General features: G+C 45.8%; 53 protein-coding genes and 1 tRNA gene. 27 read left to right on the forward strand and 27 right to left on the reverse strand.

The genetic code is table 11. From position 1 onward, the window contains the following. Nucleotides 1-58: 58 nt before the first annotated feature. From QUA10_RS20835 to QUA10_RS20850, 4 genes are all read right to left on the reverse strand, one after another. On the reverse strand, nucleotides 59-532 hold the full coding sequence (locus QUA10_RS20835; protein ID WP_333084503.1) for a hypothetical protein: 474 nt from the start codon (nucleotides 530-532) through the stop codon (nucleotides 59-61). A 162-nt stretch (nucleotides 533-694) separates the two neighbouring features. After that, complete coding sequence (locus QUA10_RS20840; protein ID WP_333084505.1) at nucleotides 695-1,471, reverse strand: NERD domain-containing protein; 777 nt, start codon at nucleotides 1,469-1,471, stop codon at nucleotides 695-697. Nucleotides 1,472-1,614: 143 nt separating this feature from the next. Then, complete coding sequence (locus QUA10_RS20845; RefSeq protein ID WP_333084506.1) at nucleotides 1,615-2,373, reverse strand: phycobilisome rod-core linker polypeptide; 759 nt, start codon at nucleotides 2,371-2,373, stop codon at nucleotides 1,615-1,617. A gap of 189 nt (nucleotides 2,374-2,562) precedes the next feature. Next, complete coding sequence (locus QUA10_RS20850) at nucleotides 2,563-3,159, reverse strand: phycobiliprotein lyase (protein WP_333084507.1); 597 nt, start codon at nucleotides 3,157-3,159, stop codon at nucleotides 2,563-2,565. Nucleotides 3,160-3,387: 228 nt separating this feature from the next. Here QUA10_RS20850 and QUA10_RS20855 point away from each other — a divergent pair, with 228 nt between their 5' ends. Beyond that, nucleotides 3,388-3,558, forward strand: coding sequence for an NblA/ycf18 family protein (locus QUA10_RS20855; protein ID WP_242716365.1), 171 nt, complete (start codon nucleotides 3,388-3,390; stop codon nucleotides 3,556-3,558). A gap of 231 nt (nucleotides 3,559-3,789) precedes the next feature. Here the strand turns inward: QUA10_RS20855 and pstB are convergent, their stop codons facing one another. The 4 genes from pstB to pstS all read right to left on the reverse strand — a co-directional run bounded on the left by pstB (nucleotide 3,790) and on the right by pstS (nucleotide 8,145). Next, nucleotides 3,790-4,590 (reverse strand): phosphate ABC transporter ATP-binding protein PstB, encoded by an 801-nt coding sequence (gene pstB, locus QUA10_RS20860; protein WP_333084508.1) that lies wholly within the window; start codon nucleotides 4,588-4,590, stop codon nucleotides 3,790-3,792. 140 nt (nucleotides 4,591-4,730) lie between these two features. Continuing rightward, a complete protein-coding gene (pstA, locus tag QUA10_RS20865) occupies nucleotides 4,731-5,624 on the reverse strand; it encodes a phosphate ABC transporter permease PstA (protein WP_333084509.1) in 894 nt (297 codons plus the stop codon). Nucleotides 5,625-5,658: 34 nt separating this feature from the next. Continuing rightward, nucleotides 5,659-6,615, reverse strand: coding sequence for a phosphate ABC transporter permease subunit PstC (pstC, locus tag QUA10_RS20870; protein WP_333084510.1), 957 nt, complete (start codon nucleotides 6,613-6,615; stop codon nucleotides 5,659-5,661). 345 nt (nucleotides 6,616-6,960) lie between these two features. After that, complete coding sequence (gene pstS, locus QUA10_RS20875) at nucleotides 6,961-8,145, reverse strand: phosphate ABC transporter substrate-binding protein PstS (RefSeq protein ID WP_333084511.1); 1,185 nt, start codon at nucleotides 8,143-8,145, stop codon at nucleotides 6,961-6,963. Between the two features lie 459 nt (nucleotides 8,146-8,604). Between pstS and QUA10_RS20880 the strand changes: the two genes are divergently transcribed. From QUA10_RS20880 to QUA10_RS20915, 8 genes are all read left to right on the forward strand, one after another. Further along, entirely contained in the window at nucleotides 8,605-9,183 is a 579-nt protein-coding gene (locus QUA10_RS20880) for a biotin transporter BioY (RefSeq protein ID WP_333084512.1), read from the forward strand. A 215-nt stretch (nucleotides 9,184-9,398) separates the two neighbouring features. After that, complete coding sequence (gene lspA, locus QUA10_RS20885) at nucleotides 9,399-9,914, forward strand: signal peptidase II (protein WP_333084513.1); 516 nt, start codon at nucleotides 9,399-9,401, stop codon at nucleotides 9,912-9,914. Between the two features lie 351 nt (nucleotides 9,915-10,265). Continuing rightward, nucleotides 10,266-11,906 carry a radical SAM protein gene (locus tag QUA10_RS20890; RefSeq protein ID WP_333084514.1) on the forward strand — a complete coding sequence of 547 codons (1,641 nt, stop codon included), beginning with the start codon at nucleotides 10,266-10,268 and terminating at the stop codon, nucleotides 11,904-11,906. 230 nt (nucleotides 11,907-12,136) lie between these two features. Then, on the forward strand, nucleotides 12,137-12,310 hold the full coding sequence (locus QUA10_RS20895) for a hypothetical protein (RefSeq protein ID WP_333086358.1): 174 nt from the start codon (nucleotides 12,137-12,139) through the stop codon (nucleotides 12,308-12,310). 7 nt (nucleotides 12,311-12,317) lie between these two features. Further along, the gene (locus QUA10_RS20900; RefSeq protein ID WP_333084517.1) at nucleotides 12,318-12,659 is read left to right on the forward strand and encodes a type II toxin-antitoxin system RelE/ParE family toxin; all 342 of its coding nucleotides are present in this window, start codon (nucleotides 12,318-12,320) and stop codon (nucleotides 12,657-12,659) included. Then, nucleotides 12,652-13,002 (forward strand): transcriptional regulator, encoded by a 351-nt coding sequence (locus tag QUA10_RS20905; RefSeq protein WP_333084519.1) that lies wholly within the window; start codon nucleotides 12,652-12,654, stop codon nucleotides 13,000-13,002. The genes QUA10_RS20900 and QUA10_RS20905 overlap by 8 nt, the downstream gene beginning before the upstream one ends. 13 nt (nucleotides 13,003-13,015) lie before the next feature. Continuing rightward, nucleotides 13,016-13,477 (forward strand): SRPBCC family protein, encoded by a 462-nt coding sequence (locus QUA10_RS20910; protein ID WP_333084520.1) that lies wholly within the window; start codon nucleotides 13,016-13,018, stop codon nucleotides 13,475-13,477. Then, entirely contained in the window at nucleotides 13,461-13,649 is a 189-nt protein-coding gene (locus QUA10_RS20915) for a CPXCG motif-containing cysteine-rich protein (RefSeq protein WP_333084521.1), read from the forward strand. Before QUA10_RS20910 ends, QUA10_RS20915 begins: the two co-directional genes overlap by 17 nt. 4 nt (nucleotides 13,650-13,653) lie before the next feature. Here the strand turns inward: QUA10_RS20915 and QUA10_RS20920 are convergent, their stop codons facing one another. The 3 genes from QUA10_RS20920 to QUA10_RS20930 form a co-directional block, all read right to left on the reverse strand. After that, nucleotides 13,654-14,406, reverse strand: coding sequence for a gamma-glutamyl-gamma-aminobutyrate hydrolase family protein (locus tag QUA10_RS20920; protein ID WP_333084523.1), 753 nt, complete (start codon nucleotides 14,404-14,406; stop codon nucleotides 13,654-13,656). A 205-nt stretch (nucleotides 14,407-14,611) separates the two neighbouring features. Then, complete coding sequence (locus QUA10_RS20925) at nucleotides 14,612-15,274, reverse strand: DUF2834 domain-containing protein (protein WP_333084524.1); 663 nt, start codon at nucleotides 15,272-15,274, stop codon at nucleotides 14,612-14,614. Between the two features lie 117 nt (nucleotides 15,275-15,391). Continuing rightward, entirely contained in the window at nucleotides 15,392-16,639 is a 1,248-nt protein-coding gene (locus QUA10_RS20930) for an FAD-dependent oxidoreductase (protein ID WP_333084525.1), read from the reverse strand. A gap of 8 nt (nucleotides 16,640-16,647) precedes the next feature. Here QUA10_RS20930 and QUA10_RS20935 point away from each other — a divergent pair, with 8 nt between their 5' ends. The 3 genes from QUA10_RS20935 (at nucleotide 16,648) to QUA10_RS20945 (ending at nucleotide 19,588) form a co-directional block, all read left to right on the forward strand. Continuing rightward, nucleotides 16,648-16,878, forward strand: a complete 231-nt coding sequence (locus tag QUA10_RS20935) for a hypothetical protein (RefSeq protein WP_333084527.1) — start codon at nucleotides 16,648-16,650, stop codon at nucleotides 16,876-16,878. Further along, entirely contained in the window at nucleotides 16,869-18,269 is a 1,401-nt protein-coding gene (locus tag QUA10_RS20940; RefSeq protein WP_333084529.1) for a glycoside hydrolase family 10 protein, read from the forward strand. The genes QUA10_RS20935 and QUA10_RS20940 overlap by 10 nt, the downstream gene beginning before the upstream one ends. 338 nt (nucleotides 18,270-18,607) lie before the next feature. Further along, nucleotides 18,608-19,588, forward strand: a complete 981-nt coding sequence (locus tag QUA10_RS20945; RefSeq protein ID WP_333084531.1) for an aldo/keto reductase — start codon at nucleotides 18,608-18,610, stop codon at nucleotides 19,586-19,588. A gap of 128 nt (nucleotides 19,589-19,716) precedes the next feature. Here QUA10_RS20945 and QUA10_RS20950 read toward each other — a convergent pair whose 3' ends face one another. From QUA10_RS20950 to QUA10_RS20970, 5 genes are all read right to left on the reverse strand, one after another. Beyond that, the gene (locus QUA10_RS20950; protein ID WP_333084532.1) at nucleotides 19,717-20,931 is read right to left on the reverse strand and encodes a M20 family metallopeptidase; all 1,215 of its coding nucleotides are present in this window, start codon (nucleotides 20,929-20,931) and stop codon (nucleotides 19,717-19,719) included. A gap of 247 nt (nucleotides 20,932-21,178) precedes the next feature. Beyond that, complete coding sequence (gene bioD / locus QUA10_RS20955) at nucleotides 21,179-21,886, reverse strand: dethiobiotin synthase (RefSeq protein ID WP_333084533.1); 708 nt, start codon at nucleotides 21,884-21,886, stop codon at nucleotides 21,179-21,181. Between the two features lie 60 nt (nucleotides 21,887-21,946). Next, entirely contained in the window at nucleotides 21,947-23,635 is a 1,689-nt protein-coding gene (locus QUA10_RS20960; protein WP_333084534.1) for a serine/threonine-protein kinase, read from the reverse strand. Between the two features lie 402 nt (nucleotides 23,636-24,037). Then, complete coding sequence (locus QUA10_RS20965) at nucleotides 24,038-24,496, reverse strand: GatB/YqeY domain-containing protein (RefSeq protein ID WP_006635515.1); 459 nt, start codon at nucleotides 24,494-24,496, stop codon at nucleotides 24,038-24,040. Nucleotides 24,497-24,578: 82 nt separating this feature from the next. Further along, nucleotides 24,579-24,785, reverse strand: coding sequence for a hypothetical protein (locus tag QUA10_RS20970; RefSeq protein ID WP_333084535.1), 207 nt, complete (start codon nucleotides 24,783-24,785; stop codon nucleotides 24,579-24,581). Nucleotides 24,786-25,105: 320 nt separating this feature from the next. On the opposite strand from QUA10_RS20970, the gene QUA10_RS20975 reads away from it, so the two are divergent. Further along, nucleotides 25,106-26,098, forward strand: coding sequence for a ribose-phosphate pyrophosphokinase (locus tag QUA10_RS20975; RefSeq protein ID WP_333084536.1), 993 nt, complete (start codon nucleotides 25,106-25,108; stop codon nucleotides 26,096-26,098). 247 nt (nucleotides 26,099-26,345) lie between these two features. Here the strand turns inward: QUA10_RS20975 and QUA10_RS20980 are convergent, their stop codons facing one another. Next, entirely contained in the window at nucleotides 26,346-26,540 is a 195-nt protein-coding gene (locus QUA10_RS20980) for a hypothetical protein (RefSeq protein ID WP_333084537.1), read from the reverse strand. Here QUA10_RS20980 and QUA10_RS20985 point away from each other — a divergent pair. The 3 genes from QUA10_RS20985 to QUA10_RS20995 are packed head-to-tail and all read left to right on the forward strand — an operon-like array spanning nucleotide 26,532 to nucleotide 27,872. Then, on the forward strand, nucleotides 26,532-27,263 hold the full coding sequence (locus tag QUA10_RS20985; protein WP_333084538.1) for a DUF3747 domain-containing protein: 732 nt from the start codon (nucleotides 26,532-26,534) through the stop codon (nucleotides 27,261-27,263). The genes QUA10_RS20980 and QUA10_RS20985 overlap by 9 nt on opposite strands. Before the next feature lie 34 nt (nucleotides 27,264-27,297). After that, entirely contained in the window at nucleotides 27,298-27,555 is a 258-nt protein-coding gene (locus QUA10_RS20990; protein ID WP_333084539.1) for a hypothetical protein, read from the forward strand. A gap of 32 nt (nucleotides 27,556-27,587) precedes the next feature. Next, on the forward strand, nucleotides 27,588-27,872 hold the full coding sequence (locus QUA10_RS20995; RefSeq protein WP_333084541.1) for a hypothetical protein: 285 nt from the start codon (nucleotides 27,588-27,590) through the stop codon (nucleotides 27,870-27,872). A 360-nt stretch (nucleotides 27,873-28,232) separates the two neighbouring features. Here QUA10_RS20995 and QUA10_RS21000 read toward each other — a convergent pair whose 3' ends face one another. The 3 genes from QUA10_RS21000 to QUA10_RS21010 form a co-directional block, all read right to left on the reverse strand. Then, complete coding sequence (locus QUA10_RS21000; protein ID WP_333084542.1) at nucleotides 28,233-29,123, reverse strand: hypothetical protein; 891 nt, start codon at nucleotides 29,121-29,123, stop codon at nucleotides 28,233-28,235. Further along, complete coding sequence (locus QUA10_RS21005; protein ID WP_333084543.1) at nucleotides 29,101-33,405, reverse strand: AAA domain-containing protein; 4,305 nt, start codon at nucleotides 33,403-33,405, stop codon at nucleotides 29,101-29,103. The genes QUA10_RS21000 and QUA10_RS21005 overlap by 23 nt, the downstream gene beginning before the upstream one ends. Before the next feature lie 183 nt (nucleotides 33,406-33,588). Further along, nucleotides 33,589-33,661, reverse strand: a tRNA-His gene (locus tag QUA10_RS21010). Nucleotides 33,662-34,284: 623 nt separating this feature from the next. Between QUA10_RS21010 and QUA10_RS21015 the strand changes: the two genes are divergently transcribed. The 4 genes from QUA10_RS21015 to cobA all read left to right on the forward strand — a co-directional run bounded on the left by QUA10_RS21015 (nucleotide 34,285) and on the right by cobA (nucleotide 38,526). Further along, entirely contained in the window at nucleotides 34,285-35,823 is a 1,539-nt protein-coding gene (locus tag QUA10_RS21015; protein WP_333084544.1) for a serine/threonine-protein kinase, read from the forward strand. 196 nt (nucleotides 35,824-36,019) lie between these two features. Continuing rightward, nucleotides 36,020-36,703 (forward strand): manganese catalase family protein, encoded by a 684-nt coding sequence (locus tag QUA10_RS21020; RefSeq protein ID WP_333084545.1) that lies wholly within the window; start codon nucleotides 36,020-36,022, stop codon nucleotides 36,701-36,703. A 204-nt stretch (nucleotides 36,704-36,907) separates the two neighbouring features. Beyond that, a complete protein-coding gene (locus tag QUA10_RS21025; protein WP_333084546.1) occupies nucleotides 36,908-37,684 on the forward strand; it encodes a sirohydrochlorin chelatase in 777 nt (258 codons plus the stop codon). Beyond that, nucleotides 37,681-38,526 carry a uroporphyrinogen-III C-methyltransferase gene (gene cobA / locus QUA10_RS21030; protein WP_333084548.1) on the forward strand — a complete coding sequence of 282 codons (846 nt, stop codon included), beginning with the start codon at nucleotides 37,681-37,683 and terminating at the stop codon, nucleotides 38,524-38,526. The genes QUA10_RS21025 and cobA overlap by 4 nt, the downstream gene beginning before the upstream one ends. Before the next feature lie 130 nt (nucleotides 38,527-38,656). Here cobA and QUA10_RS21035 read toward each other — a convergent pair whose 3' ends face one another. From QUA10_RS21035 to QUA10_RS21065, 7 genes are all read right to left on the reverse strand, one after another. Further along, on the reverse strand, nucleotides 38,657-40,912 hold the full coding sequence (locus QUA10_RS21035) for a transglycosylase domain-containing protein (RefSeq protein ID WP_333084549.1): 2,256 nt from the start codon (nucleotides 40,910-40,912) through the stop codon (nucleotides 38,657-38,659). Between the two features lie 483 nt (nucleotides 40,913-41,395). Then, the gene (locus QUA10_RS21040; RefSeq protein WP_006635506.1) at nucleotides 41,396-41,518 is read right to left on the reverse strand and encodes a photosystem II reaction center protein J; all 123 of its coding nucleotides are present in this window, start codon (nucleotides 41,516-41,518) and stop codon (nucleotides 41,396-41,398) included. Between the two features lie 72 nt (nucleotides 41,519-41,590). After that, a complete protein-coding gene (locus tag QUA10_RS21045; RefSeq protein ID WP_015176850.1) occupies nucleotides 41,591-41,713 on the reverse strand; it encodes a photosystem II reaction center protein L in 123 nt (40 codons plus the stop codon). A 9-nt stretch (nucleotides 41,714-41,722) separates the two neighbouring features. Then, nucleotides 41,723-41,860: a cytochrome b559 subunit beta gene (gene psbF, locus QUA10_RS21050; protein ID WP_006635504.1), complete on the reverse strand. Its 138-nt coding sequence runs from the start codon at nucleotides 41,858-41,860 to the stop codon at nucleotides 41,723-41,725. 20 nt (nucleotides 41,861-41,880) lie between these two features. Then, a complete protein-coding gene (gene psbE, locus QUA10_RS21055) occupies nucleotides 41,881-42,129 on the reverse strand; it encodes a cytochrome b559 subunit alpha (RefSeq protein ID WP_006635503.1) in 249 nt (82 codons plus the stop codon). Between the two features lie 56 nt (nucleotides 42,130-42,185). After that, the gene (locus QUA10_RS21060) at nucleotides 42,186-43,199 is read right to left on the reverse strand and encodes a photosynthesis system II assembly factor Ycf48 (protein WP_333042721.1); all 1,014 of its coding nucleotides are present in this window, start codon (nucleotides 43,197-43,199) and stop codon (nucleotides 42,186-42,188) included. Further along, complete coding sequence (locus tag QUA10_RS21065) at nucleotides 43,186-43,521, reverse strand: rubredoxin (RefSeq protein ID WP_333084551.1); 336 nt, start codon at nucleotides 43,519-43,521, stop codon at nucleotides 43,186-43,188. Before QUA10_RS21065 ends, QUA10_RS21060 begins: the two co-directional genes overlap by 14 nt. 162 nt (nucleotides 43,522-43,683) lie before the next feature. Here QUA10_RS21065 and ndhC point away from each other — a divergent pair, with 162 nt between their 5' ends. The 7 genes from ndhC to QUA10_RS21100 all read left to right on the forward strand — a co-directional run bounded on the left by ndhC (nucleotide 43,684) and on the right by QUA10_RS21100 (nucleotide 48,086). Continuing rightward, nucleotides 43,684-44,046, forward strand: a complete 363-nt coding sequence (gene ndhC / locus QUA10_RS21070; protein ID WP_006635500.1) for a photosynthetic/respiratory NAD(P)H-quinone oxidoreductase subunit C — start codon at nucleotides 43,684-43,686, stop codon at nucleotides 44,044-44,046. Continuing rightward, nucleotides 44,037-44,762: a photosynthetic/respiratory NAD(P)H-quinone oxidoreductase subunit K gene (ndhK, locus tag QUA10_RS21075; protein ID WP_333084553.1), complete on the forward strand. Its 726-nt coding sequence runs from the start codon at nucleotides 44,037-44,039 to the stop codon at nucleotides 44,760-44,762. Before ndhC ends, ndhK begins: the two co-directional genes overlap by 10 nt. Next, entirely contained in the window at nucleotides 44,755-45,258 is a 504-nt protein-coding gene (locus tag QUA10_RS21080; protein WP_333084555.1) for an NAD(P)H-quinone oxidoreductase subunit J, read from the forward strand. The genes ndhK and QUA10_RS21080 overlap by 8 nt, the downstream gene beginning before the upstream one ends. Before the next feature lie 147 nt (nucleotides 45,259-45,405). Further along, a complete protein-coding gene (locus tag QUA10_RS21085) occupies nucleotides 45,406-45,738 on the forward strand; it encodes a DUF6883 domain-containing protein (RefSeq protein ID WP_333084557.1) in 333 nt (110 codons plus the stop codon). Nucleotides 45,739-45,756: 18 nt separating this feature from the next. Continuing rightward, a complete protein-coding gene (locus QUA10_RS21090) occupies nucleotides 45,757-46,005 on the forward strand; it encodes a DUF4926 domain-containing protein (protein WP_333084558.1) in 249 nt (82 codons plus the stop codon). Nucleotides 46,006-46,137: 132 nt separating this feature from the next. Continuing rightward, on the forward strand, nucleotides 46,138-46,800 hold the full coding sequence (locus QUA10_RS21095) for a restriction endonuclease (RefSeq protein ID WP_333084559.1): 663 nt from the start codon (nucleotides 46,138-46,140) through the stop codon (nucleotides 46,798-46,800). Beyond that, nucleotides 46,797-48,086 (forward strand): class I SAM-dependent methyltransferase, encoded by a 1,290-nt coding sequence (locus QUA10_RS21100; protein ID WP_333084560.1) that lies wholly within the window; start codon nucleotides 46,797-46,799, stop codon nucleotides 48,084-48,086. The genes QUA10_RS21095 and QUA10_RS21100 overlap by 4 nt, the downstream gene beginning before the upstream one ends. Nucleotides 48,087-48,141: the final 55 nt, after the last annotated feature.

Consider the following 48,141-nt stretch of genomic DNA (forward strand, 5'->3'; position numbering starts at 1 on the left):
AACGGGACAATTCGGCATAGTTCACAAAAAACTTATCAAGGCTACTATCTTACCATCATTACTTCTTGGCCACTACCGTTTCGAGAAATTGTCGCAGCCCATCTTGGGTAATCAAGTCCTCTCGCTCTTTCTCATCCAGTCCCAGGAAGGTTGTGACGTTCTCTCCTGCTTCTGTTAGTTTGAACTCGTCTAAGTTCCATCCCTCTTCTCGGTATTCTCCTTTGAGAATGGATGTAACTTCCAAGTTAAACAAAGGACAAAGATAAGATTTTCCCTTTTCTACATCTAAAACTTGCGGAAAGGATAAAACCCATACTGGTTCCTGTTGACCTTGTTGCCTTTGGTTAACTTTTTGTTGTAGCTCTTCAAAGATAGCTGGCTCAATTAATACACTATCGCCGACTAGCCTGCTCTCGCGCAGTTTGACCTTATCGTGATTGGCTACTTCAATCCTGGCGTTACTGTAATCATCCAAATCAATGTAGTCGAACCATGCGTTGAGAATTGCATCTACCTTGCCTGTATTGTCCAATATTTCCTCCAGAATATTATTGATAGCTTAACTATTTTTTATAGCACAAGTGTCACTTAGATGCTAGTGCAGGTCGGGGATGGTAGCAATCGGTGCAAATTTTTGATGTCCAACATATCGATGTAGTCGTTGCTCTCATTTGTCCCACTTTTATCTACTCCTCTAAGTGCGATCGAGTTCTTGCAACCCTGACACCAGAGTGCCCAGTTCCATGACGTAAGCACCCCTAATCTTCTTTTTGTTGCTAAAACTCACCTTGGCATCGCTAAATACAACTACTGGAGTGACCTTGGTTAACTTCTTAGCTTTTTTGATAGCCGTGACTTCTTTGGCAATCTGTGCCAGAAAATCTTTCTCAAAATCTCTCAATTTCCCGTCGTAAGATTGACGCTTGAGTACATCCCCCTCCAACAGAACTACGGTTGAGTGAGACTTCACATCAAGGATAAAATTGACTCCTTTAGGCGATCGCATCCACACATCGATATCGCCTACTTCCGGCAATCTTAAATTGTACTCAGCTATCCATCCAGATTGGATTAGGGACTCCAAAACTTGCTGAATCTTTTCTTCACCACAGGCCCCTTGGTCAAATCTCTGAGACGATTTCCAAAACGTTTTCCCGTCCTCAATGAACGGAAGGGCGATTAATGCCCCTATCAAAAGAGCCGCGACCAAAAATAAAGGAGCAAAAGGTGCTACCGCGTATACCAGCAGTGGCAACAACACTAGCCCTGTCGCGGCACCGTACCTGTATAAGGCTTTGGCACGAAGCTGTTTAGCATGGCGACGCAATGGTTTTCCAGCATCTTCGTTATATTGCGGCTGCATAAATGCACCTATGCACTTAGACTTGACAATGAGAAAAGGTCTAATTATTTTTCTTCCTTCTTCTCTCTTCCTTCTCCCTTCTTCCTTCTTCCTTCTTCCTAATGACAAAAAATTATGAGTCCCGAGTTTTGGATTCCAAGTTTAGTAAAAAACTCAAACCTCAAAACTCAAGACTCAAAACTCTCTCAGCCTAAAAGCCGATCGATTCAGTTGAGCGCCCGACACAAATAATCGCATCAGGGCAGCATCAATTACCGGCGACGGGGAACCATCGTCTCGATATTGATATTAGCCAGAGGCACGCGCTGTGGCGGACTAGCAGGCATGGGCATATTGCGCGCCATACCCAAATAGTTCGACGGATCGCCAGCCTTCGGTTGCTGCTCTTGAGGAACAAAACGGCGCACGCCAGTCTGCCAGATGATTTGCGGGAAGCCAAGCTGCGAACGGTGGTATTCGCTGTAGCGGGGCGTCTTCAAGTTGAAAGGAGTGTCCCCTCCAACTCGCTGAGGCAAAATTCGGCGCTGCTGGTAAGGTACGGTATCGTAGCCGAACTTATCCAGGTACTCTTCGCTATTGACCAACTCGTCAATAAAGCCTTGAGGCCCCTTATTGGCTACCACGATCGACCAAGCAATCTTTTCGCGCTCGCTGTACACATCCCGGCCCAAAATGCGCTGCACGCACATTTCCACAAACCGGTAATTGCTGTTAGTTTGATAATTCCGCTCCAAGAAAGGAGAAGAAGTCGCCAAACCGCGAATAAAGTCCCGCACAGTAATTTGGCCGAACTTGAGTTGCGACTCCAAAGACTTTTGGCGGTTGCTCTTGAGGATTTGGTGTTCGCTGTAAATCTGGCGATATCCAGCCCAAATCAAATTTTCCATGTCTCCAGACGAGAGCACATTTTCAGTTGTGAAAATTCTCGGCTGCTCGTCGCTCCCCACTTCAAAACCAGCAACGCGCTGGTTTTGGCTGTTGGGGGCGTAGCTTAATAAAGGAAGCGCCACGTTAAAATCTCCGTTATCTCAAATTTCAGAAATAGTTGACACCGTGAGCTGCCAGCAAAACGGATACAACTAACCAACATACAGATTAGGGGATTCCCGCAATCTAAATCTGATTTTCCTGAATTTTTGCAACAATCTGTAACATTTGTTGACTGTTGACTGTTGTCTGTATGTCTGTTGACTGCCAAATTACCAGCCCAGAGCCGAATAAAACTCGCTGGTGGCCACTTGATCTGCTGCTGCTTCTGATGTTGCATCCGAGTCTGGTTGCACCCGAATTTCGGTACAAAAAGTCGATGTGCTGAAACCGCCAAAGCGCTTTACGGTACTCGTCCGCATCCGCACGTTCGGATTAGCAAACCAGAAACGCTCGATCGAACTCATCGTCTCGTATTCCGTAATCAGCAGCAGCCCATCCTCGTCATCCATCTCAAAACGGCCAGCCACCGGCACAATTTCCGCATAGCCCCGTTCGCGCAACATCAAGCCCTGCCGGGGATTTTCAGGATCGGGGACGATCGCGAACACCGTAGACCCCTTGTGATTCTCATCATCCTTATCCCACGCCATCGAGCCGTGCCAAGTCACAAAAGCTCCCCCAGCAGCCCGGCTCGGATCGACTTCGTGCATCTTGCAAATCTCCGCCACTCGCGCGTCATCCGCGGCCAGGGCTGTTACCTGAATATTTGAATCCCCAATCTCCGCTTGGCGGAAAGCGAGGTGGTGAGTGCTGCGCTGAGAACGCCACTCCCCAGCACTGCTTTGAAAAAACTCCATTGCATCCATACAAACTATCTCCTTTGGCTTATGCTTCCCGCTCTTGACGCCTTTTTATGATAGAGCTCCCCCCACTTAGATGTACTTTTGCTACACAAATTAGTTTCAAAATGTGTACTTTGGACATATTGTCAAGTGAATGTTATGATAGTTTACAATGTAGGAGACACAACAAATCCTGCGAAACGTCATTCCGATCAATTTCGCATCAATCTCAGCAAACTGGAGGAGCGATTTATGGATATGCCTACAACCAGCCTCAGCATGGAACAGCAGTTCAAACTTCAAGTGCTGCGCGAAGAAGTCAAAAGGTTAAGCCAAGACCAAGCTCAAGAATACTTGCTTGAAGTTATGCGTCAAAACATGGTCAAAGAAAACCTGTTAAAGCATTGGATGAAGAATATGTGAACTCTTCGAGCATTTCTTCACAAAAATCAGTGGCTTGTATCTGCAAAAAGTACGATCGAGCTTTTAATCATAAAACCCAGAATCCCGCTTTCTTAGAGAAAGCGGGATTCTCAATTCAGGAAAGTTTTACCCAGTTTTTTTTGTCGCTACCAGACTCAGCAAATTAAATATTGTTAGTCTCTTAGACAGAAACTTCGTTTGTGTAGCGACAGGTTTCAACCTGTCGGGGACTCAACCAAAACGGCCGCTGACATAATCTAAAGTAGACTCTTCCTTCGGACTTTGGAAAATTACCTCAGTCTTATCACACTCCACAAGATAGCCAAACCGCTTCCCATCGTCAGAAAGTTTAGCATTGAAAAAAGCGGTCAGGTCAGAAACCCGAGAAGCCTGCTGCATATTGTGAGTAACGATCACGATCGTATACTTCTCCTTGAGTTCCCGCATCAACTCCTCAATCTTAATCGTAGAAATCGGGTCAAGAGAAGCGCAAGGTTCATCCATTAACACTACATCAGGATTAATCGCGATCGCCCTAGCAATACACAAACGCTGCTGCTGGCCACCCGAAAGAGAAAAACCGCTTTGCTTCAACTTATCCTTCACCTCATCCCACAAATAAGCTTGGCTGAGCGATTTTTCCACCAGCTCATCCATATCCCCCTTATAATTGTTCACCCTCGCACCGTAAGCAATATTGTCATAAATCGACTTCGGGAAAGGATTCGGCTTTTGAAACACCATCCCAATCTTGCGGCGCACCGCCACAGCATCAATATCAGGATCGTAAAGATTTTGACCGTGGTAATCAATTCTACCCTCTAAACGAAAACCGCTAACCAAATCGTTGAGGCGGTTAAAAGATCGCAGAATTGTACTTTTTCCGCACCCCGACGGCCCAATCAAGGCAGTAATGCGATTTTTAGGAATCTCCATTGAAACATTTTTAACCGCGTGAAAAGCGCCGTAAAAAATATTGATATTTTCTGTCCGTAAAACTGTTTCCGTTTGGTGGTCTAAATCCATCATCATACAGGTAACTATCCTCTCAAATTTTACAAATTAAGCCGAAAATATTATTGGTTATTGATTGTTAATTATTGGTTATTAGCCTTACCCAGCGACTAACTAATAACTACTAACTAATAACTAATAACTAATAAATAATGACTTCAATAAACTTTTTGGCGAGTAGCCCAGCGAGAAAGAATACTCGTCAGCAAAACCATAATCACCAAAATCAACGATGCCGCCCAAGCCAATTCTTTCTGTGCCTTAAAAGGAACCGTTGCAAAGTTGTACACCAAAACCGAAAGACTCGGAGTTGGCTTATCAAATCCTGCCGGCCAAAAAGGCGAATTGAGCGCCGTAAAAATCAAAGGAGCAGTTTCTCCAGCAGCGCGAGCAATTGCCAGTGTCACACCCGTTAAAATAGCCGGAATTGCCGCAGGCAAAACCACCTGCAACACCGTCTGATAATTAGAAGCACCCACACCAACCGACGCCCATCTAATATCTTGCGGGACGATTTGTAGAGCTTCGTCAGTAGTCCGCACAATCGTCGGCAACATCAGCACAGCCAACGCCGCCCCCCCTGCAATTGCCGAAAAACCTCCCATATTTACCACGAACAAACCGTAGGCAAATACCCCGGCAATAATCGAAGGAACGCCGCTGAGGACATTAGTAGCAAAGCGTACCCAGCGAGCTACTTGACCACTGCTGAATTCCGACAAATAAACGGCGGCCAATACACCAAAAGGAACAGCAATTAAAGAAGCAATCCCCACCGTCATCAATGTACCGAGAATTGCATTAGCAATACCCCCTCCCGATAGTCCGGGCGGCGGTGGCAGCTTGGTAAACAAGTCTAAATTCAGGCGATTGAAACCTTGTACGGTGACATAGGAAAGAACTGCAAATAAAGGCAGCAGAGTAATGGCCAGACTAGCTCCAGCGAGTACAGTCATCCCCAGACTAAACAGCGCTTGTGGGCTGTTTTTAACCTTCTTTAAACTGCTTGTTTTCGATTCCAAAGAATTCTCATCGGAGACGCTATTTGACATAAACTAAAACTATGTAGGAAATGGCGGCAAACTTCTAGTTGTACTTCGCTCTTACTTGAGAAACAATCCACTCTGCCAAAATATTAACAATCAGTGTCATAATAAACAGAATTAGCCCAGTGTACATCAGAGCTGATACTTGCAATCCAGAGGCTTCCGCAAACTGATTTGCCATCAGAGAAGCAATAGTATTTGCCGGAGCTAGCACAGAAAGACTTAACTGATTGGAATTGCCAATTAACAGAGTTGCAGCCATTGTTTCTCCCATGGCGCGACCGAGCCCGAGCATAATTCCGCCGACAATGCCGGAAAAAGCCGCCGGTACGAGCACTCTAAAAATTGTTGTCCAGCGAGTAGCTCCTAAACCTAGAGATGCTTGCCGCAAGTCGGGGGGGAGACTTGCCAAAGAGTCGCGGGAGATAGCAGTAATAATGGGCAAAGTCATGATTCCCAAAATTACTCCGGCTGGTAACATTCCCGGGCCGACTGGCGGGGTGCTAAAAATCGGCAGCCATCCGAAAGTACCGTTGAGAAACTTGCCGAGAGTGGTAATCAGGGGAATCAATACAGCAATTCCCCACAAACCGTAGACTACGCTGGGAATGGCGGCTAAAAGTTCTACTAAAAAAACTAAAGCTGTCCGCACTGGCAGTGGCAAAAAATCTTCACTTAAGAAGATGGCAGTCCCTACTCCTAATGGTACTGCAATTAGGAGCGCGATCGCCGAACTGACGATCGTCCCGTAAATCATCGGCAGCGCACCGTACTCTTCTTTAACCGGATTCCAGCTACTGCTAAATAGAAATCCCAAACCGTACTGTTGAATCGCAGGTAAAGCCCTGTAAGCAACGGTGAGCGCGATTAGCAGCAAAATTACACCAACTCCTATGCCCAAAATCCGCGTCAGCCAGATAAAGCCTTGGTCTAAGGATTTTTCTGCCCCAGAGCGCGATCGGCTCTCTGATTGAGCGCTGTGATTATCTGAAATCATAGAAAAAAAAACCAAATATATAGTAGCCGAAAATAGCCTGTTTCGGAAAAAGCTAGAAGGAAGCAGAAAGAAAGACCATAAATAAAATCAAAGAGGGGCGGGTTTATTAATACCCTAACTTTTCAACAAGTATTTCTGGTCAAACCCACCCCTACACAGATGCACCGATTGTTACATATAAGTGGGGCGGATTGATTAATCCCCTGACTTTTTAACAAATATTTCTGGTAAAACCCGCCCCACAGAAATATCTCTCTTCGTTCTTGCTGATTTTTACCCGCACGCGCAATGCCCAAGGGCTTTTGTTCCCTCTGACAACGGACAACAGTCAACAGTCAACAGTTACTATTTTGCAACCTCAATCTTGTAGTCTGGGCTGATGCCGTCAGCGGCCGCGGCTACTTTTTCTTTAACGCTTTGCGGCAGAGGAACGTAGCCCAATTCGGAACTAACTTTTTGACCTTCATTCAAGCCGTATTCAACCATTGCCTCGATGGTTTTGGCTTTGTTGGGGTCAGTAACTGTTTTGGGGACGAGCATCCAAGTGTAGGTGACAATTGGATAGGATTGAGCGCCTTCGGGGTCTTCGATAAATGCTCGCAGGTTTTCCGGCATCGGCACAGTTGCTAAAGCTTGAGAAGCTGATTCGTCGGTAGGTGCGACAAAGCTGCCTGCTTTGTTTTCCAAAGATGCAAATTTGACATTGTTGTTTTTGGCATAGCCGTATTCTATGTAGCCGATGCTGCCTACGGTTTGCAGAATTTGGGCTGTGACGCCTTCGTTGCCTTTTGCGCCTACGCCTACGGGCCACTGTACTGTTTTGCCGTCGCCTACTGCACTTTTCCAGTCGGGGCTGATGGCACTCAGGTGTTTGGTGAAGACGGCGGTTGTACCGCTACCGTCGGAACGGTGGACGATGGTGATGGCTTGGTCTGGCAATTTAGCGCCCGGGTTGGCCGCTGCAATTTTGGGATCGTTCCAGTTGGTAATTTTACCGGCGAAGATATCTGCGTAAACATCCCGTGGCAGTTTCAGTGGTTCGGCTAAGTCTGGCAGGTTGTAGCCGATGACGATGCTGCCGGCTGTCATGGGCAGCAAGATCACGCCTTTGTCTGCTGGAACTTTGGCGATTTCGTCGTCTTTCATGCCGGTGTCGCTGGCCCCAAAGTCTACTGTGCCTTTGGTAAATTGTTCGACTCCGGCGCCGCTGCCTACTGATTGATAGTTAATTTGTACTTTGGGGTTGATTTTGTTGAAGTCTTGAAACCAACGCTGGTACAGAGGGGCGGGGAATGAGGCGCCGGCTGCGGTGATGGCTACGTCTGAGGCTAGGGCGAGTTTGGTGTTTTCCGCTGTGCCGGTGGCTGCAACGGGCGATGCGCCGGGGGATGCTGCGGTGTCGCCGGGGCTGGGGCTGCTGCTTGTGGTTGTGCTGCCACCGCCGCAAGCTGCTACACTGAGGGCGATCGCCATAGCGGAAATTGCAGTAGTCAGACGGTTTGAATTAATCAAGTTGAGACGAAAAAGCATAGGTATAAAAAATCTGCGATCGTTATAGGGGTGTCCCGCATCAGCATAGCGCGCAAAAGTAAAGGTTAGGTTAAGAATCTTTACACTTGATCGCAATTTAATATTAATTAATATTATGAATGTTATTTATGAGCTTGACAAGTCTGAATATATAAGATATATGGCAGAGAAATAGCTACGGAAACAAGTAGTCGATCGCCCGATCCTGAAAAATTCCCCATTAAATTATCACAAGATCGAGGCTTGAGAGCCAGAAAACCATACAATGGTGGTTATTTTGAGAGTAGTGCTAGTATTAAGAATTTAAAAGCTGCGGGCATGGAAGCTTGCATCTGACAAATACATTCTGACGAATGCTGTTTGATGATATAGCAACCGCCCGGACGGTTAGGACGTTCTTAAGTGCACAAAAATAAACGGTCGATTGCAACTTCGGTCTTCCTTCTTTCTTCTGCTATAATGCCTGCTCCTATTGAATTAATCTGGGCTGTTATTGGTTTGCTCCTGACGATAGGAGGCACTTTTTTGCCTGCATCTGTCACAATTCCGATCGGGTTGTGGGACGATCGAGGACTTCAGGCGTACTCTTTAGGTGTTACCTATCAAATAGGAGCCGTATTGCTAGTAGGCTGCATGGGGGGGAAAAATGCTGCGGCTCTCTCGCAAATTGCCTATTTGGCATTAGGATTAACTTTGTGGCCAGTTTTTTCTCAAGGCGGTGGCCTCGGCTATCTCAAAGAAGCGAGTTTTGGGTATTTGCTGGGTTTTGTGCCTGGTGCTTGGGTGTGCGGCTGGGTGGCTTTTAAGGTGGCTTCGCGGCTAGAATCTATGGCTTTTAGCTGTTTGTGTGGTTTGTTCACCGTTCACGCGATCGGCTTAATTTATCTAATTTTTACTTACTGGCTACCTCCGGCAAAAACAACACCTTTATTCGATGAGATTCTTAAATATTCGATTTATCCCCTGCCGGGACAATTGGCGGTAGTTTGTGCGATCGCAGTGCTGTCATTTACTTTACGCCGCTTGATGTTTTATTAATTAATTGGGGAATTGGGAATTGGGAATTGGGAATTGGTAATCGGTAATCGGGGATTGGTAGTTGTGTCAAATAAGGTTATACTATCATTGCCCAACGGGAGAGTCATCTCGCTGCGGCTGGGATTGCTTTGCTGCACTGCATTCTGCTGACAATAACCAGCGAAATTTGAGTAAATTATCCCATGCCCGATGCCCCATTTTCTATTGCTTAATCCATGCGTTTTAAAAGAAATCCCTTGTTCTGGATTGCTGCTGCTATCAGTTTAGTTTTAGACCACCTAACTAAGTTTTGGGTGGTACAAAATTTTGACTTGACGGTTCCTCCGCAGACACAGCCGCTGTTACCCGGAGTGTTTCACTTCACTTATGTTGTTAATACCGGTGCGGCTTTTAGTCTGTTCAGCAATGGCGGGGCGATTTGGTTGCGCTGGCTGTCTTTGGGCGTTAGTGTGGGATTGATAGTGCTGGCTTGGTTCGGGCCGCGAATTAACCGCTGGGAACAAGCTGGCTACGGTTTGATTTTGGGTGGAGCACTGGGGAACGGGATCGATAGATTTGTTTCGGGCCATGTTGTAGATTTTATCGATTTTCGGCTGATTCGGTTCCCGGTGTTTAATCTAGCTGATGTGTTTATTAATGCTGGAATTATCTGTTTGCTGATTGCAACTTTTCACAGTGCACCGCCTACTCCGACTACTCCGAGAACTCAGGACGATCGCAATTCTATTTAAGAGTAACTTTTAAGAAGTCAATCAATTTTAGATTTTAGATTTTAGATTAACCCATTCATGGGCTGTACCGTTCTCAGGTTTATCGAGTGCGGAGCTTTTTTTGCTTATCCACTAACAAAGCTAGGGGCCTCACCACCAATTGCTTTCGGTCATTTGTCCGTTGTCTGTTGTCAGAAGGTATAGGTATCAACTTAAAGTTAGAGTCATTTATGAGCTATAATTAGATTTTTTAGTGCTAAGGCTAAACTTGCCCGCGATCACAAGCAATTTGGTCACAAACTCCCGGATTTATCGGTGGGATAAATTCCCAAATCTAAAATCTAAAATCTAAAATCTAAAATCTAAAATCGGATGACTCCTAATCCCTTTGCTCAAGAACGCTTACTATTTGCCCCAGCAACCCCCGATGCTGATGCTATCCCGACTATTTTCGCTTTTCCCAACGAGTACACGGTGGGTATTACCAGTCTCGGCTATCAGATAGTGTGGGCAACTTTGGCTGTGCGATCGGATATTGAAGTGGGTCGTTTATTTACTGATATCCGCGAACAACTTCCCCGACATCCAGAATTACTGGGATTTTCGCTTTCTTGGGAACTAGACTATGTAAATATTCTCAATTTATTGGAATCTCTAGAAATTCCGATTTGGGCGTCAAAACGAACTGATAATCATCCGATCGTCTTCGGCGGTGGCCCTGTTTTTACTGCTAATCCCGAACCTTTTGCCGATTTCTTTGATGTGATTTTGCTCGGAGATGGTGAACATCTCATTGACAATTTTATTGATGCTTATAAAGAAGTCCGTAAAGCAGATAGACAAACTAAATTGCGGCATTTAGCCCAAGTTCCGGGAGTTTACGTCCCCAGTTTGTACGAAGTAACTTATCTGGATGTGGCTGAGGGTATTAAATCGATTCAGCCTGTCGATTCGGGAATTCCCAGTATGGTGGAAAAACAGACTTATCGCGGCAATACTTTATCTGCTTCCACTGTGGTGACAGAAAAAGCGGCTTGGGAAAATATTTACATGGTGGAAGTGGTTCGGAGTTGTCCGGAAATGTGCCGTTTTTGTTTGGCAAGTTATCTGACTTTGCCTTTTAGAACTGCGAGTTTGGAGGGTTCGCTAATTCCGGCGATCGATCGCGGTTTAGCTGTGACTAATCGTTTGGGTTTGTTGGGTGCTTCGGTGACTCAGCACCCGGAATTTGAAGCGTTGCTGGATCATTTGAATCATCCGAAATACGACGGCGTGCGGCTGAGTCTTTCTTCGGTAAGGACGAATACGGTGACAGTTAAGCTAGCAGAAATATTGACCCACAGAGACAGCAAATCTGTGACAATTGCGGTGGAAAGCGGGAGCGATCGCCTACGCAAAATCGTTAACAAAAAACTCACAAATGACGAAATTATTCAAGCTGCTATCAATGCTAAGGCTGGCGGCTTAAAGGGAATTAAACTTTACGGGATGGCGGGAATTCCCGGCGAAGAGATGGAGGATTTAGAGGAGACGGTGGAGATGATGCGGGCGATTAGAAAAGCCGCTCCCGGTTTGCGGTTGACTCTGGGATGCAGCACTTTTGTCCCGAAATCTCACACTCCTTTTCAGTGGTTTGGAGTGAATAAAGATGCAGAGAAGAGGCTGAAGTTTTTAGATAAAGAATTGCGGAAGTTAGGTTTAGAATTTAGACCTGAAAGCTATAACTGGTCGGTAATTCAGGGTTTGTTGTCAAAGGGCGATCGGCGGTTGTCTCGGCTGTTGGAATTAGTGCGGCATTACGGCGATACTTTGGGCAGTTATCGGCGGGCATTTAAGGAGTTGCGGGGACAGTTGCCTGAGATGGATTTTTATGTTTTTCAAGAGTGGGAATTGGATCAGGTTTTGCCTTGGAGTCATTTAAAAGGGCCGCTACCGGAGGCGACTTTGAAGAAGCATTTGGCTGAGGCGATGAGTCATACAAAAGGATGTGAAAATTCACTAATTCCGGTTTAGTAAAAAGGAGAACTGGAAAAATAACGACTGGTTTAAAAACTCCTAGTAGCTACTATATTGAGAGCATCACAACTTTTCCACTGTGTCCAATTACTTGCGAAGCTGAGTTAATCGCTACCAAAAATCGGATTGATTCTATTGTGAGTCGGAGCAATCTCACGCAGGACGCTCGGCATTACTTAAACGTGTTGGGTACTATTGTTTATGATTACGAATAAAAACATGAGCCAATGCCAGTCTTGAAAGGTATCGCACTACTGAAAGCATTGATGGTTGAGGACAATATTCAAGAAAAAGATTTGGTTGATATTTTTGAATCCGAATCTTGGGTATCTAAGGTGATGATGTGGCATTTCTTGAGTATAATTAATTGCCAGGATACTGGGATGAGTGACACACTATAATATAATTATGTCCGAAGTCCAACCGAGAGAAATTCAGCGTTATACTACGCCAGACAACAGAGTGCCTTTCGAGGAATGGTTTAATGTTCTCCGAGATGGCAAAGCTAAAGCTAGAATTAGGTTGAGATTAGACAGAGTTAAACTCGGCAATCTGGGAGATTATCGATTTGTTGGAGAAGGAGTCTATGAATTAAAAATAGATTATGGCCCTGGATACCGAATCTATTTCGGACAAGTCGGCACAACTATTATCCTGCTTTTAATAGGCGGGGATAAAAGCACTCAAGACCGAGACATACAGCAAGCTATCAAATACTGGACTGATTACAGGAGTGAAGATAATGCCTAAAAGTTTACCTTACCATCCATTTCTAATAGAATCTCTCAAAAAGCCAATAGATTCTGCTATGTATGTAGAGGCTTTTTTTGAAGAAGAAAACCCGGAGGCAGAACTGCTAAAAATGGTACTTAGCAATGTAGCAGAAGCTCTTGGCAAACAGCAGATGTCTCCAGAACAATATGAAGTGCAATTAAAAAAACTGGATGAATTGCTGTCGCAGCAAGGAAGTGATGCGATTTATAATCTGGGAACTTGGCTGAATGCTTTGGGATTGAAACTAACGGTTGCTGTTTGTACTGATACAGAGGATAATACTGCAAATGCTGAAACGCGATCGGAAATAACTGTTTAACTTAATCTATAAAATGCCTAATTTTAAATATTCGTCGTTGATTAATGCCACTGTTGAAGTAGTCTGGAACTTTCACGAAAGGCCGGACATTCTGCAACTTTTGACTCCGCCTTGGCAACCGGTGAAAATCATTCGCCGCGAAGGGGGACTCGATGTGGGTGCTGTATCAGAATTTCGCCTGTTATTGGGGCCGATTCCTGTAAAATGGGTGGCGACTCACACTGAGTGCGAACAATATCGCTTGTTTGTTGATGAACAAACTGAGGGGCCGATGGCACGTTGGACTCATCGACACGAGTTTACCTCAGAAAATGGTAAGACTAGATTGACAGATGCGATCGCATTTTCGATACCGGGCGGCCCGATTGTCGATTTGTTGTTAGGTTGGTGGGTAGAAATGCGGTTAACAGATATGTTTTGCTACCGCCACGAAGTCACAAAAAGAGAGTGCGAGAAAGATGCAAACAACGGCTGAATATTACTGTGCTTTCTGCGGCGAACCGAGTACAACTTTTATTGATATCAGCGGTGGTATGGAGCAATCTTATATCGAAGATTGTCAGGTTTGCTGTCGCCCCAATGTTCTGTATGTCAGAATAGATGAAGATACCCTGGATATTGAAATAGATACTGACTATCAAGAATAAGTGACTATAAAAATGTAGGAATTGCCTTTGATTCTGACTTGGTAGAATTCATAAATCTTGAAGCTGCTGCTTCTACGAAAGCCTGAAAAATTCGAGAGTTGAATGAACAGTTTGGGGACATTTCGGGGTGCCATTGAATTGCTATCATCCAAGGGTGATAGCAGTGTTCCATTGCTTCTACCAAAGTGTCAGGTGCATTCGCTACTATTTGCCAATCGGATGTTACCTTCCTCACTGCTTGATGATGCCACGAAACAACGGTTGTTGAAGTTTTCCCCATAATTTTTGCTAGCCGACTGGTTGGCTCAATTTCAATGGTATGCTCGATCGCACGCGGGGGAATTCCCGAACCGTGATTAACCTCGTCTCCGTAAGCATCCGGTACGTGAATCACCAAACTGCCGCCGCTGGCTACGTTCAGCATTTGCATACCCCGACAAATCCCCAACACAGGTATGTCAGCCTTCAAAGCTAGCTTTGCTAAGATTAATTCAAAATTGTCGCGTTCTGCATTAACTGAGTAAACTGTGTGATCGACATAACCGCCATAAAGTTCTGGGTTGATATCTCCGCCCCCGGAAAAAATCAAACCATCTACTGCGTCCAAAATACTAGCCGGATCTAATTGATGGGGCGGCAGTAAAATCGGAATGCCACCAGCCGCCTGAACTGCATCAATATAAGTTCCATTTAAGCGATATTCACCTGCTGGACAGCGGTTGTATGTTGTGATGCCAACAATAGGAAATTTTTTCATTTGCTAGAAAATGGGAGATATTTTTTTACATTAATACTCAGATTTGGCACTATTTGTAATCAGTGTTTCATGGGCGGGCTAGGAGCAACAGCCCACCATAAAACTTATTTATTGTGAAACAGGCATCTTGCCTGTTTCTTGTCTGATTACTTGTGATTGATTCTTACATTAATTACATTAAACTGAAAATTCCCTGCAATGCTGTCTAATTTGTAACAGTTTTAGTATTAGTTTCCAGCAGCGGTTTGCGCGTGCACAGATAAGCCAGCGGCCCGAACAGCGGTACTAATGTTACTGCCCAAAATGCTATAGAACTCTGCATTCCTCGGCGCGCCATATCGTCTCCTAATAAGGCAGGAAATAGTAGGCAAAGCATACAAAAATCTAAACTCATTACGTGGATAAAACGGCTGGTTTGCCACTGTGCAATAAAATCAGACCAATCGCCTTTTGTCAAGCCAAATGCAACTAAACCAACACCAGCTAATGTTAAGAAAATTCCAGTAAAACGGGAGTCTAATATCTTTAAAAATATATTTTTATGACCGGAAAATTCTGGATTCGGTTCGCGCAGGGCTAAATAAGGCAGCAAGGCAAAGGCGCCGACGCCAAAGGATAAAGTGGCAAACAACCATGCAGGTATTTTTTGGCCCCTGCCGTCAGCAAATAAGACACAACTGTAGATGAGTGGCCAGACTCCCATGAGGTTGAACAACGCTACAATTAAAGGGTTGATGTCTGCTATTTTGCCTGTGGAAAGATTGGTAATTAGTGTGATGGTTTGTTCTGGGCTGTCGGGTGGTGCAAATACAAAGGCGTAGGTGCTAAATGCAATCCAAATCAGCCAAAATCCAATTTTTCTGAACATAGTTATTTTTTCTGACTTCTGATATTACTATAGCAAGCTTAAAGGGTTTTTGAATAAGACTTTTTTTATTTACCGCAGAGGACGCAGAGAAAGAGAGGAGAATATCTGAATGTATTGCTATTTGGTATTGCGGGTTTTGGGCAGATTGCTAAATTTTTGCATAAATTGTCGATCGATCCAATCTTTCCAGTACCACAGCAGCGCCGATTCCCACATGAAAGAGCCGCGAGAGGCGATCGCCCTTTTATTCCCAGTACCAATTAAGCCTAAGTATTGTTCCTGCGGTGCAAAGGGTTTCAGCGGTTTTTCCAATAAAAACTGCTGCAAATTTTCAAACAGCGGTTTGCCCTGACGCACGGCAAACACGCCTGCTTTGGGACGGGGATAATTAACCATCGCTGCGATATCTCCAGCCGCAAATACGTTGGAGTGAGAGACGGATTGCAGGCAATCGTTGACTTGGATAAAGCCGTTGGAATCTGCTGCTAAACCGGATTCTCCGATCCAATGGGCTGCCGATGCTTGTGTTACCCAAAAAATGCGATCGCACTCTAATTCTAAACCTGATTTACAGGAAATTTGGTAATTGGTAGGGAATTGAGGATTGGTTTCCCTCTCAATCTTTTTTACAGCACAGACTTTTTCCTTTAAATGCAATTGAATTCCGCGACTGATGAGAATTTCTTGAAGGCGACGACGCACCCGATGGTTATGTGCAGGCATCAATTCAGCACCGCTGTGAAACAAATGAATTTCTGATGATAAATTTTCTAAATTTTCTTCCCTCTTCCTTCTTGCCTCTTCCTTCTTGCCTCTTCCTTCTTGCCTCTTCCTTCTTCCTTCTTCCTTCCCCAATCGAGATTGCATATTTAATGCTAATTCTACGCCGCCTGCACCGCCGCCTACAATCGCTATCCGCAGCGGTTGATCGGGATGATTTTGCCTAGATTCTATCAACTGGTTCCAGCTAGCTAAAAACTGCGGTACGGGTTTAGCTGCAATTGCATATTCTGCGGCACCCGGTACAGATAAAGTCGCAGGAGTGCTGCCAATATCCACAGAAAGCACATCAAAATTAACCGAAGGGTGAGTTTGACAAATAACTAAGTTTTTGTTAAAGTCGATCGCGATCGCCCGATCGATTAATATTTGACACCCGGCAAATTCCGCGAGCGATCGCAAATAGATGTGACATTGATCATAATCGTAAAATCCGGCAACGTGCCCCGGCAGCATCCCCGAATAAGGGGCGTGCAGCACGTCGCTAATCAGAGTCAAACGTACTCCCGGCAGCGGTTTAATGCCGAACATTTTTAATACAATAGCATGACTGTGACCGCCACCAATTAAGACTAAATCTTTCACAATTACAGATGTTCGATCGAAATGTTCCAGCACCGATATTGTACAGCACTCGCACTCCTTGGGCCGCAAAGTCCGGTAAGGAGAGCTGGCAGTGCGTAATGAATGATTTCCCAGCAGTTAGACAGAATGCTGTCACTTACCCTCTGTCTCAGAGATTATACTTAGCTCAGTTGCGATCGGAGCACATCAATCCACCCATTTCGCTTAACCGATTCCACATTCAGCGCCAATGGCTGTAGACTGTAGAGCGAGCAAATTTTATCACCAAATTATGCCGGGGTGTGTTTCAATAGCTAACTCACCATTCAAAACTATGACATTACGCATCATTCCGCGCAGTTGGCAGCGATCAATTAAAACTCTTTTCCCGCTTCTGTTTGCCCTCTCATTCATTATAGTATTGCTGGCGAACAACTTCATTCCGGCGATCGCCCAGCAACCCCGCCAGGAAATTCGCGGCGTTTGGATGACGACAAACGACAAAGACATCCTCAGAGATCGTCGCAAACTAGGAGATGCTGTCAGCAAACTAAAACGGTTAAATTTCAACACAATCTATCCCGTTGTCTGGAATTCTGGGTATGCAATGTATCCCAGCAATGTAGCGCAGCAAAGAGATATTCAACCCTTTGTTTACAGAGGGTTAGAGGGACAGGATATGATCGGAGATTTAATCGCTCAAGCTCACCGCCAAGGCCTGCTAGTAATTCCTTGGTTTGAGTTTGGTTTCATGGCTCCTCCTACATCAGAATTAGCATTAAATCATCCCGATTGGCTGACACAAAAACAGGACGGCAGCCAAACATCAATCGGTGCAGGTGGCGAAGTAGTTTGGCTCAACCCCTTTCATCCAGAAGTCCAGCAATTCATTACCCAACTCGTACTAGAAATCACCACTCAATATAACGCCGACGGCATTCAATTTGACGATCACATGAGTTTGCCGTCTGAATTTGGATACGATGACTACACAATTGCTTTGTATACCAAAGAAACCAAAAAAGCGCCGCCCAAAGATTTTCAAAATCCAGCATGGGTGCAGTGGCGAGCCAATAAAATTACCGCTTTTATGTCGCAGCTAAATCAAGCCGTCAAAGCAGTCAAACCCCATGCAATTTTCTCAATTTCTCCTAATTACTACGAGTTTGCTTACAAACATCACCTTCAAGATTGGCTGACTTGGGTGCGTTTGGATATTGCCGACGAGCTAATCGTGCAAGTCTACCGTCCCAATTTAGAATCATTTGTAGGCAAGATTAACCGTCCCGAGATGCAAGAAGCACAGCAAAAAATTCCCACCGGAGTTGGGATTATGACAGGTTTGAGAAATAACCCAGTACCGATTCAGCAAATTAAATCTCAGGTGCAAGCAGTCCAAGAATACGGCTTAGGCGTCGCTTTCTTCTACTACGAAAGCTTGTGGGAATATGCACCAGAACCCCTCGCCCATCGACTTTCTCAATTTAGTGCTTTCTTCCCGTCTTCTGCATTCCGAACAGCGCTACAAATACCCAGACGCGCGGCGACTTTCCCTCCGCCGCCACCACCCAAACCAGACCCGAAAGCTAAGCCAGAGCAACCTACGAAAAACAGCCCACCTTTGCCCTCGCCAACCACGTACAAGATTTAAAGAGTCATCAGTCATTGGTAATTTTGTACGGTCTGCCATTAGTCCAACAGTCCGACAGGGGTTTAAACCCCTGTCTCATAGCTGAAGTCGTCTAAAGACGACTGTAGCAATTCTATCAAAACTGTTTTTGTATAGAGTTAGCGCAGAATATATGTGTAACTCTAATTTTCAAAATTTAGATTACTATTTGAGTCGGTTTTAACCGACTTATGCTATTAGACAGGGACTTGAGTCCCTGGCGGCCCGTGGCAGAATGAAACAGCTCTACTGGGGGCTAGGGGATACCGACTTATGTTCCTATAAAATATCCGTATTACCAACAACTACCATCAATAAAAATGCAAACAAAGCAAAAATTTTTACTGCCAAAAATGGGCTGCGGTACTTGGGCTTGGGGCAACCGATTGCTCTGGGGCTACAATGAAAGTATGGACGATGAATTGCAAGCCGTTTTCAATCTTTGTGTTAGTAACGGCGTCACTTTATTCGATACTGGCGACTCTTACGGAACTGGCAAATTAAACGGACGCAGCGAACAGCTTTTGGGGCAGTTTTCTCAACAATATCAAGGTACAAATAAAGACAGTATTTGTATTGCGACAAAACTGGCTGCTTATCCTTGGAGACTGACGCGACAATCAATGATATCGGCTTGCAAAGCCTCTGCTTCGCGCCTCGGAAAAAATGTAGATCTGGTGCAAATGCACTGGTCTACAGCTAATTACGCTCCTTGGCAAGAGGGGGCTCTTTTAGACGGTTTGGCTGACCTTTATGAGCAAGGATTGGTCAAGGGAGTGGGCTTGTCTAATTACGGGCCAAAACGGCTGAAATGGGTGCATCGGAAATTTAGCGATCGCCAAATTCCTATTGTTACTTTACAAGTGCAATATTCGCTACTTTCTACCTATCCGGTGACAGAACTCGGATTGAAAGATGTTTGCGATGAATTGGGGATAAAATTGATTGCTTACAGTCCTCTAGCCTTGGGTTTGCTGACGGGTAAATATTCCGAAAATGGCCTTCTTCCTAAAGGTATCCGAGGTTTGGCGTGCAAGCAGCTACTTCCGGGAATGCGATCGCTTTTGGAATGTTTGCGAGAAATAGCTGCCTTCAGAAATAAGACTGTTTCGCAGGTAGCAATCAACTGGTGCATCTGCAAAGAAACTATTCCGATTCCGGGGGCGAAATCTGCGACACAGGCGAGGGATAATATTGGTGCTTTGGGCTGGGAGTTAGACTCCGGGGAGATTGCCGAATTGGATAAGGCGGCGGCAAGTGTAGATAAAAAAATGGTGCAGAATATCTTTCAAACTCGGTAATATCTGAGATGTTGCACCATTTTCATGAACAGGCAAGATGCCTGTTCCACAAGACATGAATTTGCTTGTTCCACAAAAACTAAATTTTCTTGTGGGATAGGCTTTTAGCCCGCCCCTGAAAGCCTGATTTACATCGCACAAAAATTTTCCACACACCGTACAAACATTTCTACACCCATCCCCAGCGCAGTTTCATCAAAATCAAAGCGCGGGTGATGGTGCGGGTAAGCCAAGTTTTTCTCTGGATTTGCTGAACCTAAAAAGAAATAGCAACCGGGGACTTCTTGCAAAAAGAACGACATATCCTCGCCGCCCATTGTTTGGCATTCGGGAACGATTCCTGCAGGAGTTTCGACAACTGATTCTGCCACGCCGCGCACCAATTCAGCTATTCTCGAATCATTAATAACTGGCGGATAAAGCGCACAATAATCTAATTGGTAATTTGCCCCGTGACTCTGACAAATTCCAGCAATTACTTGCTCGATTCGCTGTGCAAAATAACCTTGATATTCTGGATTGAAATAGCGCACCGTACCACCGATTTGAGCGGTATCGGCAATCACGTTGTGGGTGTGGCCTGCGTGGAATTTGCCGACAGTTACTACCGCTGAGTCGATCGGGTCAATGTTCCGCGCGACGATTGCCTGCAAAGCGCTGACAATTTGGGCTGTAACTACGATCGAGTCCACAGTTTGATGTGGCATTGCGCCGTGTCCACCTTTGCCAAAAATCGTGCACTCAAAAACTTCTACAGCCGCCATCAAAGCGCCGCTGCGGACGCCTACAGTACCCAAAGGTAGATTGTTCCACAAATGCAAGCCGACGATCGCATCAACATCAGGATTCTTCAAAACTCCCGCTTCAATCATCGGTTTTGCGCCCCCTGGGCCTTCTTCGGCGGGCTGAAAGATAAATTTTACCTTACCCGAAAAACTGTGTTTGTGCTTTGCGAGATAACAAACAGTACCAAGGGCGATCGCAGTGTGGCCGTCGTGACCGCAAGCGTGCATAATTCCATCATGCTGCGATCGATAATCCACCTCATTTTCTTCTTGAATAGGCAAAGCATCCATATCCGCCCGAATTGCCAAAACCCGCCCCGGTTTGCCACTGTCTATAGTTGCGACTATACCAGTTTTAGCAATATTAGTTTCATGATCTATTCCCCATTCCTGCAACTTTTGCGAGACAAACTGCGCCGTTAAATTTTCATCAAAACTCAACTCCGGCTTTTGGTGCAAAAGGCGACGCCATTCGACTAGCTGAGGCTGCAAATTTCTAATCTCCAGCCGCAATTGAGATAAATCGACAGACGTTAAATTCGGTAAAGTAGAAACCATGTTTTATTCTCCTTTTTTTTGATGATGTTTTAGATTTAATCAATTGATAAATGGTAATCACTAATTATAGCAACCATGAATAATTTGTGAAACTCTCTTTTCTCTTTCTCTGCGCTCTCTGCGGTTAAAATAAAATCTTCTTCAATCCTATCCCAGTTGTGCAGGAGATTTTTTTAAAATGAACCACAGAGGCCGCAGAGTACGCAGAAGAAGAGAAGAATGAGAAATAGAGGTGTTTAGAATAAGGTTATTTAGAAGTCTGAGCAACTAAATTAACCCCTGGCAGTAACTGCTCTAAATCTAAATCTGAAGCAACTTTAGCTAATTTAGCAAGGTCAGTCGGGTCATCTAAATGCGGCAAAATACCCAACACAGGTATTTGAGTCAGGGACTGGAGCAAATCAGGGGGCGCTAAATCGGCAATTTCTTGTTCCGAATAAGCTTTAACGCAATTGAGCACAATTCCTCTCAGCTTAAAACCAGTGTGTCTGGCGAGAGCAACATTCGCTACAGCTTGCCCGATCGCCCCCAACCTCACAGGTACTACCAAAACCCCCCTCAGCCGCCAATCCCTGGCAAGATCTGCCACGGTCAGTTCCCGCGTTACAGGCGATCCCAGCCCTCCCAAAGCTTCCACCAACACAAAATCCTTGCGCTCAGAGAGGCTTTGCCACGCCGTCCAGACCTTTTCGAGTTCGATACGTCTCCCCTCCCGTTCCGCAGCAATTGGCGGTGCTAGAGGCGCATCAAAGTGCACCGGATTGAGTTCTTCGGGGGATTGGTCGAGGGAAAACAAACGGGTGTAGAGTTCGCGATCGCCCGTTCCCGTTTGCATGAGTTTCATAATTCCCAAACTGCGATCGGGAAAATACATTTGCCAATAAGCAGCCAGAGCGCTGGTCAAAACAGTTTTGCCCGCGTCGGTATCAGTTCCAGCAATTAGCAGCGAGTTCATTGGCAAATAGCTAACAAGTAATTGGCATCAACATCAGTCTAGGGGAATTTTGCCAGAAGTTTAGAGTTCTGGCGATGGTGCGGGTGTTGGTGCGGGTTCCGGTGATGGCGCGGGTTCCGGTTCCGGTTCCGGCGACGGTGCAGGAGTTGGGGCCGGTTCTGGTGACGGTGCGGGTGTTGGGGCCGGTTCCGGCGACGGTGCGGGTGTTGGGGCCGGTTCCGGCGACGGTGCGGGTGTTGGTGCGGGCGTCGGTTTGGGCGCGGGAGTCGGTTTGGGCGTCGGTTTGGGTGTGGGAGTTGGTGCGGGCGTCGGTTTGGGCGCGGGAGTTGGCGCGGGCGTCGGTTTTGGTGTCGGAGTTGGCGCTGGGCTTGGTTCTGGGCTTGGTTCTGGGCTTGGTTCTGGACTGGGTTCCGGCAAAGGTTCTGGACTGGGTTCCGGCAAAGGTTCTGGACTGGGTTCCGGCAAAGGTTCTGGGCTCGGTTCCGGCAAAGGTTCTGGACTGGGTTCCGGTAAAGGTTCTGGGCTTGGGGTTGGTAAAGGTTGGGGGGTTGGGGTTGGCAAAGGTAGCGGGTTTGGTATCGGAGTTAGTGTCGGCGTGGGATTTATGAGTGCTGGCGCTGTCGGAGTGGGTTTGGGGCGCGAATTGTTGAGAAATGAGCCGACTAAAGCCCAGGAACCGAAGCCAGTCAAGATTACTAAGCCCGCCAGCAGTCCGATCGCAGCGATGGGATTGTCCCAAAAAGTGTCGGCAGCAGGCTCAATTAACGGGTCTGGCTGGTTTTTTTGGGGGTGGGAACTCTGGGCGGCGGGCTCTGGCGGCCTGCCCACGGCCACCGTTGCTATTAGCGAAGGGTTTGTCGGCACAACTGCTGGCGGCGCGGGCGGTACAGTTGGCTGGCTAGGCTTAGGATTAGTTTGGGTGTCGAGTGCTTGGGCTACTTCGCTGACAGATTGATATCGATCGCCCGGAGACCGGCTCAACATCCGATTCAGCACCAAAGCCAAACCCGTGCTCACCTGCACTCGCTGCTGCCAATTCCACTGCAGCGTTGTTTGATCGAGCAATTCCTGCGGTTCTTTGCCTGTCAGCAGGACGATCGCCGTTACAGCTAAAGCGTAGAGGTCGCTGCTGGCTGTTGCCCGCCCGCTGTGCAACTGTTCCATCGGCGCGTAGCCGATTTTGCCGACTGTTGTCGCGTGGGCTGTTCCTTCGGGAGACTGGACTTTGGTGGCGAGTTCCTTCACCACTCCAAAGTCAATCAGCACAGGCATTTGGTCGTTTTCGCGCCGAATTATATTTTCTGGGGAGATGTCGCGGTGGATGATGCCGCGGGCGTGGATGTGAGCGAGTACAGGCAGCATTTGCCGGATAAATACCAAGACTTCGGCTTCACTGAAGCTGCGACCATTTGAAGTTCGATCGAGCAACAGTTCGCGGTAAGTCATTCCTTCCACGTAATCTTGCACTAAAAACAAACGCTGGTTCTCTTCAAATATTGCCCGAAACTGGGGAATTTGTGGATGCCCAATTTGGTAAAGTATTGCCGCCTCTCTTTGAAACAATTCCTTCGATTTTTCCAAAACGTATGGCCCGCTTTGCACCGGAATCAATTCCTTCAGGGCGCAGCGTTCTTGAAACCGTCCCAAATCTTCTACTAAATAAGTCCGGCCAAATCCTCCTTGACCTAAAATATTCACCAAGCGGTAGCGGTTTTGTAGGAGAGTTCCAATAGCAATAGGTGGCTGCATAAGTTTAAGTTGAAACTGTTAAAAAATAGACGATCGCTCACAGACTTAGTAATGCTAGGTCTTTAATGCTCTTGAGCATACTTCACTATCTGTAGTCCCCAGTCCCGACCAAAGTTAGTATTTTACATTTTTTTGACATTCTTGGACGCCCGGATGGTCAGAAACCGGGTTTTTTCACGAAAATACACAGGTTGCAACCCGCATATCCGATCGAAAACCCGGTTTCTGCGTCAATATCTCAAGGGAGAAATGCACAATTTTTCGTAGAAACCGGGTTTTTTAGCCTTAGCCCTAATAAATTGTCGCCCCTGGGCATAAGCCATACATCTCTATAAAGCTTGAGATGATTTATGGGAGATGTCTATTGACTACTGACTACTGACTACTGACTACTGACTACGGTCAACTGTTAAGCTTTGCTTTCACCATGTCTTGAATTCTGTTACCGTCTGCTTTGCCCTTAAGCTGCTGCATTGCTTTACCCATCACCTTGCCCATATCTTTTGCAGAAGTAGCGCCAACCGAAGCAATCACTTCGTCAACGACTTGACTCACCTCTTCGTCTGACATCTGCGGCGGCAAATACTCTTCAACAATTGCTAACTCCGCCTCCTCTTGTGCCACTAAATCTTCGCGGCCACCTTTGCGGTATTGTTCGATCGAATCCCGGCGCTGTTTGGCTATTTGCATCAAAATTTCCATTTCTTGAGCTTCTGTCAGCGTCTCTTGGCCGGAGGGACGCAGGCTGACTTCTTTTTCGAGAATAAATTTCTTGATGCCGCGAACTGTTTCCAAGCGAACTTTGTCCTTGGACTTCATGGCTGCTTTGATTTCTTCGTCAATGCGTTCTCTTAAGCTCATCGATTTCTACCTTGCTTTGCCCGATATCAAAAATCTGAAGTATGCTTCCGATTCTTAACTTTTTTTACAGTATTTTTCAAGTTTATTGCCTGGTGGTGGCTTTTTTATCGCATTGAACCCGGATGCCTTCGGCTTTCGACTGAATTTGGGGTGGCTGCACTTGCAGCCTCGGCCCCAAATTGACCCACGCCAGAACTTTTAGATGCAGGGACACAAGTGCGATCGTACTTTTGCCAGTACAGAGTTCGCTAGAACCCACATTCCACACCCTGGGGGTGTCACACAGCATAATTACGCAGAAAACTCTATCTTTACAGTAATCAATTATGCCTTTAAAAAGTTTTTAATCCGTTAATGTACGGTATTCAAGTATAATTCATAGTTTTATTGCTGGATAAAAATAAGTAAAAACCGATTGTGACCGTTAAGGGAGCCGAATGTGGGCTAGAAACCCGGTTTCTCGGACATATTTCTGCAAGTCCTATTCAATTCGCCTAACTTCACACTTGTGGCCGCCCCGAATGTTAAATCTCTTAAAAAATTGGCTGAATATTTCTAGTTTCAGATGGTAAGATAGCGATGGAATAAACGTCCTGCAAGAGGCCTGCTGTGATCCGTTCTGCTACTTTACCGCTTCCGCTTCCCGAGCCGCCGGTTTCCGCTCATGACCGTCTGCGGCTGTTCTCCGGTTCTGCTAATGTTCCCCTCGCCCAAGAGGTGGCTCGCTATCTGGGGATCGATTTGGGGCCGATGGTTCGCAAGCGGTTTGCTGATGGGGAACTCTACGTTCAAATTCAAGAATCAATTCGGGGTTGCGATGTTTACTTGATTCAGCCAACTTGCTGTCCGGTAAACGATCGCCTCATGGAATTGTTAATTATGATCGATGCTTGTCGCCGCGCTTCGGCCAGACAAATTACTGCAGTCATCCCCTATTACGGATATGCTAGGGCTGACCGCAAAACGGCCGGAAGAGAGTCGATTACTGCAAAATTAGTGGCTAATTTGATTACGGAAGCTGGGGCCGGTCGCATTTTGGCGATGGATTTGCACTCGGCTCAGATTCAAGGTTATTTTGACATTCCTTTCGATCACGTTTACGGTTCGCCGGTGCTTTTGGATTATCTGGCGAGCAAGCAATTGACGGATATTGTTGTGGTTTCGCCGGATGTTGGCGGAGTCGCTAGGGCGAGAGCTTTTGCCAAAAAGCTTGGCGATGCTCCCCTGGCAATTATTGACAAGCGCCGCCAAGCTCACAACGTGGCAGAAGTGATGAATCTTATCGGTGATGTCAGGGGCAAAACTGCTGTGTTGGTGGACGATATGATCGATACTGCCGGCACGATTTCTGAAGGTGCGAGATTGTTGCGCCGCGAGGGTGCGAGGCAGGTTTATGCTTGTGCTACTCATGCGGTGTTTTCGCCTCCGGCGATCGAGCGTTTGTCGAGCGGGGTTTTGGAAGAGGTAATTGTTACGAATACAATTCCTGTACCTGAAGAGAACCGTTTTCAGCAGTTGACGGTGCTTTCGGTAGCCAATTTGCTCGGAGAAACTATTTGGCGGATTCACGAAGATAGTTCTGTTAGCAGTATGTTCCGCTAGAGGGCAAAGACAGTTTTTGAATGTTTGTTTTAGGGTGCGTTAACAAGAGTGTAACGCACCGTTTTTTTTGTGAAGAGTGCGATCGTTTCCCGCAAGTAATCAGCCCAGTCTCATCTAACTTTTACTCTCAAGTCCCATCAAATTATTGTGGAGTGGGCGTCGCGCCCGCCCGGAAAATACAATTTAGAGGTCGAACAGCTTATCAAGTTCCTCGGTAAAATAACGCTTATAACTTTGTAGGGAGGACTCAAGTCCTCATAAAATTCGCTCGGAGTTGAGTTTTCACTACGAACCAATGTGACGATCGCCGATCGATCGCACTTGGTACCACCGGAACAAGAGATGGTAAAATTCTATCTTGTTGTTGGAAGAGGGCGACTTTTTTATATTCTAGATAAGTCTCATCACCATAAGGAGCCAATAGGGAAAAATCATGAAACATTCACTTGTACGAACAGTGGCCGCACTGGCAGGTTCAGCAATTTTAACACTTGGGGCGATCGGTTCGGCTAAAGCATTTACTTTTGACGAAACCGACATTAACCAAGACCGAGTAATTGTCATCGCCCAACCCCGCCCTTTCGGCGGCTACCAATTGCTAATTCTAGAACAAGTCTCTGACACGCGAAAATGCTGGAGCGAAAGTGGCTCTAATCCCGTGAAAGTCGATCCCTTATTAGTTAGTTTTGATTTCACCGGTATTTGTGGCCGCGCAACAGACAGCAACGGCTTTTCAATTCGCATGGCAGGCACAGATTTAGCATTAAAATACACCCTAAGCTTGGAAATTGTTGATGGCAATGTTCTTCTAATGGGAACTCCGGTAGATTACCAAGGCAAATCGGTGATTATCGGTCGCACAAACGGCGATGTTAATGACTTCATGAAAATCACTCTCGATCCTGCTTGGCGATTGAGTAAAAGAGCTTATCAAGGCCGCACATTAGGTCACTTTTATTTCACTACCAATCAATCCGCACCGGAAGAAATTGGCAATACCGGAGGCAATACCGGAGGCAATACCGGAGGCAATACCGAAGCAATACCCCAGCCAATACCAATACCAATACCAATACCGCAGCCAATACCGCAGCCATCACCGCAGCCAATACCGCAGGAAATACCAATACCGCAGCCAATACCGCAGGAAATACCAATACCGTAGGCAATACTGGCTTTTCTACAATTCGGAGATAGCTATGGATGATATCTACGCTTCCGAAACTAAAAAAGCTGTGGGCTTTGGGTTTGTATCCCGGTTTTCTCAAAATAATACCTTTCGACTGCAACTTGCTGTTACCAGAGGGCAATTGGTATCTTTAGTATTGGAATCCTGGAAAGGAGTACAAGATGCTATATCACATTTCCTAGCAATGTTTCTATCCGTCCCTATAGCGATGTTGATATTTTCCGCTGGAGTGCCTGAAAAGTTCTATTTGCGCGGAAAAACAAGATAGTTAGCTACTATCAAGATGGAACTTTTAAACCTATGCAGTCCGTCACTCGCGCTGAATTGATGGCGGTGCTGCCAAGAGCGGCGGAATTTGGCTTGTCGGCGGGAATGCAGCCGAATTTAGTTGCTAAAGAACCGTCTAAAACTTTTTCAGACACTCAGAATTATTGGGCTGCTTCTATTACTCAAATTTCTTCTTATTGTTCTGTTGCTGCCGCTATTAACGAAATTGGCGATCGGTTTGCTTTCGATGATTCTGCACAGCGGGATTACGCGGCGGCGGCTACTTTGCGGATGCTGAAATGCGTTAAGGCTCAGTAGGGCGAATTAGATCCCCGAATTCTTCAAGAAGTTGGGAATCTAAGTATATTGCACAATTATACCATTTCTCTAAAAGTATGCTACAGTCCTCATCGTTGAGTTTACTACATAGAATCAACCTACTGTTGCTACTGTTGCATGAATTTGGAGAAATGGTATTACCTCATTTGTTGATTAATAGTTATATGTTTTACTCTTGTTAAGAACGGGCAAGATGCCCGTTCCACAAAACTTTATTTTATTGTGGAACGGGCATCTTGCCCGTTCCTAAATAAGTAATTGAGAATGGTGCAAGATATCAGTTGATCAGAACTTTAGTCCTTACTACAAACCAGTTCGCAATCAGGACTTTAGTCCTCATCATATCGTTTTCTTGTGTTTCTTGTTAGATGGCTTTTTAGGAGTTTTCTGGACGGGGATTGTCTCGGATTCTTGCTGTGCGATGTCGGGGGTTAATTTGCACAAGTCATTTAAGGAAAGTTTTTGCTTAGATTCAAGTTCGTTTAGCAAGTTTGATGCTGTTTCTAGTATTTGTTTTCCCTGTCTGACTTGAATAGTAGTTTTATTTTCGATCGCATCTAGCAACACAAAAATCGAGACTGTTTGCCAAATATCTAAATCGTCGCCGACGACATCGCAAGCAGAGACAATTTTGCCGTTTTGTGGGGCGTGAATTCCTAAGCCGGAATCTTGAATTAACGGCTGGATTTCTGCTAGACTTAAATTCGCAAGGTCGCTAATTTTATGTTCGAGGGATACTAAATCGGCTAAATCGGGTAAGTTGACCGATTCTGCGACTAAAGGATCAAATTTAAAGGTAAGAGTTTGATTCAGCGGATCGGAAATGGCGTAAATTGATTGAATTTGCGATCGACTAACTGCACCTTTCTCGAAAAAATCTCTACCTTGCGGGGCGATCGCAATTTGCCAATTTTCAGCCACCTCCAAGCTTTCCAAACTAACCAGAGTCGCCGCCGTAGTCTTCACAAAAATCTCGTCTAACCCCAGCAAATCCGCCAATTCCTTCAAAGTAGGCGCAGGTTCAAACTCAACGCCCGCCCGCAAAATAAACTCTTCCAATACGTTAAACTCGCGCGGTTCGCTAATCGCCACCTCCAGCGGAGTTTGGCGGATTGCAAAGCGGAATTGACGCGCCGCCAACACTGACAAACCCGGATTTTGTTGCTCAATTTCTTCGGCTAGCGAACTTAAATTCGAGTCTATTGGTTTAGTTGAGGACGCTAGAAACATCTACAAAACCTCCGCAGTGACGCACCGTTTTTGAAACTTCCTGATACATTTTTCCCACTGTACCTGTTTGTTGGGTAAATAAATCGTGGCAGCCGACAACTACCAGCAATTCTTGAGCGCGGGAAAATGCCACATTCACCCGTTCCGGTTCCTTAGCAAATCCAATATCGCCCCTAACATTATTGCACACGGTGCTGACAATAATTACAGGTCTTTCCATGCCTTGAAATATGTCAACCGTCCCAGTGCGGATGCTCAAAGCAGGGAATCTTTCGCCTTCGATTCTGTCTTTAATTGCATTTAATTGAGCAGCATAAAAAGTGATAATTCCGATTTCTTTCGGCGGTTCACCGTCAGCAACTTTGGGCTGCCAAGCTGTGTCCATTTGTTCGCACAAGCGCTCGATCGCGTCAATCTCCTTGACATTCAACCGCGAAGTACCCTGTTTTTCCTCTTCAAATCCTTGTCCGATGGGCGTTTTCACCCACAGAATGTGATTATTTTCTTGAATGATTCTACCTGCCAGGTTGTGCGCGCGCTTTGTGTCAGCTTCCTGAATGCCACAGTTGAGTTTTTGCTGGTAAAACTGATTGATTGCGCCCATGATTTGTGGGTGCATTCGATACTGAGTTGTCAGCATTTTTTTGATGCTGTCGCTGGCATTTTCAAACAAAACTTTGAACAGCGATTCTTTTATGAAGCTAAGTTCGTCTCCGGTACAGCCGATGTCTTCGGCAATATCGTCGATCGTACTTTGATTAAACATTGGTGGCAATTGCCTGTGATCGCCCACTAATACTAACTTTCTGCCCTTCAAAGCGGGAATTAATAACTCTGGGGGAGTGCATTTGCTAACTTCGTCAATGATGACTGCATCAAAGCTTGGAAAGTTTTTAGTAAAATCGAAGCTAGCAGCTTGCACGCAAGTAATGCCGATGACGTTGGCATTGTCAATATAAATTTGCTTTAAATCGTTGCGGTCTTTTTCTGATGGATTGCGAAGTTTTTGAATCCAATCTGTCACAAACTTTTGAGAACGATTGAGGGCTGTTTCTTCTTGTTCTAATTTCCGCTCCCAAGTTTTGAATAAACGCTTAATTTTGTTTAAAAAAGCTACGGTGAATAATCCTGTATTCGGAACTTCTGGCTGGTATTGAGTGGGGATAGTTTGCCATGCTGACTCCCACCAATTTCTCTCAACAAGTAATGCTGCTGTCGGTTGCTGCTGTTGCAGTTGAGCGGTAATTTCGCTCAATTCTGTTTGAAGTTCGGCGAGTTGCTGCTGCGAAGTTGCAGCCGCAATTTGCAGCGGGGATAAATGCTCGTCAAGAGTGTTTTTGATTGTCTCCAAAACCCCAAAAGGGTCTAGATCGGCAATGGATTTTTTAAGCTGAATCGCGCTTGCTTTCCAAGCATCAACTTGCTTGAGAAACTGCTGCGGTTGCTCCCAAATATTCGATTTTTGGGCGAGATATTGTTCGGCTAAAATCCGCAGCTTTTCAGGGGCGTTTGGCTGTTGGACAATTGCTTGCAACAAATTAGTAACTTCGCTAATTTTTAAGTTAGCCTCTTGCTGCGCTGTTTCTACCTGAAGTTTAGCGGCGGAGATTTGCTGCTGGTTCAATGTTTGACCGATTTTATCTAATAACTGTTGCTGTTTGATAAGCTGCTGTTCGGTTTCGGTTTTCAGGGGAACCACGCACTGACGGGCATTTGCGAGGATACTGTGCAGCAATTCTTTGACTAGGCGATCGAAGGTAGACTGGATATGATTTGGGTGCAATGATTCACTATAAAATTGTTGAATCCTAGCTAAGAAAGTGGCGGCTTTTTCGATGATGAATTTGCGCTGACTTTGGCTGACTTGGGAATAGCTGGCGAAGTCTTTGGCGAGTTGTTGCCACTGTGTACGATCGCCCGCAGAGAGCACGATCGGCGTTTGACTCAAATTTAGGTGCAGAAACTCGCTAAACCGGAACTGTTGCCCTTGTATGTCCTTAAAACCTGCGCTTTCTTCGTGGGATATCGCCTTTTGCAACCGATCCAAATCGGGCAAATTGATTTTGCATTTCGGGGGAATGATCGGCAATTTGAGCGATCGGGCAATTTTCAGCAATCCTGGCGGCAATCCTACCATATCATCCGTGAGCATTGCGCCCGTTTCCCAGCAAGATTTCACGACTTCATAAAGTCCCGTATCTGCCGTCTCAATCCACTGTGCAACGGCGACGACAACGGCTGCAATTTCCGCTTTTCGCAGTTCCAAATTCTTGATTTTCTGTTCGAGATTGTGGCGGTGTGTCTGATTTTGCCGATCGCCCAATTCGAGTTGATTCACAGCCTCAGACATCTGCCGCGACACCCGCAGCGATTCCGCAACCGCCGACATAGCGCGACAAACATCATCAGCGCGATCGAATGCCGTCTTAAATTCCGATATTTGCGCTGCTACAGTTTCCTGCAGCCAAACCCCAATCCCAAACGCGCCGCAAGCAGGGCGATCGAAGCCTATTTGAGTAGCATTGCTAGCGGCAATCCGAACATTGGCCATAAAGTTTTCTACTAAAACATTACCTTCTGAATAAGGTTTTAGTCGGGGCATAAACTCGGCAACTTCTGGAGATTCCCAGTTGACATTCGGCGCATCCAGCAAATTTACTAGCCCACTAACTAGAGATTCAATCTCGTTTTTTTTGGTTACAATCCGTTCATAATCTGCTGTTTGCTGGCTGCACTTTTCCTCAATATTTGCTTGACTGTCGTGCAGGTGTTTTAGTTCATTAAAAAAATCTCTCTCGGCGGCACAGTACGCTGTAAATCGCTCGGATTCTGCCACCAACTGCCGCAAAGATTTGACATTAGTCAGGCGCTGCGAGAGCTTTTCTTCGCAGTCAGTCGCAGTATTTTGCAGCCAAGTGCCGATCGCATTTTCCTCTAAAAACGGCTGCCCTTCTTCCTGCACCTTATGAGCTTTTCCCTTCCGCAAAGCCCGAATCGCCGGATTGTGCACTAACCGACTCAAAGCATTGTCTACAGCCAAATTTGCTTGCGAAGCAATGAGCGTTTTGCCGCCCTGACGGGCAATTTGATAGCAAATCTCCGCAATCACAGTCGTTTTGCCCGTTCCCGGCGGCCCTTGAATCAAAATTAAATCCCGCGCCGAAAGCACCGTTTCTACGGCGGCAAGTTGGTCGTCATTAGCATTGCGATTTAATAAGTTTTCCCGATCCAATTTAATGAGTTTTTCGGGCAGTCTCGCCTGAGAAGAGTCGAATAAAAACTCACTCAAATAAGGATTTTGAGCGCGACCATCTGTCAGCATTTTTAAAGCTTTCTTCTTGCGTTCGATCTGACTGATATCGCCCGCCGCCTCAAAATATAAGAATCCTTGTTTGGGCAGTTGATATCTGCCGCCCGCCATGCGAACTCCTAAATCAACATCTAACTTAATCCGTAATTTACCATGTTCAAAGTCAATTTCAGCGATGCTACCCAAGGTCTCTCCATCGCGGCTGCTTCTGCTTCCGGGCGGCGAATCAAACAGAATAATTTCTTCATTTCTGGCTTTTTTCAGCCGGTCGCGAAAGTCGCCCAATTCTAAGGGATTTTCCTCATAGCCGTCAAGAGTTGCGGAATTGCGATCGATTTCAAAAGTGACGATTTTGAAGCCGGAACCGTAATTATGACCGCGAAAAGGTACGCAAAATTGACGCGCTTCCGCGATGCGTTTTTCCACATTTAAAAAAGTGTGCCAAACTTTTAGTTGTTCGGTAGTTGGTATGTGTCTGTTGTCCCAAAATGGCATTTGTTGGACGCGGGCGATCGACTTTACAGGAATTGGCGATCGACTGTTAGCCAAAAGTCGCAACTGAACCGGCAAAGCATACCCATCTTTCCTCCCTCTGGGAACCGCCACCAAACCAGCATCCAGCAGTTTTAAACCGCCGATTCCGTCTTCACAGCGTACAGTTGCTAACAACCGCAAAGTGCGATCGGCTTTTTGCAACAATTGGGGTAATTCAAAATCATCTCCATCCGTAGCAAGCAGCAATTCCCAGATTTCTTCTTCAGAAAATCTCTCATTTACCTTTTGGCGACGGACGTAGAAAAGATTGTGGGATTTGCCAGCTATCTCCGACATCAGAATTTCCGCACGTTCTCTGCATTCCCAATCGCAATATTTCCCTAAAGCCGCTTCTCCCTCTATATCCCGAATAAACTTATTAATTGTGCGATCGCCACTAAATTTATATCCCCAATCTTCTGTTACTAAAGATGGCATATTTTGATTTTAGATTTTAGATTTTAGATTTTAGATTGGATTTAAGATTAGCACATCGGAACTTGTGCCGACAGAACCGCGACATCCCAAAAAAAATTAAGGTGTGCATTGCACACCCTACGACCAATCACAAATTACCGTACAGGCGACGGGCGATCGTATTAAACATTTGAGAATCAAAAGGGCGAACGATGGGACTTGAACCCACGAATGGTGGTACCACAAACCACTGCCTTAACCACTTGGCTACGCTCGCCGTATCAGTTTTAACTATAGCATCAGATCTCAGCACAAGTCTAGGGGTAAGGCAAAAATATTTTGAAATATTTTTGAGCGTCCCTGAACCGGACAGATCTATTGTGCCTTAAATTCCAGGCACAGTAAGAGTTTAGCACAATTTTCGCTCTGTGCGATCGCACAGGGCGATCGGCAATTATCTCGCCCCCAGCACTCATGCGGCGTGGGTTCGGCAGATCTGGCAGCGTCCCGATTCGATCCAGCGCATTAAAATAGCCTTATCAGCCCAGGCGCATCTACATTTTACAGTCCTGTTTGATAAAACTCACCTCTGGCACCATTTTTAAGAACAGGCAAGATGCCTGTTCCACAAAGAAGGAATTTATTTTAGGGTGGACTCTTCTAGCCCGCCCCTAAAAGCCTTATTGAGAATGGTGCAACATCTCAAATGAAATGCTTGTGGGGTTTCCCGCCCGCCCGAAAAATGCAACACAAGAAGCGGGACAGCTTATCCCACACCGCATGAGTTATCAACCATCCTTCTTCTCTCTCTTCTCTCTTCCCTTTTCCTTCGCGCAGCTTCGCATTTTCGCGGTTCGTTTAAAAAAAAGTCTTGTCCGCAATATAAAATCTAAAATCAATATGAGCTACTGTGTGAACCCTGAATGTCAAAATCCTCAAAACTCCAACGCCGCACAATTTTGCTTAAACTGCGGCTTTAACCTGGTGCTGAGACAGCGATATCGCCCGATTGAACTTTTAGGTAGAGGCGGATTTGGTAAAACTTTCCTAGCAATTGATGAAGACATCCCATCTCTACCCCCCTGTGCAGTCAAGCAATTTTATTTTTACGACCGCGACCCCGAAATTTTCAACAAAGCCGTTGAATTATTTCGGCAAGAAGGCGTCCGTTTAGACGAACTAGGAAAACACCCGCAAATCCCTACATTATTAGCCTGCTTTGAACAAGAAGGTCATATTTATTTAGTTCAAGAGTTTATAGAGGGATCGACTCTTAAACAAGAATTAGACAAGAGTGTATACGATGAAGAGCAAATTTGGCAACTGCTGCAAGACTTATTGCCCGTGCTGCAATTTATCCACGACAAGCGCATCATTCACCGCGACATCAAACCTGAAAATATTATCCGCCGACAGTCAGACAACAAACTCGTATTGATCGATTTCGGCATTGCCAAACTGCTGACTGATTCAGCTATGCTTCGTCCAGCAACGGTCATCGGCAGTCAAGATTATGTAGCTCCCGAACAAATGCGCGGCAAAGTATTTCCTGCTAGCGACCTTTACAGTTTAGGTGTTACTTGCATTCGCCTAATGACGCAAGTTCCTCCCTTGGATATGTACGACTGCGACAACGAGCGCTGGTGGTGGCGCGAGTTTCTACCCAAAGCCACGAGTCTTAGCGACGAGTTAGGTGAAATTTTAGATAAATTGCTGCAAACTCGTCTCACTCAGCGGTACAGTTTTGCTGCGGAAGTTTTGCAAGATATCCAAGCAGCTTTAGATATTCGCCATCAAAATTTGCTTTCGCCCGAACAGCCGATGATCGCTCCTACTCTTAATAATAGCGATAACTCAATCAATATCACCGCGCTACCAACTCCTGATTCTCCACTTTTACCGACCAATGCCGTCCCCAATTCAGCAGAAAATTTTTCCTTATCTGTTACTTCAAATACTTCAAATATCGAACGCACCATAATTTCTGCACGGGGAGTTGATTATACCAAACTGCGAGATTTTTTGTCACACAAAAAGTGGAAAGAAGCAGATCGCGAAACTTGGGGCTTGATGTGTCAATCTCTTTCCCAGCCACCGGGAACTCAGCTAGAAATTAGCCAAATTTACCAGCTCCCCTGCGAAGATTTGCAAACACTCGATCGCCTTTGGTTGCGCTACAGTCAAGGTCGGTTTGGCTTCAGCGTCCAAAAGCAGATTTATGAAAGCGTTAAGGGAGACTATATCAGATTTTGCGATCGGGTTAACTGGCAAACCTACAATTCTGCTACTACTTTAGGGCAGATTAAATTTAGTCAGCAAGCACCACTCGGACACCTCCCCTCTCGCAGTTGGGTTGGTGGCATTCAGTGGCTGCGGCATCTCGATGCTATGTCTGCAAAATTAACCGAGTGCGACAATAATCCTGCTCCTAAATTGTAATTTGGTCTACCGACTCACTAAGTAAAATTTCATATTTAAACTCTACCTGAAAGCAGAGAAATTTGTCTCGTTAGATGTAACTAGCGACCGAGGTTCGGTGCGATCGCTTGTCGCACAATGGATTGTGAAGGTGAACACAGCTACAAGTCTGCAATCGTCAGACTGTAACAATAGAATTAAAGAGAGGTATCGATCCATGTTTTTTCACAAAAAGCAATTAATGGCTGCGGTGACTGTAGACCAACCCAACCCCCGTTTTGCCCAATTGCTGCTAGAACAGTTTGGCGGAGCAACCGGAGAACTGACAGCAGCTCTGCAATACTGGGTGCAGTCCTTTCACTGTGAAGATGCAGGGATTAAGGATATGCTCCAAGATATTGCAATAGAAGAATTCAGCCACTTAGAAATGGTGGGCCAACTCATAGAAATGCACACCAAAAACGTTGACCAAACAGAAGCTTACAAAAGCACTTTGTTTGCGGTGCGTGGCGTAGGCCCACACTTGTTGGACAGCCAAGGTCAAGCTTGGACGGCAGCTTATGTCAACGAAGGCGGCGATGTGGTGCGCGATTTGCGTGCTAATATCGGTGCGGAAGCAGGAGCCCGCCAAACCTACGAAGAGTTGATTAAACTAGCACCGGATATGGGAACGAAAAAGACGTTGCAGTTTCTGCTGACTCGCGAAATTTCTCACACTCAAATGTTCATGAAAGCTCTGGAAGCGCTGGGCAAACTCACCGATCCGATGTTCGGCAATATTCCGCCAGATTCCACTGTGGATCTCTACTTTAACTTGTCCACAAATGGCAAGGATGAACGCGGGCCGTGGAACTCGGAACCTACTTTCCAATACATTGCCGATCCCGCTCCCAAAGCTTAATTTGATAGTTGTGTAACCTGGGTGCCGAGTGAAGATTTAAGCTCAGTGTTAAGTAATTTTTAAGCCGCGCACCTTCTTTTGTAAGGTGTGCGGCTTAGAAACTTTAAGCCCAGTGTTGAGTAATTTTTAAGCCGCGCACCCTAGGATATCGAAGTTTTGTGTTGAGTAATTTTTAAGTCACGCGCCCTAGGGTGTTATAATTATTTGAAATTCCGATCGAACCTTAACATCCTATCTATATTGAAATTGCGATCGACCTATTTATTAGTTTCTCACGGCAGCCGCGACCCCAGACCCCAACAAGCTTTGGAAAACCTAGGTCAACTGCTGTCTCAAAATTTGGCTGACTCGTTCCCCGCAGTAGCAACCGCCACCTTAGAACTCGGGCCCGCACCGCTGCACGAACAAATTTGCAGTTTTGGCGAACGTACCCTGTCGCTGGGACTGACAGAATTGCAAATACTGCCTGTATTTTTATTGCCGGGAGTTCACGTCGCCGAAGACATACCGGCAGAGGTGGAAATTGCCCAAAAAACTTTTGGTGACAAGCTAAAAATTGCATTGTGCCCGCATTTAGGTTCCCAGGAAGCAGGCTTAACAAAATTGGTGAAAAGTCAGATGGAAGAGGTGACTTTTCTCCCCAATCTGCTATTGCCAAAATGGATTTTATTATCTCACGGCAGCCGTCGCCCCGGAGGTAACTCGATTGTTGAGGAAATCGCTAGCAAACTCGGTGCGCTGACAGCGTATTGGTCAGTAAAGCCGAGTTTGGAAGAGCAAATTGAGAGTTTGGTTCGTGGTGGACAGCAGCAAATAGGAATTGTGCCATACTTCTTATTTAATGGAGGAATTACAGATGCGATCGCCAAAAATGTCGCACAGCTAAAGCAGCAATTTCCTACGGCGGAACTTCATCTCGCAAATCCTCTAGGCGCAAGTGTACAATTAGCAGACTTAATTGGGAATTTAATTCAAAAATGAACCCCAGAGGCACAGAAGAGGTAAAGGAAGCAAGAAAAATGTCTTTAGGAAAAGTGTATTTAGTAGGTGCGGGGCCCGGAGATCCGGGTTTGATGACCTTGAAGGGAAAAGCTTTGTTAGAGTGTGCGGATGTGGTGATTTATGACGCTTTAGTCAGCCCTCAAATTTTGGCATCAATCAACCCCCAAGCAGAACGAATTGATGCCGGAAAACGCAAAGGGCGTCACTCGTTAATGCAGGACGAAACCACTCAGTTAATGATAGAAAAAGCTGGAGATAATGCGATCGTAGTTCGTCTCAAAGGCGGCGATCCTTTTATCTTCGGCCGCGGCGGCGAAGAAATGGAAGAGTTGGTAAAAGCTGGAGTGTCAGTAGAAGTCGTCCCCGGCGTAACTTCTGGGATTGCGGCCCCTGCTTATGCGGGAATTCCTTTAACACATCGATCGTACAGTTCCTCTGTCACCTTTGTCACCGGTCACGAATCAGCGGGAAAATATCGACCGGAGGTAAATTGGCAGGCGATCGCCCGTGGCTCGGAAACCATTGTAGTATACATGGGAATCCACAATTTGCCTTACATTATCGGTCAGTTAACAGCAGCCCAATTGAGTGCAGAAACGCCCATAGCCTTAGTGCGCTGGGGAACGCGGCCGGAACAAGAAGAATTGATCGGGACTTTGGGTACAATTGTAGAGCAAGTTGAGGCGATCGGATTTGCAGCACCTGCGATCGCGGTAATCGGAAATGTTGTCAATTTGCACTCGATATTGTCTGGCTGTCGGCCATATCAGACGGCGGTTGAAACCGCACCTACACAAACGATGTCCGCCTCCGCGGGCTGAAGAAAATAAATTAATTTTAACCGTCTTTGTCTTCAACCCGCGGATGCGGGTTTTGTCTGTGTAGACGCGGTTTCAACCGCCGTCTCTTCTTCGTATAGACGCGGTTTCAACCCCCGCATCTTCTTCTCATTCAACGCGCCACCTGCCGCATATACTCCCCCCACAACTGAGCGGCATTTGCACTACCTCCGGCAGTCGGAGAATTATCATCATTTCCCAACCAAACTCCTGTCACCAGTTGCTGACTCGGAATATAACCGACAAACCACAAATCTCTATTATCATTAGTCGTGCCTGTTTTTCCAGCTTCTCCCAAGCCCAAAGCAGCACTGCTACCCGTACCTCCCCGCACCACACCTTGCAGCATATCAGTCATCGTATCCGCTACTGCTTCAGAAACTAACTGCCGATTGGCAATGCCATCTTTTTGATACTCATAAATCACCCGGCAACTGTTAAAATCATTTCGATCTTTGCAATCGCTGCTGTCAATAATTCGCTTAATTACGTGGGGGCGATTTCCTAAACCCCGATTGGCCAAAACCCCGAAAGCACCCGTTAATTGCAACACATTAACTTCACTTTCACCTAATACTAAACCCGGATTAGAACGCAGTTCAGAAGTAATCCCCAAACGCCTAGCCATTTGCACTACATTGTCTAAACCGACATCTTGTTGTGCTATTCGCAAAGCAATTGCATTTTCCGACAATGCCAAGCCGCGATACATATCAGTATTACCGCTGGTTCTTTCGCAACCACTATAACTTTGTCCTCCCCAGGAAAGGGGAGCGCAAGAATAAGTTTTATCGGGTGAGATTCCCCGTTCCAGGGCGGCTGCATAGGTGAAAATCTTAAATGTAGAACCAGGCTGTCTCAAAGCTTGAGTAGCCCGATTAAACTGACTTTTCAAGTAATCTACGCCCCCAACTAAAGCTAAGACTTCCCCGGTTGTACTATTGAGAGTTACCACGGCTCCTTGAGAAAAGCCAGCACTTGCTCCGGCATTTTCAACAGCATTTCTGAGGGAAGCTTCAGCCACTTTTTGCAGGCCGGGATTCAAACCTGTTTCTACAATGAAATTGCCTTCTCTGGCTAACTGCTCCCCCAGCAAAAACTCCAATTCGTCAAATACATAACTGTAGAAATAAGGAGCGATCGTACTTTGAAGATATTGGCGTGCTTTGGGATTGATCTCAATTCGCGATCGCCTTGCGCGATCGGCTTCTTCCTGAGAAACCGTCCCCAGTGCCCGCATCCGTTCGATCACTCGATCGCGATACTGCACCGCCAACTGATAATTTTGAATCGGATTAAAACTGTTGGGAGCAGGCAAAATCCCTGCCAAAGTTGCCGCCTCTGATAAAGTTAAATCCCTCGCCGACTTCCCAAAATAAAACCGAGCCGCATCTTCAAAACCGTAAAGGTCAATCCCCAAAAACACCCGATTTAAATAAGTCAGCAACAGCTCATCTTTGCTGTAATAATTCTCCAGTTTCAACGCCACTACAGCTTCCCGCAACTTGCGTCCCGCCGAATCTTGAGTGCCCACATAATCTCGAAACAAACTCCTCGCTAACTGCTGCGTCACAGTGCTGCCGCCTTCGCGAATTCCTCCCCCGCGAACATTGGTCAAAAGCGCGCGCAAAACTCCGATCGGATCTACTCCCAAATGCCAATTGTAGCGACTGTCTTCCGAAGCAAGTACCGCCTTGGATAAATAGGGCGAAAAATCCTGTAATTGCTTTAATTCTAAGTGAGCGTTGTTCTGAGGAGGACGCAGGGGAGTTTGCCCATCGCGCGCGTAAACAATCACGGGGCCATTGATACTTCTTGGCAGAGGCCGCACTTGAAACTTTGTCGATTCCATGCCTACCAACACGGCAATCAAAGCGGTGATTCCACTGACGCTGTAAAAGCTGTAACGCACAAGTTGCAAATACCAAGGCGGCGGATATACGTACTGAATTCTGACAGCGGCGGCTAGTTCCGGCGGCCCTAAAGTGAACACGTCTCCGTGACGCAGGGACATACTTTTAACTCGCCTTTTGCCATTGTAAATGCCGTTTGTGGAGTCTTCATCTTTGATGACAAAAGGAGTCCGCCGCCGAGTATCGCGCGACAGGGATAAGTGTACGTGACTGACAACTGGATTGCGAACTACTATATCTGAAGATTTGGACGATCGACCTAACAAATATCGATCGCCCAACAGCGGATAAACCTCAGCTTTAGCTGCACCGGCATCCTGTACCCACAATTCGGGTACTTTGGCATTAGGTTTCAGCGCTAGCTGGTTAAAATTAACCTTAGCAATAGTCTGGACTGCTTGGGTAATCGCACCCAAGATGGTTTGAGGTTTGCGGGGCGGCGGCGGTGGGGTCATATTTCGCTGTGCACTACGATCGAGCGATCGGCTCTTGCACCATTCTACTCGCAACTTTTGGCTAATTTCACGATCGGCTCACACTCTCTTAGCGATCATCGGCTAATGGCGATCGATTTTGGGGTTATTGGTGAACCCGCAATGCCAGCAGTTGATTGAGCAAATCTCCACCCAACCACCAAAAATCCCCATCTGACAACGCCGGATTAAATTCTCATATCAACTCCGCTAGCATCGGAATTGTAAAATCGAATTAACAGTCAATACTCAACTATCATTCAGTTTTTCGACCCCGAGTTAACACTCAACACTCAACACTCAACACTCAACAATAATTCCGGTGCCACCGGAACTTATATCATAAACTGGCCAAAAAATTCACACTATCGATAACAGTTATCCCCGATTTACCAACACAATTCGCATAATTAAAACCCCCCTTTTTCAAGGGGGGTTTACAGCCGAAAATCAGCTTGATTCTCCTTACATCGAAGAACCCAAACCGGCATAAGCACCGTAGAAGAAAAGACTCACAATGCTGAGAACACCGAGGCCTGCAACAGTAGCTACCAGCCACAAAGGAATTCTGCCACTTTCACTAAACATAGCCATCACCTCACTAATTTACAGCTAAACAAATTCGACGATCGAACTATCGAAAGCAAACTCAGACACCAGTTAATTAAAGAAATAACTGGAAAACAAAATACCCAAAACAAAAATCAGCAACAAACCCAAATACAAAGAAGTCCGGTTTAACTCAACAGGCTGCTCGTTGGGATTAGGAACGCGCTCAGGCATTGTAAACTCCTATCGTTGAATAAATTGCATTGCTGCGATCGCGCCCAAAAAGAAAATTGTTGGGACACCTAAAGTATGAACTGCCAACCAGCGCACCGTAAAAATCGGATACGAAATTGGCTCATTATTTGGGGTTCTGCTCGTCATTTTTCCAAATCCTTGTTAAATTACTTGGCAATGAACTGATCTACTTGTTTCTTAGCTTCAAAGCGATCCGAAATAATCGGCACTTCTTCCCGCTGCGGTGTGAAATACTGGTTAGGGCGAGGAGTTCCGAAAGCATCGTAAGCCAAACCCGTTTGCACAAACAGCCATCCAGCAATAAACAAAGCCGGAATGGTGATGCTGTGAATTACCCAATAACGGATACTTGTAATAATGTCCCCAAACGGACGTTCTCCAGTTGTACCAGCCATTTAGAATCCTCCTTTCAACAACAAATTGACAGACAATCTCTATTACTATTCTACTATCAAGCAGCTTGCGCTGAACCTTGATATTTAAGTAGAGTACCGCTCGCGCCGATCACAAATCCGCGATCGGGGCCCATAAAGACAATCCTGTAAAAATTAGCGGGAACATCTTCTACTTCGCGGTCTTTTAGCCAAGTTTTCCCGCCGTCCAAACTGCACAGCAAATTGCCGCCGCCACCGGCTACCCAAACTTCATTATCAGTCCGGTAAGCCATGTCCAGCAAACCCCAACTCGCCTTGCGATCGGGAAAAAACGGTTTTCCCCAACCTTCAGGATTGGACGGGTCGCTAAACTGAATCTGACCGCCGCGGGCGAGCATCCACAAACGCCCATCCTTGGTAAAGCCCATATTTTGCAAGCGGCGAGAACTATTGCGGTTGTGAGGTTCCCAAGCTTCTTGTCCTGGTTTCCACACCGAGTAGAAATTGCCCTTCGAGGAAACCGCAACATACTGCCCGTCTTCAGAACGGTTGATATTGCGAACTACCCCAAAAGAATCCTGCACGACAGCTTTCCAATTTTTGCCGCCGTCGGAAGTCCGGTAAATCGCCCCGACATCGGTGGTCATCTCGGCGGAATTCGGGCCCAAAGCCGCGATCGTACTCGGAGAACCGGGCAACTGAGAGCTCAAAGCAATCCGCGTCCAAGACTTGCCCTCATCGTTCGTGTGGAGCAAAACAGAAGGCTGGCCGACAATCCAGCCTTCTGAACCGGAAAAACTCACCGACGCAAAACGCGACCTCGGATCGTCGATATCCAGTGCTATAGGCTTCCAGCTAGTGCCACCGTCAAGGGTTTCGAGCAGAGTCGCCTCAGAACCCACAACCCAGCCGTGCTGAGGATTGCCCGTAAAGGCAATATCCTGCAAATTAGCTTCCGTCGGCAAGGAAATCACTTGCCAGGGGTTGTAACTCACAGAACCGATGGTGCTGCAACTCGTACAGATGAGCGCAGCCGCCAATAACATTACAATTCGTTGCCAAAATCTCACAATCGTTTTACTGCAAACCATACATACTAAGTAACAACAAGAAACCAACGACCAAGCCGCCAAAAATCAGCAAACTTTTCTGACCTTCGGTCATGCCGTTGACACCGACACCGTAGCGCTGATTTGCCTTAAATCCCGATACCCCTTCCTGCTGACCGAGATTTTGAAACACCGACTTGCGCGCCCCGCAAACGGGACAGACCCAAGTTTGGGGCAAATCTTCAAAAGCCGTGCCAGAGGCAATGTCATTTTTAGGATTCCCTTTTTTCGGATCGTAGACGTAGCCGCAGGCGCGGCACTCGTGCCGATCGAGGGTTTTGGTTTCAGTGGCTCGATCGCTCATAGCTCAAAAAGAGTAGGTAAGCTAATCTTAAAATATACATTAAAAATTATTGCAGAAGATGGAGGATTAATCTCAACTAACTCGTAATTTTAGCTACCCAAAATCTATATAATGTAACAGACAAGTTACAGAACCCTTTCACCTAGGCAGTAATTATTCACCGTGTTTGCACTCAGCGGCTACGAGTATTTCTTAGGCTTCCTGTTAATTTCCAGCCTAGTCCCTATCCTCGCCCTCACGGCGTCTAAGGTACTGCGGCCTAAAAGTCGTCCCTACGACCGACGCACTACCTACGAATCTGGCGTCGAGCCGATCGGCGGAGCCTGGATTCAGTTCAACATCAGATATTATATGTTCGCGCTAGTCTTCGTCATCTTCGACGTAGAGACCGTCTTCCTCTATCCTTGGGCGGTTGCTTTCAACCAGCTAGGACTGTTGGCTTTCATCGAAGCCTTGTTTTTTATCACGATCCTCGTTATTGCTCTTGTCTATGCATGGCGCAAAGGAGCCTTGGAATGGTCTTAAGTTCTGACAAATCACAAAAACCTCTAATTGTCAACCCCGCTATTCGCCCAGAAGTCACATCCGAATTATCAGAGAATGTCATCCTAACTACGGTTGATGACCTCTACAATTGGGCGAGACTTTCGAGCCTGTGGCCGCTGCTTTACGGTACCGCTTGCTGCTTCATCGAATTTGCAGCTTTGATCGGATCGCGCTTTGACTTCGACAGATTCGGCTTAGTACCGCGATCGAGTCCCCGGCAAGCCGACCTGATCATCACCGCCGGCACAATTACCATGAAGTACGCCCCCATCTTGGTGCGGCTGTACGAACAAATGCCGGAACCCAAATACGTGATCGCGATGGGTGCTTGCACCATCACCGGCGGAATGTTCAGCGTAGACTCCACGACAGCAGTCAGAGGCGTTGACAAACTGATTCCCGTAGACGTGTACATCCCCGGCTGTCCCCCTCGCCCAGAAGCGATTATTGACGCAATTATCAAACTGCGGAAAAAAATCGCCAACGATTCCATGCAAGAACGGGCCAATTTGCTGCCAACCCACCGCTACTACACCAGACCCCACAAAATGAAAGTAGTAGACGACATTTTGGACGGCAAATACTTGTCAGTTCCCGGCCGGATGGCGCCACCGAAAGAATTGACCGAAGCAATGGGAATGCCAGTACCGCCGGCTTTGCTTGCAGGACAAAAACAGGAGGTAAACCGTGGCTGAGACAGAAACCTCAATTGTTGAAGCCGGGAAGGTTTCCCAGTGGTTGACTCAGAATGGCTTTGAACACGAAGCTTTAGCGGCCGATAATTTGGGCGTGGAGATATTAAAGGTCGATCGAGACTTCTTAATTCCGATGTCAACAGCACTGTATGCCTACGGGTTTAATTATATGCAGTGCCAGTGCGCCTACGACCAAGGGCCGGGAGAAGATTTAGTCAGCGTCTACCACTTGGCTAAGTTGACAGATAATGCTTCCCATCCCGAAGAAGTGCGCGTCAAAGTATTCATTCCCCGCGAAGATCCGAGAGTACCATCAGTCTACTGGATTTGGAAAGCGGCCGACTTTCAAGAGCGGGAATCCTACGATATGTACGGCATTGTCTACGAAGGACATCCAAATCTGAAACGGATTTTGATGAACGAAGATTGGGTAGGCTGGCCGCTGCGGAAAGATTACATTTCCCCTGATTTCTACGAACTGCAAGACGCTTATTAAGTGAGTTTTGCGAGGGCGGGTTTAGAACATAAAATTTGACTTTTGCAGTTGAGTTTTATGTGAAACTCGCCCTCTATTTTTTAGCTACTTAGGATTTTTTAACCAGAGATACACGCACACTGGCTACGACAACTTTTCAGCTTTTCTATGCTCATTCCAAATGCAAAAAATGCAGTTGTTGATATTCGTAAACTTCGTGACTACTGCCTCAATCCAGAACACGACGATGGCAAACACAAAGCGCGACTTTTTTCATCAATACTGGGGATGACACCTGACAATGCTGAGGAATTGCGCCAAATTTTGCTGGAAGTCATTCAAACTCACGAAGCTCAGTTAGGTAGGCGGGATGGGTTCGGGCAACGCTACACCCTAGATTTCACGATTGAATGGCAAAATAGAAGTGCAACCCTTCGGAGTGGCTGGGTTATTGAGCATGATTCCGAGATTCCGAGATTAACAACCTGCTATCCTCTGTAATGTCTGGAGGTAATAAGAGTGACAAAGAATACAATTAAATTACTAGATGTCGTTGCCTTAACCGTTGACATTCCTGAATACAATCTGTGGCGCGGACAAGTAGGGACTGTGGTTGAACTGTTGGCTGATGGTGCAGCGTTTGAGGTGGAATTTAGCGATCGCAACGGACGCACTTATGAATCTGTCGGGCTGCATCCAGAGCAAATCATGGTGTTGTACTTTGAGCCAGCATCACCGGATCGCAAACCCGAAATGGTTACAGCATAAGCGGCACAATAACTTGCGGACTTTATAAAAAATTGGATTTCAGGTTGATAAGTGAAATAGCTAATAAACCTGCGATCTTTAATGATACCGTTTAATGGGTCAGCAAATTAAATAATCTGGTGGTTCATCAAAATGACCACTCTGACCGCAGAAATCCTTTGTTATGAGGCGGCAATATTTTCCGCAGCAGAGTCTCAACACCCAGAACCTCTGCTTTACGGCATCACAGACGGAAAGGCTATTGGGACATATTTGGAGCAAAATTTCAGACTCTATCTCAAGCAGCGATATGAATTTATAGATGGTAATTCAGCAAGCGGCATCGATTTCCCAGGGATATTAGTTGACGTGAAGGTAACAAGCATTAGGCAACCGCAGTCGTCATGTCCTTTCAAATCTGCAAGGCAAAAGATTTTTGGGCTGGGATATTCATTGATTATCTTTGTTTACGAAAAGACAGACAACAGTACCATCCGAAGTGCAACACTGAATATTTTGCATACAATTTACGTGAGTGCGGAAAGAACAGCAGATTTTCAAATGACCCGTGGAATTCGCAATATTTTAGACAATGAAGGCAATAAAGATGATTTGCTTGCTTTCATGTTTGACAAAAATTTACCTGTTGACGAAATTGAAGCAGCTAACATTGCCGACGAAATACTGAGAAACCCACCCTTGCAAGGTTTTTTGACCATTTCTAATGCGTTGCAATGGCGACTTCAGTATGGAAGAGTCATTGAGCGTGCTGGACAACAGGAAGGTGTCATCGCAGTTTATCAATCTAACCGATGAGTTCCAACGATCGCAAAACCAAACTAGAATACGGGGATTTTCAGACACCGCTGGAATTAGCCGAGATGGTGTGTCGGAAATTGATACAACTTGATGTTAACCCCAAAGTCATCATTGAGCCAACTTGCGGGATAGGTAATTTCATTAAAGCTGCTGCAAATTCGTTTCCATCGGCCAGCAAGATTATCGGGGTTGAAATCAATCAAAGTTATTTAACAGAAATCAGACTAAATAAGCAATTATTGCAGGATGAGAAATGCGAGATATTTCATGGCAATTTCTTTCAATTTGATTGGGAATCGTTAGTTAATCAATACACAGATAGACTGCTTATACTTGGCAACTTTCCTTGGGTGACAAACTCACAACAAGGAACTATTAGTAGCGACAATTTACCTAAAAAAAACAACTTTCAAAAGCACGGTGGCTTAGATGCTCTCACAGGTAAGAGTAACTTTGATATCTCAGAATGGATGCTGATTCAGACGGTGCAATGGCTGCAAAATCGCGATGCGGATCTGGCAATGCTTTGCAAAACTTCCACTGCTAGAAAGTTATTGAGTTACATTCACTCAAAAAAACTTAATCTCACTAGCTGTGCAACTTACACAATAGATGCTAAAAAGTATTTTGGTGCAAATGTGGATGCGTGTTTGTTATACTGCAAGTTTGACTTAAGTTCACAAAACTACTTTTGCCATGTATTTAGCAGTTTACAAAGTTCTGACGGTCATCGAATCGGATATCACAACAATCTCCTGGTTAAAGATATAGATTCTTTCAATAAATTGAGTAATTTATATGCTGTAAATTCAGGAACGAAATGGCGATCGGGCGTCAAGCACGACTGTTCGGGCGTGATGGAGTTTCGGAAAATTGATAATTTGTTTGTCAATGGATTTGGGGAAGCTGTCGATCTTGAGGAAACTTATCTATTTCCGCTATTTAAAGGATCTGATGTTGCTCAAAATCGCATTAATGCTACCGATCGATATATCCTAGTTACTCAAAAGTTCATGGGTGAATCAACCGAAAATATCAAAACTATAGCTCCTAAAACCGGAATTTATCTAGAGAAGTGCGGTAAATATCTAGATAACCGCAAAAGCAAAATTTATCAAAATAACCCTCGATTTTCGGTTTTTGGAGTAGGCGATTATAGCTTCCAACCTTGGAAAATTGCGATTTGCGGGCTTTATAAAAAATTGGATTTTAGGTTAATCGGTGAAATAGGTAATAAACCTGCGATCTTTGATGATACTGTTTATACCAATTTCCTAAAATAGTGCTACAGTTAGTAGGTGTACCTTTGGTGAATTAGTACCCAAATATAAAGAATAA

The organism is Microcoleus sp. Pol8_D6, assembly GCF_036700965.1.
In the GTDB taxonomy this organism is placed as follows: Bacteria; Cyanobacteriota; Cyanobacteriia; order Cyanobacteriales; family Microcoleaceae; genus Microcoleus.

Bases quoted from the DNA above. Each gene is read 5' to 3' on its own strand.
- QUA10_RS20850 (WP_333084507.1), bottom strand. From the start codon at position 3,159: ATGGATGCAATGGAGTTTTTTCAAAGCAGTGCTGGGGAGTGGCGTTCT.
- QUA10_RS20855 (WP_242716365.1), top strand. From the start codon at position 3,388: ATGGATATGCCTACAACCAGCCTCAGCATGGAACAGCAGTTCAAACTT.
- pstB (WP_333084508.1), bottom strand. From the start codon at position 4,590: ATGATGATGGATTTAGACCACCAAACGGAAACAGTTTTACGGACAGAA.
- pstA (WP_333084509.1), bottom strand. From the start codon at position 5,624: ATGTCAAATAGCGTCTCCGATGAGAATTCTTTGGAATCGAAAACAAGC.
- pstC (WP_333084510.1), bottom strand. From the start codon at position 6,615: ATGATTTCAGATAATCACAGCGCTCAATCAGAGAGCCGATCGCGCTCT.
- pstS (WP_333084511.1), bottom strand. From the start codon at position 8,145: ATGCTTTTTCGTCTCAACTTGATTAATTCAAACCGTCTGACTACTGCA.
- QUA10_RS20880 (WP_333084512.1), top strand. From the start codon at position 8,605: ATGCCTGCTCCTATTGAATTAATCTGGGCTGTTATTGGTTTGCTCCTG.
- lspA (WP_333084513.1), top strand. From the start codon at position 9,399: ATGCGTTTTAAAAGAAATCCCTTGTTCTGGATTGCTGCTGCTATCAGT.
- QUA10_RS20890 (WP_333084514.1), top strand. From the start codon at position 10,266: ATGACTCCTAATCCCTTTGCTCAAGAACGCTTACTATTTGCCCCAGCA.
- QUA10_RS20895 (WP_333086358.1), top strand. From the start codon at position 12,137: ATGCCAGTCTTGAAAGGTATCGCACTACTGAAAGCATTGATGGTTGAG.
- QUA10_RS20900 (WP_333084517.1), top strand. From the start codon at position 12,318: ATGTCCGAAGTCCAACCGAGAGAAATTCAGCGTTATACTACGCCAGAC.
- QUA10_RS20905 (WP_333084519.1), top strand. From the start codon at position 12,652: ATGCCTAAAAGTTTACCTTACCATCCATTTCTAATAGAATCTCTCAAA.
- QUA10_RS20910 (WP_333084520.1), top strand. From the start codon at position 13,016: ATGCCTAATTTTAAATATTCGTCGTTGATTAATGCCACTGTTGAAGTA.
- QUA10_RS20915 (WP_333084521.1), top strand. From the start codon at position 13,461: ATGCAAACAACGGCTGAATATTACTGTGCTTTCTGCGGCGAACCGAGT.
- QUA10_RS20920 (WP_333084523.1), bottom strand. From the start codon at position 14,406: ATGAAAAAATTTCCTATTGTTGGCATCACAACATACAACCGCTGTCCA.
- QUA10_RS20925 (WP_333084524.1), bottom strand. From the start codon at position 15,274: ATGTTCAGAAAAATTGGATTTTGGCTGATTTGGATTGCATTTAGCACC.
- QUA10_RS20935 (WP_333084527.1), top strand. From the start codon at position 16,648: ATGTTCGATCGAAATGTTCCAGCACCGATATTGTACAGCACTCGCACT.
- QUA10_RS20940 (WP_333084529.1), top strand. From the start codon at position 16,869: ATGGCTGTAGACTGTAGAGCGAGCAAATTTTATCACCAAATTATGCCG.
- QUA10_RS20945 (WP_333084531.1), top strand. From the start codon at position 18,608: ATGCAAACAAAGCAAAAATTTTTACTGCCAAAAATGGGCTGCGGTACT.
- QUA10_RS20950 (WP_333084532.1), bottom strand. From the start codon at position 20,931: ATGGTTTCTACTTTACCGAATTTAACGTCTGTCGATTTATCTCAATTG.
- bioD (WP_333084533.1), bottom strand. From the start codon at position 21,886: ATGAACTCGCTGCTAATTGCTGGAACTGATACCGACGCGGGCAAAACT.
- QUA10_RS20960 (WP_333084534.1), bottom strand. From the start codon at position 23,635: ATGCAGCCACCTATTGCTATTGGAACTCTCCTACAAAACCGCTACCGC.
- QUA10_RS20965 (WP_006635515.1), bottom strand. From the start codon at position 24,496: ATGAGCTTAAGAGAACGCATTGACGAAGAAATCAAAGCAGCCATGAAG.
- QUA10_RS20970 (WP_333084535.1), bottom strand. From the start codon at position 24,785: ATGCTGTGTGACACCCCCAGGGTGTGGAATGTGGGTTCTAGCGAACTC.
- QUA10_RS20985 (WP_333084538.1), top strand. From the start codon at position 26,532: ATGAAACATTCACTTGTACGAACAGTGGCCGCACTGGCAGGTTCAGCA.
- QUA10_RS20980 (WP_333084537.1), bottom strand. From the start codon at position 26,540: ATGTTTCATGATTTTTCCCTATTGGCTCCTTATGGTGATGAGACTTAT.
- QUA10_RS20990 (WP_333084539.1), top strand. From the start codon at position 27,298: ATGGATGATATCTACGCTTCCGAAACTAAAAAAGCTGTGGGCTTTGGG.
- QUA10_RS20995 (WP_333084541.1), top strand. From the start codon at position 27,588: ATGCAGTCCGTCACTCGCGCTGAATTGATGGCGGTGCTGCCAAGAGCG.
- QUA10_RS21000 (WP_333084542.1), bottom strand. From the start codon at position 29,123: ATGTTTCTAGCGTCCTCAACTAAACCAATAGACTCGAATTTAAGTTCG.
- QUA10_RS21005 (WP_333084543.1), bottom strand. From the start codon at position 33,405: ATGCCATCTTTAGTAACAGAAGATTGGGGATATAAATTTAGTGGCGAT.
- QUA10_RS21015 (WP_333084544.1), top strand. From the start codon at position 34,285: ATGAGCTACTGTGTGAACCCTGAATGTCAAAATCCTCAAAACTCCAAC.
- QUA10_RS21020 (WP_333084545.1), top strand. From the start codon at position 36,020: ATGTTTTTTCACAAAAAGCAATTAATGGCTGCGGTGACTGTAGACCAA.
- cobA (WP_333084548.1), top strand. From the start codon at position 37,681: ATGAACCCCAGAGGCACAGAAGAGGTAAAGGAAGCAAGAAAAATGTCT.
- QUA10_RS21035 (WP_333084549.1), bottom strand. From the start codon at position 40,912: ATGACCCCACCGCCGCCGCCCCGCAAACCTCAAACCATCTTGGGTGCG.
- QUA10_RS21040 (WP_006635506.1), bottom strand. From the start codon at position 41,518: ATGTTTAGTGAAAGTGGCAGAATTCCTTTGTGGCTGGTAGCTACTGTT.
- QUA10_RS21045 (WP_015176850.1), bottom strand. From the start codon at position 41,713: ATGCCTGAGCGCGTTCCTAATCCCAACGAGCAGCCTGTTGAGTTAAAC.
- psbF (WP_006635504.1), bottom strand. From the start codon at position 41,860: ATGACGAGCAGAACCCCAAATAATGAGCCAATTTCGTATCCGATTTTT.
- psbE (WP_006635503.1), bottom strand. From the start codon at position 42,129: ATGGCTGGTACAACTGGAGAACGTCCGTTTGGGGACATTATTACAAGT.
- QUA10_RS21060 (WP_333042721.1), bottom strand. From the start codon at position 43,199: ATGGTTTGCAGTAAAACGATTGTGAGATTTTGGCAACGAATTGTAATG.
- QUA10_RS21065 (WP_333084551.1), bottom strand. From the start codon at position 43,521: ATGAGCGATCGAGCCACTGAAACCAAAACCCTCGATCGGCACGAGTGC.
- ndhK (WP_333084553.1), top strand. From the start codon at position 44,037: ATGGTCTTAAGTTCTGACAAATCACAAAAACCTCTAATTGTCAACCCC.
- QUA10_RS21085 (WP_333084557.1), top strand. From the start codon at position 45,406: ATGCTCATTCCAAATGCAAAAAATGCAGTTGTTGATATTCGTAAACTT.
- QUA10_RS21095 (WP_333084559.1), top strand. From the start codon at position 46,138: ATGACCACTCTGACCGCAGAAATCCTTTGTTATGAGGCGGCAATATTT.
- QUA10_RS21100 (WP_333084560.1), top strand. From the start codon at position 46,797: ATGAGTTCCAACGATCGCAAAACCAAACTAGAATACGGGGATTTTCAG.